Origin of the sequence: Curtobacterium sp. MCLR17_051, assembly GCF_003234395.1 — a bacterium.
Classification (GTDB): Bacteria; Actinomycetota; Actinomycetes; order Actinomycetales; family Microbacteriaceae; genus Curtobacterium; species Curtobacterium flaccumfaciens.
Genome location: NZ_QKTA01000008.1, coordinates 1 through 57,671, shown reverse-complemented (window position 1 = coordinate 57,671; position 57,671 = coordinate 1). Strand labels below are relative to the sequence as shown.

Here is a 57,671-nt window from a genome sequence, read left to right as displayed (position 1 = left end):
ACCTGCTGTTCGGCGTCGTCGGACTGCTCGCCGCCAGCCGCGCTTCCGGCTCGCGGATGTACCTGGTGCTCGGCGGGATCGTCTACTTCGTGCTGTGGATCTACGGCCTGTTCACCGCCGGCCACAGCTCGGGTGCGAACTTCGTCCCGCTGAACAACGCCGACAACTGGCTGCACCTCGTGCTCGCCATCGGCATGGTCGCCCTCGGCGTCGTGCTGCCGCGCGAGCGTCGCCGGCCCGCCAACGCCTGACCGACCCGCACCAGCCGGTCGCCGCACGGCGGCAGACCCCGAACGACACCGCCGACGTCGCACGACGTCGGCGGTGTCGTTCTGCGTCGTGCAGCGCCCGGGCCCACACGGACCCGGGCGCGGTCAGACCTCGGAGAACGGCTCCGCGTCGTCCAATCGCACCCGCAGCGTCGGAGCGGCCCGTCTTCGGTTGCCGCCCTTGAGCACCCGCCGGGTCGACGAGCGCCGGATCACCTCGGCCTTGAGCGTCGCGGCGACCTCGGCCCCGTGCGCGTACGGGAACCGCACGATCGCCCGGACCGTGCCCGGCAACGTGTCGTCCTCGACCGGGACCGGGCCGAGCACCGGACCGACGACAGCGTCGCCGAGGGCCTCGACCGCAGCGGTGACGGCCTCGTCGGTGCCGGTCATCGTCGCCACCCGCACCGCCGGCGGGAAGTGGAGTTCGCGGCGGTCGGTGAGCTCGTCGTGCGCGGGACCGTCGAGCCGCCACAAGGCCATCGCCGACGCCAGCCGCCCACCGATCCCGACCAGGTACACCTCGGCCCCGGGAGCCGACTTCGCCGCCGCGTTCGTCCAGAAGCGCAAGACGTCCTCCTGCACCCGCAGCCCTTCGCGGGCGAGCATCTTCTCGCCGTCGAGCAGCAGCACGCAGGCGTACCCGCCCGGCACCGACGGCTCGGCCCCACGGGTGGCGACGACGACCGATGGCTTGGCGGGGACCTCGTCGAGCGGGCGGGAGCCGTCCGCGACGATGATCCGGGTGCCGGGGAACGCCCGCCCGAGCTCCTCCGCGGTGCGCTGTGCCCCCTGGCCGACCGGCTTCACGGTGCCGTTGCCGCACGTCGGGCAGCGGAACCCGACGGCCAGTGCGCCGCAGAACCGGCACTGGGGCGTGGCGCCGCGGTGCGGGCTGCCGAGCGGCCCGCCGCAGACCCGGCAGTGCGCGCGTTCGCCGCACTCGGCGCAGACCAGCCCCGTACCGAAGCCCGGGCTCGCGACCTGCACCAGGACGGCACCGTGCTGGCTGGCCTCGCGCGCGGCACGCCAGGCGGAGCTCGGGATGCGGGCCTGTGCGGCGAACCCCTCGGCCCCGGTCTGCTGCACGGTGGGGATGACCTTCGGCGTCTTCACGCGGTAGGGCACGACGTCCTGCAGCCAGTGCAGCTCCACCAGCCGTTGCACGTCGGTGCTGCGCGCGTGCGAGACGAACAGCAGCGCGGCCCCGGACTGGGCGGCCCGCACCAGGGCCACGTCACGCGTGTGCACGTAGGGGGCCCGCTGCTCGATGAACGAGGCGTCGCCGTCGTCCCACATCGCGATCAGCCCGAGGTCGGTCGCCGGCGCGTACATCGCCGTACGGTTGCCGATCGCGACCACCGGGTGCGTGCGGGCCTGCAGCAGGGCCTTCGCGCGCTGCCCGTTCGTCTGCTTGGCGTCGAACCGCACCACCCGTTCCGGCGGCAGCACCGCGAGCAGGGCACGCTCGAGGTCGATGACGTCGCGGAAGTCCGGCACGGCGATCACCGCGGACTGCTCGGCCGCCACCGTGTGTGCGGCGGCCTGGGCGAGCGTCGCGGCCCATCCCGGCACCCAGACCGGTGCGTCCGCGTCACCCACCGCCACGGGCTGGGGCACGGCGGCGACCGCGGCGCGTCCGTGCTCCGTCACCACGGCCTCCAGGACGCCGTCGGCGTAGCCGGTGACGGGCGGGGCGGTCACCGGCGGCGGCGACCACGCGGTGTCACGGGCGAGCCAGGCCTTCTCGGCGCGCACCTGCCGCGGTGGCACGGCGAGGCGCAGGACGTCGGAGGCGACACCCGCGGCCCGGTCGGCGACGGCACGCGCGAGGGTCCAGATCTCCGGCGCGAGCACGGGCACCGGGGACAGCACGGCCTCGATCTGGCTGAGCTCCCCCGGGTACTCGCCCTCGGTGACGATCTCGACCACGTAGCCGTCGGACATCCGGGCCCCGGTGCGCAGCGGCACCTTGACGCGGACCCCCGCGACGCAGTCGTCCTCGATCTCGGCCGGCACCCGGTAGTCGAACAAACGGTCCAACTGCGGGAGCGGCGAGTCGAGGACGACGCGCGCGACGGTGGTCACGCGGTGCTTCAGACGGTCGCGGCGACGAGTCCTGCGGCGGCGCGGAGTTCCTCGACACGGTCGAGCTGCTCCCACGTGAACCCGGGGAGCTCGCGGCCGAAGTGGCCGTAGGTCGCGGTCTGCGCGTAGATCGGTCGGAGCAGGTCGAGGTCGCGGATGATCGCGGCCGGACGCAGGTCGAAGACCTGGCGGATGGCCGCTTCGATCGTGGCGTCGTCGACGTGTCCGGTGCCGAAGGTCTCCACGTAGAGCCCGACGGGCTTCGCACGGCCGATCGCGTACGCGACCTGCACCTCGAGCCGGTCGGCGAGCCCCGCGGCGACCGCGTTCTTGGCGACCCAGCGCAGCGCGTACGCCGCCGAACGGTCGACCTTCGACGGGTCCTTGCCGCTGAACGCGCCGCCACCGTGACGGGAGGCCCCGCCGTAGGTGTCGACGATCACCTTGCGGCCGGTGAGCCCGGCGTCACCCTGGGGGCCACCGATCTCGAAGCGACCGGTCGGGTTCACGATGACGTCGACGTGCGACGAGTCGAGGTCGACCAGGTCGAGGACCGGACGGATCACGTGCTCGGTGATCGCCGCGGTGAGCTCGTCGAGCGTGACGCTCGGCGAGTGCTGCGTGGAGAGCACGACGGTCTCGACGGTCTTCGGCACGACACCGTCGTACCCGATGGTGACCTGGGTCTTGCCGTCCGGGCGCAGGAACGACAGCTCGCCCGACTTCCGGACCGCGGCCAGGCGCTCGGCCAGTCGGTGCGCCAGCCAGATCGCGACCGGCATGTACTCGGGGGTCTCGTTCGTCGCGAAGCCGAACATGATGCCCTGGTCGCCGGCGCCCTGACGGTCGAGCGGGTCGACCGCACCGGTGCGGGAGTCGAGCGACTCGTCCACACCCTGCGCGATGTCGGGCGACTGCGCGCCGATCGAGACCTCGACACCGCAGGTGGCACCGTCGAACGAGACGTCCGACGAGTTGTAGCCGATGCCGGTGATGACGTCACGGACGAGCTTGGGGATCTCGACGTATCCGGAGGTCGTGACCTCGCCGGCGACGTGCACGAGCCCGGTGGTCACCATCGTCTCGACGGCGACGCGCGCGTTCGGGTCGACCGTCAGCAGTGCGTCGAGGATGCTGTCCGAGATCTGGTCGCAGATCTTGTCGGGGTGCCCCTCGGTCACCGACTCGGACGTGAAGAGGCGGAGAGCAGCTGCAGTCACCGGGATCAGTCGGTGGGCTGCTGCTGCTTGGTGACTGTGAGCTTGTCCTCGTTGATCTCGTGGAGCGCGACGGACAGCGGCTTGTCGTCGATCGTCGAGTCGACGAGCGGTCCGACGTTGTCGAAGAGCGAGCCCTCGTGCAGGTCGGCGTAGTAGTCGTTGATCTGGCGGGCGCGCTTCGACGCGAAGATGACGAGCGCGTACTTCGACTCGACCTTGCTGAGCAGGTCGTCGATGGGCGGGTCGATGATGCCCTGGGGGTTGGCCATGGTGTCTCCTCGAAGTCAGTGCACCCGTCAGGGCGCAGAGAACAAGTCTACGACCTCACGTGCCGCAGTGCCGACATCGGAGTTCACGATCCGCACGTCGAACTCGTCCTGCGCGGCCAGCTCGACCTTCGCGGTCTCGAGACGACGCGCCTGTTCCTCCGCGGATTCGGTCCCGCGGCCGATGAGCCGGCGCACCAGTTCCTCCCACGTCGGGGGCAGCAGGAACACGAGCACCGCCTCGGGCATGGCGTCGCGGACCTGCCGCGCGCCCTGCAGGTCGATCTCCAGCATGACCTTCTCGCCGGCGTCGAGCGCGCGGTCGATCGGCGGGCGCGGGGTGCCGTAGCGGTACGAGTTGTGGACGGTCGCCCACTCGAGTAGCTCGCGGTCGCGGATCATGCGGTCGAACTCGTCGTCGTCCACGAAGTAGTAGTGCACCCCGTCGACCTCGCCGGGGCGCGGCTTCCGGGTGGTGGCGGAGACGCTGAGGTTGACGTCCGGGTAGTGCTGTCGGATGTGCGCGCTGACCGTGCCCTTGCCGACCGCGGTGGGTCCGGCGAGCACGACGAGCTTCGAGACACCACGCTTGCGACCGCGGGCGGCGAGCCAGTCCGCCAGGGCGGTCCGCTGCCGGGTCCCCAGGCCACCGAGGCGCTTCGAGGGGGCGATCCGCAGGGTCCCCATGATCGCCTCGGCTCGTGCGGGGCCGATCCCCGGCAGGCTGACGAGCAGGTCACGGACCCGCAGCGAGCGTTCCGCCGAGGTCGTCTCGACCAGCGAGTCGTCCCACGCGGCACGGGCGACGTCGAGTGCCGAGCGCTCCCCCGAGGCGATCGCGGCCTTCACCGCGGCCCGGGCGCGTCGCGCGGCGACCGCGGCCTTCGCCGCGGCGACGCGGTCCACCTCTGGCGGGGTCCGGTGGGCGGGCAGGCCCTCGTGCTCGTCGGTCACGCTGCCGCCGCCAGTGCGGTGCGGATGCGGTCCGCGCGCTCGGTGACGAGCGCCGCGACGCCGTCCGGACCGTCGGTCAGCAGGCCGCGCGACTCGCTCACGAGCACCTGCTCGGCACGCGCGCCGTACAGCGCACGGAGGTCCTCGATGCGGGCGCCCTGGGCACCGAAGCCCGGCGCGAGGACCGGCGCGGTGCCGATCGCGTCCGCGTCGATGCCGAAGTCGTCGAGGTGAAGGGTCGCGCCGAGCACGAGCCCGACGTCGCCGAGGGCCTGATCGCCCAGGGACCGGTTGTCGTCTGCCACGTCCAAGACGATACCGGCCGCGACCGTCCGGCCGGTACGCGGTCCTTCCGCGAGCACCGCGGTCTGCAGCACACGGGCCTCGGGGTTGCTCGTCGCCGCGAGCACGAAGACCCCGGCACCGTTCCGGCGCGCGACGTCGATCGTGCCCCGGAGCGAGCCGTACCCGAGGTACGGCGACACCGTCATCGCGTCGGCCGCGAACGGCCCGTCGCGGTCGAGCCACGCCAGCGCGTAGTCGTCACCGGTGGTCCCGATGTCGCCCCGCTTCACGTCGGCGACGACCAGGAGGCCCGCGTCGCGTGCCCGGCGGATCGTCGCGTCGAGCGCACGGTAGCCCGCGACCCCCGCCGCCTCGAAGAAGGCGACCTGCGGCTTCACGATCGCCGCGCGGCCGGCGGCCGCGTCGACCAGGGTCGCGCCGAACGCCGTCAGGCCCTGCTCGTCGCGGGCGAGCCCCCACGCCGCCAGGGTGGCGGCGTGGGGGTCGATCCCGACGCAGAGCGGTGAACGCTCCCCCATGGCGGACGCGAGGCGGTCGCCGAAGGAGGCCGGGCCTCCCGACCGGGTCGTTGCCACGCTGGCAGCCGTCACCAGGTCGCGCGCTCGAGCGCGTAGTCCTGCAGGCTGCGGACGTTGAGCGGCGAACCGATCGTCTCGATCGCCGCGACGGCGGCCCCGATCTGCGCGATCGTCGTGAACAGCGGCTTGTCCGCCGCGACCGTGGCCGCACGGATCTCGTACCCGTCCGCACGACCGGCGGCACCCGACGGCGTGTTGATCACGATGTCGACCTCGCCCCGGGCGAGCAGGTCGACGACGCTCTCGCCGCCCTGGCTGTACTTGCCGACGATCCCGACCTCGATGCCGTTGCGGCGGAGGATCTCCGCCGTGCCCTCGGTCGCGATGATCGTGAAGCCGAGCTGCTGCAGGCGGTGCACCGGCAGCACGATCGCGCGCTTGTCGGTGTCGGCCACGCTCACGAAGACCGTGCCGCTGGTCGGCAGGCCGCCGTACGCGGCGTCCTGCGACTTGAGGAACGCCCGCGGGAAGTCGCGGTCGATGCCCATGACCTCGCCGGTGGAGCGCATCTCGGGGCTGAGCACCGAGTCGACGACCTGGCCCTCGCGGGTGCGGAAGCGACGGAAGGGCAGCACGGCCTCCTTCACGGCGACCGGCGACTGCGCGGGCACGAACGCCCCGTCACGCTCGGGCAGCATGCCCTCGGCGACGAGCTCGGCGACCGTGGTGCCGGTCATGATGCGCGACGCGGCCTTGGCCAGCGGGATGCCGAGCGCCTTCGAGACGAAGGGCACCGTGCGGCTGGCGCGCGGGTTCGCCTCGAGGACGTAGAGCACGCCGGCGCCGATGGCGAACTGGACGTTGAGCAGGCCCTGCACGCCGATGCCGCGCGCGATCTTCTCGGTCGCGTCGACGACGCCCTGGATCTCCGCGCGGCCGAGGCCGACCGGGGGCAGGGTGCAGGCCGAGTCGCCGGAGTGGATGCCGGCCTCTTCGAGGTGCTCCATGATGCCGCCGATGTAGAGCCGCTCGCCGTCGAAGAGCGCGTCGACGTCGATCTCCACGGCGTCGTCCAGGAACCGGTCGACCAGCAGCGGGAGCTCCGGGCCGATGATCGCCTGGTCGGCCATCCGGTCGAAGTAGTCCGCGAGCGACGGGGAGTCGTAGAGGATCTCCATGCCGCGGCCGCCGAGCACGAACGACGGGCGGACGAGGACGGGGTACCCGATCTCCTCGGCCACCGTGGTCGCGCTCGCCAGGTCGTGGGCGGTGCCGTTGCGCGGTGCGAGCAGACCGGCGGCGTCGAGGATGGCGGAGAACTGCCCGCGCTCCTCGGCCGAGTCGATCGCGGTGGGGCTGGTGCCGAGGATCGGGATGCCCGCGGCCTCGAGCGGCTTCGCCAGGCCGAGGGCGGTCTGGCCACCGAGCTGCACGACGACGCCGACGAGTTCGCCGGACGCGGCCTCGGCCTCGATGACCTCGAGGACGTCCTCGGCGGTCAGGGGCTCGAAGTACAGGCGGTCCGAGGTGTCGTAGTCGGTCGACACGGTCTCGGGGTTGCAGTTGATCATGATCGTCTCGAACCCGGCGGCGCTCAGCGCGAAGGAGGCGTGCACGCAGGAGTAGTCGAACTCGACGCCCTGTCCGATGCGGTTCGGGCCGGAGCCGAGGATGACGACCTTCTTACGGTCGCTCGGTGTGATCTCGGTCTCGGTGTCGTACGAGGAGTAGTGGTACGGCGTCAGGGCGGGGAACTCGCCGGCGCAGGTGTCGACCGTCTTGAAGACCGGTCGGATGCCCTGGGCGTGCCGCTCGTCACGGACCTGCTGCTCGGAGACCGGTGCCGCGTCCGTGCTGCGCAGGCTCGCGATCTGGGTGTCGCTGAAGCCGTGCTCCTTCGCCCAGCGCATCGTGTCCGCGTCGAGGGTCTCGGCGGCCCGGACCTCGTCCGCGACCTCGTTGATGAGCACGATCTGGTCGATGAACCAGGGGTCGATCTTGGTGGCCTCGAAGACCTCGTCCGCGGTGGCGCCCGCGACCAGGGCCTGCTGGACCGTGACGATGCGGCCGTCGGTCGGGATCGACGACTTCGCCAGCAGGCCGTCCTTGTCGAGCTCGGACGCCGGGGTGTCCCAGTGGAAGCTCGACCCGCGCTTCTCGAGCGAGCGCAGCGACTTCTGCAGCGCGGTGGCGTAGTTCCGGCCGATGGCCATCGCCTCGCCGACGCTCTTCATCGTCGTGGTGAGGGTGGCGTCGGCGGCCGGGAACTTCTCGAACGCGAACCGCGGGGTCTTCACGACCACGTAGTCGAGGGTCGGCTCGAAGCTCGCCGGGGTGACCTTCGTGATGTCGTTCTCGATCTCGTCGAGCCGGTAGCCGATGGCGAGCTTCGCGGCGATCTTGGCGATCGGGAAGCCCGTGGCCTTCGACGCGAGGGCGGACGAGCGGGACACGCGGGGGTTCATCTCGATGACGATGACGCGGCCGTTGGACGGGTCGACGGCGAACTGGATGTTGCAGCCACCGGTGTCGACGCCGACGCGACGGATGATGTCGATGCCGATGTTCCGCATGTTCTGGTACTCGCGGTCGGTCAGGGTCAGCGCGGGGGCGACCGTGATCGAGTCACCGGTGTGGACGCCGACCGGGTCGACGTTCTCGATGGAGCAGATGACGACGGTGTTGTCGTAGTTGTCGCGCATCAGCTCGAGCTCGTACTCCTTCCAGCCGAGGATGGACTCCTCGAGCAGGACCTCGGTCGTCGGGCTGGACTGCAGCCCGTCGCCGACGAAGCGGACGAGTTCGGCCTCGTTGTAGGCGAAGCCCGAGCCGAGGCCGCCCATGGTGAACGACGGGCGGACGACCAGCGGGTACCCGAGGTCCTTCGCGAACTCCTTCGCTTCCTCCAACGTGTGCGCGATGTGGCTGCGGGCGACGTCGGCACCGGACTCGAGCACGAGCTCCTTGAAGAGCTGGCGGTCCTCGCCGCGCTGGATCGCCTCGACCTTGGCGCCGATGAGCTCGACGCCGTGCTTGGCGAGGATGCCGGCCTCGTCGAGCGCGATGGCCGCGTTCAGGGCCGTCTGGCCGCCGAGGGTCGGCAGGACGGCGTCCGGCTTCTCGATGCGGATGATCTCCTCGAGCGACGCGTTCGTGATCGGCTCGATGTAGGTCGCGTCGGCGAAGTCGGGGTCGGTCATGATCGTCGCCGGGTTCGGGTTGACCAGGATGACCCGGACGCCCTCGGCCCGGAGGACGCGGCACGCCTGGGTGCCGGAGTAGTCGAACTCGGCGGCCTGACCGATGACGATCGGGCCGGAGCCGATGACGAGGACGGAGTTGATGTCTGCGCGCTTGGGCATCAGTTCGCTTCCTTGGTGATGTCTGCTGCGGGGGTCGTGGCGTCGGCGGTGGCCGCGTCGAGCGGCTCCCCGTCGCGACGCTCGCGCACCATGTCCGCGAACCGGTCGAAGAGGTACATGCTGTCGTGCGGTCCGGCGGCGGCCTCGGGGTGGTACTGCACGCTGAACGCCGGCACGTCGAGCGCGCGGAGGCCCTCGACCACGTTGTCGTTCAGCGAGTAGTGCGAGACCTCGACCCGACCGAACCCGGCCGGGGACTCGAGGACCTCGCCGAGGGGCGCGTCGACCGCGAAGCCGTGGTTCTGGCTCGTGATCTCGACCTTGCCCGTGGTCGTGTCGAGCACCGGCTGGTTGATGCCGCGGTGGCCGAAGGGCAGCTTGTAGGTGCCGAAGCCGAGCGCGCGGCCGAGCAGCTGGTTGCCGAAGCAGATGCCGAAGAAGGGGCGGCCGGTGCGCAGGCTGTCCTGCAGCAGCTCCACCTGTGCGTCCGACGCGGCGGGGTCGCCGGGGCCGTTCGAGTAGAACAGGGCGTCCGGTGCGAGGGCTTCCAGCTCCGCGGCGGAGATGTCCTGCGGCACCACGTGCACCTCGAAGCCGCGGGCGGCGAGGTACCGGGTGGTCGAGGCCTTCACGCCGAGGTCGAGCACGGCCAGGGTGCCGATCTGCTCGCCGACGGCGGGGACGACGTAGGTCTCCGGGGTGGACACGACCGCCGAGAAGCTCGCGCCGGCCATCGTCGCCTGCGACACGACCGCGTCCAGCTGCGACTCGGCCGACAGCGCCGCGTCCGCACCGCTGAAGACGCCGCCCTTCATGGCGCCGGCGTCACGGATGCGGCGGGTGAGTGCGCGGGTGTCGATGCCGGAGATGCCGACGATGCCGTCGCGCACCAGGTGGTCGTCGAGAGTGGCGTTCGCGCGGTGGTTCGACACCACGCGGCTGGGGTCGCGCACCACGTAGCCGGCGACCCAGATGCGACGGGACTCGGGGTCCTCGTCGTTCACCCCGGTGTTGCCGATGTGCGGCGCGGTCTGCACCACGATCTGTCCGGCGTAGGAGGGGTCGGTCAGCGTCTCCTGGTAGCCGGTCATGCCGGTCGCGAAGACCACCTCGCCGAGCGTGCGCCCACGGGCGCCGTAGGCCCAGCCGTCGTACCGGGTGCCGTCTTCGAGGACCAGGACGGCCCGTTCGCGTGTCATGCTTTCTTCCCTTCGCCCGCGGTTCGCGGAGCATCGGCCGCAGTCGCCTGCGGCCCGGTCTCGGTCAGTCCCTGCAGGGCGTGCAGCGCGGCTGCGTCGCCCTCCGGGAACCGGAAGTAGGTGTCCAGGTCCGTCGCACCTGCGGCGCCGGTCGCCGTCCATCGCAGACGGACCAGTCCCCCGGGTTCGACCACTCGGTCGATGGCCCACGTGGATCGGTCGGCGCCGCGGACCGCGTCGCGCGCGATCCAGCGGTCGTCGGTACCGGCGAGGCGCATCACCACGCCGGTCGCGTGGACCGTCACCCCGCCGCGGCCGCGGAACCCGAGGCCGCCTGCGGTGATGCGTTCCAACGGCTGGTCGGCGCGGGTCGTCGCGACGGTGAACCCGTCCCACGACCCGACCGCCGGTGCCAGGTCGGCCGGCACCCGGACTGGAGGCACGGCTTCCGCCTGCTTCCTGGTCCGCGTCCGCCAGGTGCGCGCCATCGCGACGAACAGGGCGGCGACCGCGAGCAGGATCACCGCGCCGAGGAGCCAGCGCTGCGCGTCGCCGCTCATGCGCGCGCCCCTGTCCGGAGCGCCGCGGCGTGCGCCGCGATCGTGTCCGCGTCGACGACCCGGCCGTCGAGCACCGTCGCGTACCCCTGGTGGAAGGTGGCGACGACCCGGCCGGGCAGCGTCATGCCGAGGTACGGCGAGTTCTGCGACTGGCCGGCGAGGTCGGTGACCGCGAACTCGCGGCTGGCCGACGGGTCGTAGAGCGTGATCTCGGCGGGTGCTCCCTCGGCGATGCGCTGCCCGTGCCCCTCGACCTGGCCGATCCGCGCCGGCGCCTCGGACAGCACCCGGGCGACGTCGGCCCAGTCGAGCCGGCCGTCGTCGACCACGGCGGACTGCACCACGCTCAGCGCCGATTCGAGGCCGACCATGCCGTTCGCGGCGGCGGGCCACTCGCAGCACTTCGCCTCGGCGGTGTGCGGCGCGTGGTCGGTCGCGACGATGTCGATGGTGCCGTCGGCCAGGGCCGCGCGGAGCGCCTCGACGTCCTCGCGGGCGCGGAGCGGCGGGTTCACCTTGTAGCGGGCGTCGTAGCCGGGCGCACCGTCGTGGCCGGCGATGAGGTCCTCGGTGAGCACGAGGTGGTGCGGGGTGACCTCGGCCGTGACGTCGATGCCGCGGGACTTCGCCCACCGGATCACCTCGACGCTGCCGGCCGTCGAGACGTGGCAGACGTGCAGGCGTGCTCCGACGTGGTCGGCGAGCAGGACGTCGCGGGCGATGATCGCCTCTTCCGCGACGGCGGGCCATCCGGCGAGGCCGAGCTCCGAGGACAGCCGGCCCTCGTTCATCTGCGCGCCGATGGTCAGCCGGGGCTCCTGGGCGTGCTGCGCGAGCACCCCGCCGAAGCCCTTGATGTACTCGAGTGCGCGGCGCATGAGCAGCGGGTCGGCCACGCACGAGCCGTCGTCCGAGAACACCCGGACCTTCGCCCGCGAGGTCGCCATCGCGCCGATCTCGGACAGGTGCGTGCCCTGCAGCCCCTGCGACACGGCGCCGATCGGGCGGACCGTCACGTAGCCCGCGTCGTCACCGAGTGCCTGGACCTGCTCGACGACCCCGGCGGTGTCGGCGACGGGGCTCGAGTTCGCCATGGCGTTCACGGCGGTGAAGCCACCGGCGGCCGCGGCACGCGAGCCGGTGAGGACGGTCTCGGACTCCTCGTGACCGGGCTCGCGCAGGTGCGTGTGGAGGTCCACGAGACCGGGCAGGGCGATGAGGCCGTCCGCGTCCACGGTGGTGGCGCCGGCCGTGTCGAGACCGGACCCGACCGCGGTGATGCGCCCGGCCTCCAGACGGATGTCGGCACGCGAGCCGTCGACCAGCTGCGCGCCACGGATCAGGTGAGCGGTCATGCGGCGGACTCCTTCGCGTCGGTGCCGGTTCCGGCACTGCCCGTCAGGGCGAGGTAGAGGACGGCCATCCGGACCGAGACGCCGTTCTCGACCTGCTCGACGACCGTCGAACGGGGGTCGTCGGCGGCGACGCCGGCGATCTCGAGCCCGCGGTTCATCGGACCGGGGTGCATGATCAACGTGCGCTCGGACAGCCGACCGAAGCGCGCCGCCGTCAGACCCCAGTGCCGCGTGTACTCGCGCGGGTTCGGGAAGAAGGCGTCGTTCATGCGCTCCTGCTGGATGCGGAGCGTCATGACGACGTCCGGGTCCTCGGCCAGGGCCGTGTCGAGGTCGTGGTGCACCGCGGCGCCGAACGGCGTCGGGGTGGCGGGCAGCAGCGTCGGCGGCGCGGCGAAGGTCACGCTCGCGCCGAGGGTGCGGAGCAGCCAGGCGTTCGACCGGGCGACCCGGCTGTGCAGCACGTCGCCGACGATCAGGACGCGCACGCCGTCGAGGCCCTGGCCGCGCGAGCCGGCACCGTGCAGGCGGCGGCGCATGGTGAAGGCGTCGAGCAGCGCCTGCGTCGGGTGTTCGTGGGTGCCGTCACCGGCGTTGACCACCGGTACGTCGATCCAGTCGGCGTCGGCGAGCACCCGCGGGGCGCCCGATGCACCGTGGCGCATGACGATGCCGTCGATGCCCATCGCGCCGAGGGTCTGCACGGTGTCCTTCAGGGATTCGCCCTTGGAGACGCTCGAGCCCTTCGCGGCGAAGTTCAGGACGTCGGCGGACAGGCGCTTCGCGGCGGCCTCGAACGAGATGCGCGTGCGCGTGGAGTCCTCGAAGAACAGGTTCACCACGGTCTTGCCGCGCAGGGCCGGGAGCTTCCGGACCTCGCGCGTGTTGACCTCGGCCATCTCCTCGGCCACGTCGAGGATGTGGACGGCCTGGTCGCGGGACAGGTCGGCAGTCGAGAGCAGGTGCCGCATCACGCCACCCCCTGCTCGATGAACACGGTGTCGTCGCCGTCGGTCTCGGCCAGGTGCAGCGTGACCCGCTCGTCGGACGCGGTCGGCAGGTTCTTGCCCACGTGGTCCGCGCGGATCGGCAGCTCGCGGTGGCCGCGGTCGACGAGCACGGCGAGCCGGACGGCACGCGGCCGCCCGATGCCCTGCAGCGCGTCGAGCGCGGCGCGGACGGTGCGACCGGAGTACAGCACGTCGTCGACGAGCACGACGACCTTGCCGTCGATGCCGCCGGCGGGGATCACCGTCCGGTGCGGCGCGCGGCCGATGCCGTGGCCGAGGTCATCGCGGTGCATGGTGACGTCGAGCGTGCCGACACGCTCCGTCCCGATGCCACCGGCGGCCGAGGACCACTCCGGCTCGATGCCGGCCAGTATCCGGCCGAGGCGCTCCGCCAGGACGGCGCCGCGGGTCGGGATGCCGAGGAGCACGAGGTCCGAGCCCCCGTGGTTGGCTTCGAGGATCTCGTGCGCGATGCGTGTCAGGGCACGCGTGATGTCGGGCTGTTGCAGGACCGTTCTGGTTCCCACGTCGACCCCCTTCCCCGCCTCACTGGACGGCATTAAAGGATGCTGACGTGGTCAACCCTACCGGGACTCCTGGTCTCCTGCGACCGTCCGACCGGACGGTGCACGCCCGCCGGCGACGGCCCCGAGCACGCCGTTGACGAAGCCGGCCGAGTCCTCGGTGGACAGCGACTGCGCGAGCTCGACCGCCTCGGCGATGGCGACGGCGTCGGGCACCTCCGGGTTGAACCGGAGCTCCCAGACGGCCATCCGCAGGATGCAGCGGTCGAGGACCGGCATCCGGGCGATCGACCAGCCCTGGGCGTGGTCGACGATGACCGAGTCGATCTCGTGACGGGCATCGTCGACACCCGTGACGATCTGGCGGGCGTAGTCCCAGCTGGAGGCACGCTCCGGCTGGTCCAGGTGCCGGACCGTCTCGGTGGCGAGCACGTCCGCGATCGGCAGCTCGCGCACCTCGGCGACGTACAGCATGTCGAGGGCGCGCTTGCGGGCCTTCGAACGAGCACTCATACGGTCAGCGCCTAGGAGTTGACGCGGCCGAGGAAGCTGCCGTCGCGCGTGTCGATCTTCACCAGGGTGCCGCTCTCCAGGTACAGCGGGACCTGGATGCGGTGGCCGGTCGCGATGATGGTCGCGTCCTTGGTGCCGCCGGAGGAACGGTCACCCTGCAGGCCCGGCTCGGTCTCGACCTCGGTGACGATCGACGTCGGGAGCTCGACGTACAGCGGGTTGCCCTCGTTCATCGCGATGGTGACCATCGCGGACTCGAGCAGGTAGTTCTTGGCGTCGCCGACCACAGTCGCGGAGACCGGGATCTGGTCGTACGTGTCGGTGTCCATGAACACGTAGGAGTCGCCGTCCTCGTAGAGGAACTGGTAGTCACGACGGTCGACGACGGCGGTGTCGATCTTCGCACCGGCGTTGAACGTGCGGTCGACGACCTTGCCGGAGACGACGTTCTTGAGCTTCGTGCGGACGAACGCGCCGCCCTTGCCTGGCTTGACGTGCTGGAACTCGACGACCGACCACAGCTGGCCGTCGATGATGAGAACGGCGCCGTTCTTGATGTCTGTGGTACTGGCCATGAGTCGTCGGTGTCCCGTTCGGTCGTGTTGTGAAGTGTCCTCGGGCCGCGGACGGCCCCGGACGAGTGTAGCGGACGCCCGCCCGGCGGCCGGAGCGGTGCGCGTGCGTGCCGGACGCGCCGGTCCCGGGCGGGCGCCGGGCGCCGGGCCCGGGCCCGGGCCCGGGCTCAGCGTCGCCGTCGGGCGAGCCAGGCGTCGATCGCCGCCCAACCGAGCAGCACCACCGCCGCTCCCCCGAGCAACCCGCCCGCGACCCCCGTGGACAGGGCCGCCGTCGGTCGCGCCGGCAACGACAGGTAGACGATCGCCAGGATCCCCGCCCCCGCACCGAGCAGCACCAGCAGGATGCGCCGGATCATCCCGGACACGAGCTGCCGGTCGCGGCTGTCCGCGAAGAGCCGGATGTTCACCGTGAACCGGCCGGTCTCGATCGCCTCGCCGATGCGGTCCACCCGGCGGGGCAGGCGACGAGCGGCCGACACGACGCCGAGCAGCTCCTTCGCCGCCAGGTCGCGGAGCTTGCCCGGCCGGAGCTGGTCGGTGATCTGCTCCCGGGCGAGTCCGCGGGACTCCTCGAGCAGGTCGAACGACGGCGCGAGCGTGCGGAGCGTCCCCTCGAAGATGGCCAGGGCGCGGGCCGCGGCGACGAAGTCCGGCGGCGGCTTCAACCGGTAGCGCCCGAAGACCTCGACCGCGTCGTCCACGGTGTCGACGCCGATGCGCGCACCCGGGCCGAGCTCGTCCGCGACGAAGCGCGCGATGTCCCGACGGAAGTCGGGCTCGTCGTGCGCATCGCGCACGGGTGCCATCCGCAGGACCGCATCGGCGATCCGCGACGTGTCGTCCTGCAGGTACGCGGCCAACAGGTCCTGGACCGTGTCCCGGAGACCCGGGTCGAGCCTCCCGACCGATCCGAAGTCGATCAACGCGGGCCGCCCGTCGGGCAGCACCAGGACGTTCCCCGGGTGCAGGTCCGCGTGGTACAGGCCGTCGAAGACCACCTGGCGCAGGAAGGCGCGGAGGATCGCGCGCATCGGCGCGTCGAGGTCGCGCTCGGAACGCTCGGCGCGGATCGCGCTGAGCGTGTCGCCCTCCAGGAACTCCATCACGAGCACACGCCGGCCGGACAGGTCCGGGTAGGGGTCCGGGAACCGGACCTCGTCCGGACGCGCGCTGCGGGCCTGGGCCGCACGCAGCGCGGTGAGGTTCCGGAGCTCGGAGACGAAGTCGACCTGCCGGATCAGGTCGTCCGCGTACTGGCCGGCGATGTCCTGCACGCCGACCTGCCGCGCCTCGGTCGACCACCGGGCCATGAACCGGACGACCCGCAGTGCGATGTCCACGTCACGGCGCACCGCTGCGTCGATCCCCGGCCGCTGCACCTTCACGGCGACCGCGGTGCCGTCGGGCAGCCGGGCGCGGTGGACCTGCGCGATGGACGCCGCTGCGACGGGCACCGGGTCGAAGGTCGCGAACACCTGATCGACCGGGGCACCGAGCTCCTGCTCGAGGAGCGCACGGACCTCGTCCGCCGGCGCCGCCGTGACGTTCCGCTGCAGGTGGGCGAGTCCCTCGGTCCACTCCTCGGGCAGCAGGTCATCGCGGGTGGAGAGCAGCTGGCCCATCTTCACGAACCCGCCACCGGCTTCCTCGAGGGCCCGGCGCAGGTGCTCGGCCTGGTCGCGACGCAGGTCCGACGTTGCCGGGTCGTGCGAGAAGTCGAGACGACGGAACGGCACCAGGTGGTGGCGGCGGGCGATCGAGAGGAGTTCGGTGAAGCGTCGACCACGGGATCGCAGGGTGCCGGTGTCGGCATCGCGCGGGCCGGAGAGGTCGCTCAGTCGGGGTGGGGTGGGCACGCCCGCCAGTCTGCTCCCCGGTGCTGGGTCCGCAGCGTGCGGGTCGCCCGGTCCGTCGCGTCGCCCCGTCCTCCTCCACAGCCTGGAGGCCCGGTGCGGCTTCCACAGGTCGGCGCGGGCCCGGCGCGGGGCTCGGTCCTGGAGCGAGACACCCGTGCCGTGGAGACAGCACTGACCGCGGCGTGCATCGCCGCCGGAGCGGCGATCGTCGCGGCCGTCGTCAGCTGGTTCGGGGCGTTCCAGAGTCGACGGACGTCCGATCGTGACCACGCCTGGCATCGGTTCACCTGGGCCGTCACGCAGCGGCCGGACATGAACACATACGACATTTCGACAACGGTGCTCCGAGACCTGGAGACCGTACCGTGGTGGTCGAAGGCCGATCGCCGACTCGCGAGCCGAGCGCTCCGCAGGCGAGTCAGCGCCGACCAGGCACATGACGACGACGAACGAAGGGCCTCCGACTGATGTCGATCCTGCGACCACTCCCCGACGCGCCCGACCTCGACGAGGACGACGACGTCCTCTTCGCCTGGGACCACGGCGCCACCGTCGACGAATGGCGGGAATCCCAGCGCACCGGCGTGGTCACCGTCTCGACGCGTGTCACCTGGTGGTGGCGCAGGATGCGACGGGTCCTGCGCTGACCGGCGTGGCTAGACGCCGACCTCCTGGTAGGCGGTGAAGAGCAGGTGGTCCTCGGGGCCCTCGAGCACGACGGGCTTGCCGACGCCGTCCAGGATGATGAACCGCAGCATGCCGGCACGGGCCTTCTTGTCACGACGCATGGTGGCGAGCAGCCCCTGCCAGCGCCCGACGCCGTACGAGGTCGGCAGGTCGAGCGACTCGAGGATCGCCCGGTGCCGGTCGACCGTGGCGTCGTCCAGGTGCCCGGTCAGTCGGGCGAGCTCGGCGGCGAACACCATGCCGACCGACACCGCTGCACCGTGGCGCCACTGGTACCGCTCGGCGTGTTCGATCGCGTGCCCGAGGGTGTGCCCGTAGTTCAGGATCTCGCGTCGCCCTTGCTCCGTGAAGTCGTCCGAGACGACCTCGGCCTTGAGCGCGATGGCGAGCTCGACGACCCGACGGAACTCCGCGGTCGTCGGGTCGGTGACCCGCTCGACGTCGGCCTCGACGATGTCCAGGATCTCGGGCACGGCGATGAACCCGGCCTTCACGATCTCGGCGAACCCGGTCAGGATCTCGTTGCGCGGCAGCGTGCGAGCGAGGTCGAGGTCCACGACGACGGCACGCGGGGCGTAGAAGGCGCCGACCAGGTTCTTGCCCTCGTTCGTGTTGATGCCCGTCTTCCCGCCGACGCTGGCGTCCACCATGCCGAGCACGCTGGTCGGGACGGCCACGTACGGCACACCGCGCAGCCAGGTCGCGGCGACGAAGCCGGCCAGGTCGGTGACCGCACCGCCACCGAGGCCGATCACCGCGTCGGTGCGGGTGAAGTCGGCCTGCCCCATGATCTGCCAGCAGAACGCGGCGACCTCGACGCGCTTGGCGCCCTCGGCGTCGGGGACCTCGGCGATCAGGGCTTCGAGCCCGGCCTCGACCAGCAGCGCACGGAGCTCGTTCGCCCGGGCACCGAGCGTCGGCGAGTGCACGATGAGGACCTTGGCGACACGCGGGCCCAGGATCGCGGGCAGGGCGCCGAGCAGGTCCGTGCCGACGGCCACCGTGTAGCCGTCGTCACCGCCGACCCGGATCTCGGTGGTCCCGGCGGGCAGGGTCGACTCGGTCACGGTGCTCCTTCGGTGCTGGTGGTGCTGCTGGTCGTGCTGCCGGGCGCGGCGGTGGTGCCGGCGTCGCTGCGCAGCCACGTGACGACCTCGTCGACCACGCGGGACATCGGCCGGCGCGACGTGTCGACCACGACGTGCGCGAGTTCGGCGTAGGTGGCCGCCCGCTCGTCCATGATCGTCTGCCAGGCGTCGATCCCGCCGTTCGCCAGCAGGGGCCGGTCGGACCCGGCGATCCGGTCGGCGACGGCCTCGGGCGACACGGTGAGCAGGACGATGCGCGCGCCGCTCAGGGCCTGCCGGGTGTCCGCGTGGGTGACGGCTCCCCCGCCCACGGCGATCACGCCGCCGGTGGCCAGCGCTGCCCGGACCGCCTGGGCCTCGAGCGCGCGGAACGCCGGCTCGCCGCGGTCGGCGAAGATCCCGGGGATCGGCCCGTGCTCGCGCACGATGACCCGGTCGGTGTCCGTGAACGGGACGCCGAGGGCCTTCGCCACCCGCTTGCCGACGCTCGACTTGCCGGCGCCCATCGGGCCGATCACGACCACGGGCGCGTCGGCGCGTCGGACGTCGGTGCTCACAGGTCGGTCGACGTCGCCGACGGCTCGGTCCGGCGCGTGCGCAGGGTCTCCGGGATCGCCGCGAGGTAGGCGTCGAGGTTGCGCTTCGTCTCGACGACGTTGTCGCCGCCGAACTTCTCGAGCACCGCGTCGGCGAGCACCAGGGCCACCATCGCTTCGGCGACGACACCGGCAGCGGGCACGGCGCAGACGTCCGAGCGCTGGTGGTGCGCCGAGGCGTCCTCACCGGAGACGACGTCCACCGTGTGCAGGGCGTGCGGGATGGTCGCGATCGGCTTCATCCCGGCGCGGACGCGCAGCACGGTGCCCGTGGACATCCCGCCCTCGGTCCCACCGGCGCGGTCGCTCGTGCGGTAGATCTCGCCGTCCTCGCGGTACAGCTCGTCGTGCGCGGCGGAGCCCCGGCGACCGGCGGTCGCGAAGCCGTCACCGACCTCGACCCCCTTGATGGCCTGGATCCCCATGATCGCCGCTGCGAGGCGGGCATCGAGCCGGCGGTCCCAGTGCACGTGCGAGCCGAGGCCCGGCGGGACGCCGTAGAACAGCACCTCGACGACGCCGCCCAGGGTGTCGCCGTCCTTCTTCGCGGCCTCGACCTCGGTGACCATGCGTGCCGAGGTCTCGGCGTCGAAGCACCGCAGCTGGTCCTCGTCGAGGCGGTCCACGTCATCGGGCAGCGGCAGGTCCGTGCCGTCGGGGACCCGGACGGTCCCGACCTGCAGGGTGTGTGCCACCGAGCGGATGCCGAGTTCGGCCAGGAACGACTTGGCGACGGCACCGAGCGCCACGCGTGCGGCGGTCTCGCGGGCGCTCGCCCGCTCCAGGATCGGGCGCGCTTCGTCGAAGCCGTACTTCTGCATGCCGACCAGGTCAGCGTGGCCCGGTCGCGGTCGGGTGAGCGGCGCGCTCCGCCCGCGGGACATCTCGGTGGACTCGATCGGCTCGGGGTTCATGACCTCGACCCACTTCGGCCACTCGGTGTTGCCGATGCGGATCGCGATGGGGCTGCCGAGCGAGTAGCCGTGCCGGACGCCGCCGGACACGTGCAGCTCGTCCTGCTCGAACTTCATCCGCGAGCCACGGCCGTAGCCGAGCTTGCGGCGCGCGAGATCGGCACGGATGGACTCGAACGACACCGGGACACCCGCGGGCAGGCCCTCGAGCATGGCGATCAGTTCGGGTCCGTGGGACTCTCCAGCAGTCAACCAACGAAGCATGCCGCAATCCTCCCACAGCGATCGTCCGTGCGACGTCGTCGCCTACTGGTAGTCGGGGTGCGCCCGCAGCCACGCCTGGAACTGCTCGACCGCCACCAGGTGCTGGTCGTAGGTGTCCGAGAAGACGGTCTTGCCCGACTCCAGGTCGACCGTCACGAAGTACAGCCACTTGCCCGGGGCCTCGTTCGTCACGGCCTTGATCGCGATGTCACCCGGGTTGGAGATCGGTGCGGGCGGGAGCCCCTCGTGCACGTAGGTGTTGTACTCGTTCGAGGCGTCCGCACGCTCGGCGTCCGTGGTCGTGACGGTGTGCGTGTTGCCCGTGCCGTACGCGACCGTGGCGTCGGACTGCAGCTTCATCCCCTGGTCGAGACGGTTCTGGAACACCCGGGCGACCTTGGGGTAGTCGGCCGCGAGGCCGGCTTCCTTCTGCACCAGCGACGCGAAGACGATGGTGCGCTCCTGGTCGGCCTCCTTGACGCCGGCGGCGGACAGGTGCTCCTTCATGGTGTCGACCATCGACTTGAAGTACTGCTCGGCGGTCCAGCCCGGGTTGATCGGGTAGGTCGCGGGGAAGAGCCAGCCCTCGAGCGTCGTGACGCCGGACGGCAGGTCGTAGGCCGACAGGTCCTTCGCGGCCGCGTCGACCTGCTTCTCGGTCAGGCCGGCCTTCGAGACCATCCCGGCCTTGATGTCGGCGAGTGCCGTGCCCTCCGGGATGATGATCGACGCCTGGACGCGGTTGTCCTTGTCCTGCAGGGCGGCAAGCGCGGACTTCGAGCTCATCTGCTTCTTCAGCGCGTACGAACCGGGCTGGAACTGCACGTCCGGCGAGGCCAGCAGGAGCTTGTAGAACACCTTCGAGTCCTTGACGACGCCGCTGCGCTGTAGCGTCGCGGCGACGTTCTCGCCGATGTCGCCCTGCTTGATCGTGATGGTCACCTTCGAGGTGCCGTTGCCCGTGTAGTCGTCGGGCTCCTGCGCGCCGCTGATCGCCGCGATGAGCTGCTGGATCTTGGGTGCGGCGAACGTGTACGCCCCGACGCCGGCAGCGAGCACGACCGCGACGATGACGAGCCCCGCGACGAGCGGTCCGCGCCGGCGCTTCGGCCGTGGCTCGCGCGGCGGCCTGGAGGCGCGTCCTCCGCCGCCTCGTCCCCCGCGTCCGCCGCCTCCCGCGGCATCACCGCCGCCGGTCGCGTCACCGTCGTCCGTCCCGTCGGCGCCGGAGCCGCCGGCCGCGGCGGTCACCGCGGGCTCGGTCGGCAGCTCGCCGGTCAGCAGTGCGGCGACCTCGGGGTGCAGGTCTTCGGGGCGGGAGGCGATCGGTGCGTCGGCGGGGGACGCCGGGCGTTCGTCGCGTGCGGCTGGCGGGGCCTCGGTGGTCCGTTCGGCGGCCGGCGGCTCGTCGGTCGCTGCCACGCGGGCCCGCTCGGCCTCGAGGGCGCGGGCTTCGCGTCGGGACATCGGAGGCGCCGGCGGTGGGGTCACCTGACCAGCGTCGTCGCGGTCATCGGTGCCTGTCGTGCGGTCGGAAGTCGCCTTCCGCCGCTCGGCGTCGTTGCCGGGCGCGATGATCGCGTTCCAGTCCAGATCGTCTGCCAACGTCCTCGGTCTCTCGGTCGGGAACTCCACCTGGGCACCGTCGTCCTCACAGCTGACGACGAGAGCACCCATGTGCGGTACCGGGCAGCCCTGTCAGGGAAGCGTGGTGCCCGGAGGGGCACCGGCACTGCGCTCGTGGTCGAGCGCGTGTTGCAGAATGATAACAGCGGCTGCTTGGTCGATCACGGCCCGGGACTTCTTTGTGTTCTTGCCGGCCTGGTGCAGCCCTCGCTGGGCGGTCACGGTCGACAGTCGTTCGTCGACCAGGCGCACCGGCCGACGCGCCGCGATCCGGGCCGCGAACACGCGGGCGTCCTCGGTCGAGGCCGTGTCCCCACCCGACATCGACAGCGGCAGTCCGACGACGACCTCGAGCACGTCGTACTCGTCCGCGAGCTCGAGGATCCGCCGGAGGTCCTTCGAGTCGTCACGACGGACGGTCTCGACCGGCGTCGCCAGCAGGCCGTCGCGGTCGCACACGGCGACCCCGATCCGGGCGCGTCCGACGTCCACGCCGAGCCGCCGCCCGGACCGGATGCCCACGGTCAGCCCGCGAGCCGTGCGGTCACGGCACGCAGCGCCGCGGGGAGCGCTGCAGCGTCGGTCCCGCCGCCCTGCGCCAGGTCCGGCTTGCCGCCGCCACCGCCACCGAGCACGCCGGCGGCCTCCTTCGCGAGGGGGCCCGCCTGCACGCCCGAAGCACGGGCGGCGTCGTTGGTCGCGACGATCACGATCGGCTTGCCGCCCACGACGGCACCGAGCACGACGACGGCCGCGCCGTCACCGAGCTGGCCCCGCACGCCGGTGGCGAGCGAGCGCAGGTCGTCGCCGGACTGCAGGCCGTCGACCGTCTCGGCGACCACGGTGGTGGCACCGACGGTGGTGGCGTTCCGGGCGATGGCGGGCACGCGCTGCTGCAGGTTCGCCGACTCGTACTCGGCGAGCTTCTTCTGGGCGGACCGGAGGTCCTCCATCAGGTTCTGCACGCGGGCCGGCAGGTCGGCACGGGGAGCCTTGAGCGCGCTGGAGAGCTGCGACACGATCGTGCGCTCGACGGCGAGGTCGCGGAACCCCTCGAGCCCGACCAGTGCCTCGACGCGGCGGTTCGTCGAACCGACGCTCGACTCCCCCACCAGGTTGACGAGCCCGATCTGCGCGCTCGAGGCGACGTGCGTGCCACCGCAGAGCTCGCGGGACCACGGGCCGCCGATGTCGACCATGCGGACCTCGGCGCCGTACTTCTCACCGAACAGGGCCTGCGCCCCGAGGGCCTTCGCCTCGTCGATGGGCAGGATGCGCGTGGAGACCTCGAGGTCGGTGCGGATCGCGGTGTTCACGACCTCCTCGATCTCGGAGCGCGTCTCGAGCGAGACCGGCTGCGACCACGAGAAGTCGAGGCGCATGTAGCCGGACTTGTTGTACGAACCGGCCTGCAGCGCCTCCGGCCCCAGGATGTCGCGGAGCGCCGCGTTCACCAGGTGCGTCGCGGAGTGTGCCTGGGTCGCGCCGCGGCGGTACTCCGCGTCGACGACGGTGCTCGCGGCGTCACCGACGCCGACCTCGCCGGAGCGGACCTGCACGGTGTGGCTCCACAGTCCGGAGACCGGTCGCTGGACGTCGAGGACCTCGAGGTCGAACCCGTTGCCGACGATCGAGCCCTGGTCAGCGTCCTGGCCGCCCGACTCGGCGTACAGCGAGGTCTCGCCGAGGATGACCTCGGCGATGTCACCGGCGACCGCACGGTCGACGCTCACACCGCCGACGATGATGCCGAGCACGCGCGTCTCGGCCTCGAGCGCGTCGTAGCCGAGGAAGGTCGTCTCGCCCTTGGCCCGGAACGCGCTGTACACGCTCAGGTCGGCGATCGCGGTCTTCTTGCTCTTCGCGTCGGCCTTCGCCCGGGCACGCTGCTCGGACATCAGGGTCTCGAACGCCGTGCGGTCGACGTGGACCCCGGCTTCCTCGGCCATCTCCATCGTCAGGTCGATGGGGAACCCGAAGGTGTCGTGCAGCAGGAACGCCGTGTCGCCGCCGATCGACGGGGCGCCGTCCTGCTTCGCACGCTCGACGGCCACGTCGAGGATGGTCGTGCCCTGCGCCAGGGTGCGGAGGAAGGTCTCTTCTTCCGCGTAGGCGATGCGGGAGATCCGGTCGTAGTCGGACGCCACCTCGGGGTAGGCGTCGCGCATGGCGTCGCGGGACGCCGGGAAGAGCTCGGGGAACGTGGGCGCCTCGACACCGAGCAGGCGCATCGCGCGGACGGTGCGACGGAGCAGACGACGGAGGATGTACCCACGGCCCTCGTTCGACGGGCTCACGCCGTCGGCGATGAGCATCAGCGAGGAACGGACGTGGTCGGCGATGACGCGCATCCGCACGTCGTCCTCGTGCACGGTGCCGTAGCGTCGGCCGGAGATCTCGGCTGCGCGGTCGAGCACCGGGCGCACCTGGTCGATCTCGTACATGTTGTCGACGCCCTGCTTGATGAAGGCGACGCGCTCGAGCCCCATACCGGTGTCGATGTTCTTGTTCGGCAGCTCGCCGGTGATCTCGAAGTCGTACTTCGACCGCACGTCGGCGATCTGGTACTGCATGAAGACGAGGTTCCAGATCTCGACGTACCGGTCATCGTCCGTCGCCGGGCCGCCGTCGATGCCGTACTCGGGGCCACGGTCGAAGAAGATCTCCGAGCAGGGACCCGCCGGTCCGGGCTGTCCGGTCGACCAGTAGTTGGTGTCCTTGCCGAGGCGCTGGATCCGCTCGTCGGGCAGCGAGGAGTGCTGCTTCCAGAAGCCGATCGCCTCGTCGTCCTCTTCGTAGACGGTGACCCAGAGGTCGTCGGGCGAGAAGCCGAGTCCGCCGTCGGTCTCCGGGTTGGTCAGGAACTCCCAGGCGAACTGGATCGCCTGCTCCTTGAAGTAGTCGCCGAACGAGAAGTTGCCGTTCATCTGGAAGAACGTGCCGTGGCGCGGGGTCTTGCCGACCTCTTCGATGTCGTTCGTGCGGATGCACTTCTGCACGCTCGTCGCCCGCGGGAACGGCGCCGGGATGAGACCGGTCAGGTACGGGATGAACGGCACCATGCCGGCGACCGTGAAGAGGAGCGACGGGTCGTCGGAGACGAGGGACGCGGACGGGACGACGGTGTGGCCGCGGTCACCAAAGTACTGGAGCCAACGGCGGCGGATCTCTGCGGTCTGCATGGTGCTTCCTGGGTTCAGGTCGTGGGTGGAGGAGGGTCGAGGCTGCTCGGTCGGAGCGCTCAGACGTCGGTACGGAGCTCGGCCTCGCGCGACCGGTAGCCCTCCGCGACGGCACCCGTGAAGGCCTTCGTCTTGGCGTTCACCTCGGCGAAGAGCCGGGCGCCACCGGAGGTCTGGGCGACCCGGTGTGCGACGGCGAACCCGATGACGATGCCGACGGCGACGAAGAACAGCTGCTTCACGGTGCCTCTCCCTCTGTGCACCCGGGCGGTGCATGCCCGGACAAGCTTAGTCGCCGGGCACTTCCGCGCGTCCCCGTCCGCAAGACGCCGTCGTGTCGGCAGGACGCCGCCGAAATCAGAGGCGTCTCGCGCACCCGGCGGCGCGTCGCCGAGACGACGGCGTGTTGCGAAGCGGAGGCGGTGCCGGAACGCCGAACGGCGGGTCGCCCTCGAGAGGACGACCCGCCGTTCGGGTGTGATCAGTGGATCAGCGAGCTGCGTAGTACTCGACGACGAGCTGCACTTCACAGGTCACGGGGACCTCGGCGCGCTTCGGGCGACGCACGAGGCGGGCCTGGAGCTTCTCGATCTCGACCTCGAGGTAGCCCGGGACCTTCGGGAGGACTTCCTGGTGGCCACCGGCAGCGGCGACCTGGAAGGGCTCCATCGACTCGGACTTCGCCTTGACGTGGATCAGCTGGCCCTCCTTGACGCGGAAGGAGGGGCGGTCGACGAGCTTGCCGTCGACCAGGATGTGGCGGTGCACGATCAGCTGACGGGCCTGCGCGGTGGTGCGGGCGAAGCCGGCACGGACCACGAGGGCGTCGAGGCGCTGCTCGAGGAGCTCGACCAGGTTCTCACCGGTCAGGCCCTTCGTCTTGCGGGCCTCTTCGAAGACGATGCGGAGCTGCTTCTCGCGGATGCCGTACTGGGCGCGCAGACGCTGCTTCTCACGGAGGCGGACGGCGTAGTCGCTGTCCGCACGACGGCGCGTACGGCCGTGCTCACCGGGCCCGTAGGGGCGCTTCTCGAGGTAACGGGCGGCCTTCGGCGTCAGCGGGATGCCGAGTGCGCGCGACAGGCGGGTCTTGCTGCGGGTACGTGACTTGGTAGACACAGGGTCCTTTTCTCTGTTCGAACTGAATACTCACCGGAGGCCGGGCACGCGAGTGCAGGTGGCCCCGACGACGGGATCCAGAGGGATGAGCCTGTGGGATCGGACGGCTACAGTCCGAACCTCTGCCCCCGTACCACCGGAGTGGCACTCTGTCCTCGACGCAGCCGTGCTCGAGGACCAGGACGTAGGCCCGGCAATGCTAGCAGCATCGGGGCGAGCGCAGAAGCACCGACGCTAGTGGCCGCGTGTGATCTTCCGGAGTCGTTCGAGCCGCGGCCCGACCTCGCGCTCGTAACCGTTGGCCGTCGGCGTGTAGTACTCGGTGCCCTCGAGTGCGTCCGGCAGGTACTGCTGCTCGGCGACCCCGTGCTCGGCGTCGTGGGAGTAGACGTACCCCTTGCCGTGCCCGAGGCGCTTCGCCCCGGCGTAGTGCGCGTCGCGCAGGTGCATCGGGACCGTGCCCATGCGCCCCGCCTTGACGTCGGCCATCGCCTGGTTGATGCCGTTGTAGGCGGCGTTCGACTTCGGCGCCGTCGCCAGGTAGACGACGGCCTCGGCCAGCGGGATCCGCCCCTCGGGCATCCCGATGAGCTGCACGGCCTGGGCCGCGGCGACCGCGATGGGCAGCGCCTGCGGGTCGGCCATGCCGATGTCCTCGGACGCGGAGATGATGATCCGCCGCGCGATGAACCGGGAGTCCTCGCCGGCCTCGATCATCCGGGCGAGGTAGTGCAGGGCGGCGTCGACGTCGCTCCCCCGCACCGACTTGATGAAGGCGCTGATGACGTCGTAGTGCTCGTCACCCTGTCGGTCGTAGCGCAGCAGGGCCCGGTCGACCGCGGCCGCGACGGTGTCGGCGTCGACGACGGGCACGGTGTCGTCGTCCTCGTCCTGTGCGGCGGTGGCCGACGCCGCCGCAGCCTCGAGCGCGGTCAGGGCACGTCGGGCGTCGCCGGACGCGAGGCGGATGATCGCGCTGCGGGCTTCGTCACCGAGGACGACGGCACCGCCGAGCCCGCGGGGGTCCTCCACCGCACGGTCGACGAGCATGCCGAGGTCGGGATCGGTGAGCGGTTTGAGCGTCAGGAGCAGCGAGCGGGACAGCAGGGGCGAGATGACCGAGAACGACGGGTTCTCGGTGGTGGCGGCGATCAGGATGACCCACCCGTTCTCGACCCCGGGCAGCAGGGCGTCCTGCTGGGCCTTGCTGAACCGGTGGATCTCGTCGAGGAACAGCACCGTGGTCGACCCGTACAGGTCGCGGTGGGTCAGGGCCTTCTCCATGACCTCGCGCACGTCCTTCACGCCGGCGGTCACGGCGGAGAGCTCCACGAACTCGCGACCGGACTGCCGAGCGATGGCCTGCGCCAGCGTGGTCTTGCCGGTACCGGGCGGTCCCCACAGGATCACGGAGACCCCGCCGGGGTTCTCACGCGTGCCGGTGGCCAGCTGCACCAGGGGCGAACCCCGGCCGAGCAGGTGCTGCTGACCGGCGACCTCGTCGAGGCTGGTGGGGCGCATCCGGACGGCGAGCGGGACGGAACCCTGCGCGAGACCGGCGCGACCACCCGTGGTGGGCGCGTGCATTCCCGAACGATCCGCTGCCATCCTGCAATCGTAGGCCGGTCCACCGACGCAGGCCGCGCCTCCCGCCAGGTGGTGGTGGTGACCGTTCGGCTACGCTCGTTGCACACTGCGACGAGAGGGCAGACCAGCACCGTGGCACCGAAGAACCCAGCGCGTGACAACCGAGAGGCGCGCGAGCGCCTCCGCCTCTACCAGGCCCGCCAGGGCCTCCACGAGCGGCAGCGACGCCGCCGCGTGCGGGACAACCTGATCGGTGCCGGTGCCCTCGTCCTCGTCGCGGCCCTCGCCACCGGGTCGCAGCTCGCCTTCGCCGGGTCGCGGGGGTCGGACGCCCCGGCCCCGAGCGCCTCCGCGTCGTCAACGGCCACGCCGTCGGCCAGCGCCACGGCCGGCAACACCGGCGACGTGCCGAGCAAGTCGATCGCGAAGGGCGCGACCTGGACCGGCACGCTCACGCTCAACAAGAGCATCGACCTCGGCATCGAGCTGGACGGTGCGAAGGCCCCGCAGGCCGCGAGTGCCGAGATCTCGTTGATCCGTGAACAGTTCTACAACGGCACCACCTGCCACCGGCTCGCCGACAGCGACGGCCTGAAGTTCCTGCAGTGCGGCTCCGCGAACGGCGACGGCACCGGCGACGCCGGCTTCGAGTACGGCCCGCTCGAGAACGTGCCGGATGACGGCGTCTACGAGAAGGGCACGATCGCGATCGCACGGTCGGACTCCCCGTACTCGCAGTCGACGCAGTTCTTCATCGTCTACGGGGACACCACGCTCGACAGCTCGACGGGCGGCTACACGGTCGTCGGCAAGGTCACGAGCGGGCTGTCCGAGCTCGAGTCGGAGATCGCCTCGAAGGGCATCGCGTCCCCCGGCCGCGACGGCACCGGCGAGCCGAAGGTGGCGACGAAGATCACCGACGCGACCATCGCGGAGCAGAAGTAGTCCACAACCCGTCGCACCGGTCGGGCGGCGGAGCCCGTCCGTGCAATAGGCTGACGACCTGACCGTGCCGACGGTGACGTCGGCGATGCACGACCACGATCGAGGCGAGACCTGTGGGATCTGACGAAGCAACGACCTGGGGGCGGGTCGACGAGAACGGGACCGTGTACGTCCGGTACGAAGAGACCGAACGTGCTGTCGGTGAGTACCCGGACGCCACCCCCGAAGAAGCCCTCGCCTACTTCGCGCGGAAGTACGCCGACCTCGAGGGGCAGGTGAAGATCGCCGAGCAGCGCGTCCAGCGCGGTGCGTCGGCGAACGACGTCGCCCGGACGGTCGAGCACCTGACCGCCTTGGTCGCCGACGCCCGCGTGGTGGGTGACATCAAGTCGCTTGAGACCCGCGTGGGCGCGCTCACCGAGCAGCTCGGCTCGCTCACCAAGGAGCAGGCGGAACAGGCGCAGCAGGCGCTGCAGGACGCCCTGGCGCACCGCACCGCCCTGGTCGAGGAAGCCGAGGCACTCGCCGCGGTGGACCCCGCACGCGCGCAGTGGAAGCAGATCACGGCGCAGCTCGACGACGTGTTCGCGCGCTGGCAGCAGCACCAGCACGACGGGCCGCGGATCCCCAAGAACGAGGCCAACGACCTCTGGAAGCGGTTCCGCGCAGCGCGGTCCACCGTCGACCAGCACCGTCGTGCGTTCTACTCCGAGCTGGACGCACAGCACCGTGACGCCCGGACTCGCAAGCAGGAGCTCGTGGCGCAGGCCGAGGCCCTCGCACCCCGCGGCTCCGATGCGATCCCGGACTACCGCCAGCTCCTCGACGACTGGAAGAACGCCGGGCGTGCCGGCAAGCGGCACGACGACGCACTCTGGGCGCGCTTCAAGGCCGCCGGAGACGTCCTGTTCGAGCAGCGCCACGCCGAGAGCGCAGCCGAGAACGAAGAGTTCTCCGTCAACCTCGAGGCGAAGCAGGCCCTGCTGACCGAGGCCGAGCCGCTCCTGCAGGCGACCGACCGGGTCGCCGCGCGCAAGACCCTCACCGGCATCCAGCGCCGCTGGGACGAGATCGGCAAGGTCCCCCGCGGTGACGTCCGTCGGGTCGAGGACCGCCTGCGTGCCATCGAGGACCACGTCCGTGGGCTCGAGGACGCGCACTGGAAGGAATCGAACCCGGAGCGCAAGGCCCGTCAGAACGGCCTCGCGAGCCAGCTGGAAGACGCGATCGGCAAGCTCCAGTCCGAGCTCGCCGCGGCGCAGGCCACCGGTGATGCCCGGAAGATCAAGGACGCGCAGGAAGCCCTCGACGCCCGCAAGATCTGGCTCGACGCCCTGGGCGGCTGAGCCTCCGCAGCACGAACGACGCCCCCGTGACCGATGGTCACGGGGGCGTCGTTCGCGGTGGCCGCTTCAGCGTGCTCGGCAGGTCAGACCGGCGCGGGCAGTCCGAGCAGCAGCCGGATGTCCAGGTCGTCCTGCCGCATCTGCGCGGCGAGCTCGTCCATCGACGAGAACTTGACCATGCCGCGCACGTACGACACGAAGAGCACGGAGATCCGATCGCCGTACAGGTCGATGTCGACGTCGAGCAGGTGCGCCTCGATCTGCTTCGCGGGCACACCCTCGAACGTCGGGTTGTTGCCGACCGACACCGCTGCCGGGTAGACGGTCCCGTCGTGCAGCACCCGGGCGGCGTAGACGCCGTCGGCGGGAACGAAGCCCTCGCACGCTGGGTCGAGGTTCGCGGTGGGGTACCCCATCGCCCGGCCGCGTTGGTTGCCGTGCACCACGACGCTCCGCACGGCGTGCTCCCGCCCGAGGAGTCGTGCGGCCTCGGCCACGCGGCCCTGGCCCAGGAGCTCACGGATCCAGGTGGAGGACACCCGGCGCTCACCGTCGGGTCGGACGTCGTCGATGAGGTCCACGTCGTCGATGAGCTCGACGGTGAAGCCGTGCTGCTCCCCCAGGGTCCGGAGCAGCGCGACGTCACCGGCGCCCTTCGCACCGAAGCGGAAGTCGCTGCCGACGAAGACGAGCCGGGCGTGCAGGGTGTCGACGAGGATCTCGGACACGAACGCCTCGGGCGACTTCGACTGCAGTTCCTGGTCGAAGCGGAGCAGCAGGGTGGCGTCGACCCCGGCCTCCTCGAGCAGTTCGCGGCGCTGCGCGGTGCTGGTCAGTGCCGGCGGGACGTGCGGCGGGTCGATGACGTTGAGCGGGTGGCGGTCGAACGTGACCACGGTGGCCACGAGGTCGTGCTCGCGGGCGGCGCGCTCGAGGTGTGCGATGACGGCTCGGTGCCCGACGTGCACGCCGTCGAACTTGCCGATGGTGACGGCGCTCGGGCCGAACCCGTCCGCCACGTCGGCGGTGTCCTCGTAGAACTGCACGGTGGCTCCTACTCGCTCGCCGGGGCGGTGGACGAAGACGCAGCCGGTGCCGACGGCTCGGTGACCGCGGTGCGGTGGTGCTTGCGGAGCCACCAGAGCCCGGCGATCGGCAGCACGAGCGGCGCGAAGGCGTAGCCCAAGCCGTAGTACGACCAGATGGTGTCGTCGGGGAACAGTTGGCGGTCGAACAGCGACAGGGTGCCGATGACGAGCACGCCGGTCATCTCGAACACGATCGTGACGCAGGCGACCCGGTACCAGAACCGGCCGGGCACGATGAGCGCGATCATCGCGACGATGTAGACGACGGCAGCGATGGCACTGAGTGTGTACGCGAACGGTGCGAACGAGAACTTCTCGATGATCTGCACGACGCTGCGTCCGGTCGCCGCCAGCGCGAGGATGCCGTACACGGCGATGAGGACGCGGCCGATGCCGGTCGCGAGTGAGGATCTGGTCGCCATTGCACCGATTCTACCGACGCGCGGCTGCGCGCATGACCTCCGGCGTCAGTTCAGCGCGAACCAGATCTGGTACATCCGGTAGACCATCACCGCGACGGTGAAGGCCCCCGCGCCGAGCACCACGGTGCTCCACTTCGTGCGGTCGATCAGCGCCCACACGACCGCGGCCGGTGGGACGAGCAGCACCGAAACGGCGTACACCCCGAACTCGAGCGCGTTGCCGTCGGGCGGGCTGCCCGTCGCCGGCAGCACGATCGAGATGACGCCCTGCGCAAGGAGCAGCAACTCGATGAGCACGAGGGCGCCGACGGTGTAGTCGTTCGGCTTCCAGCCGATGAACCCCACGACGACCGCGAAGAGCCCCACCACGACGGCGAGCACCAGCTGCACCCACATGTACCACTCGATCACGCGCGGGCTCCGGTCTGCGAGGAGGACGACGCACCGGGCGTCGGGAAGTTCGTTATGACCCGGAGCAGTCCGCGGCGGACGGAGACGAGGCCGACCAGCCGGTCGTCGGACGCGGTGACCGCTGCCACCGGTCCGTCCGAGTCGGGGTGCTCGGCCGCGACACGCTTGCCGTCGGTGAGGTCCTTCGCCGAGGCTGCGTCGAGCGTCACCGACGAGAAGAGTCGCCGGGCGATGTCCGCCGGACGTGCGAGCGCGGCGCGGACGTCGACGGCGTCGTCCTCGAGGTCGATGGCGTCCTGCACGTCGAACGGTCCGACGCGGGTCCGACGGAGGGCGACGAGGTGCGCCCCGGTGCCGAGGGCAGCGCCGACGTCACGGGCGAGCGCACGGACGTAGGTGCCCGACGAGCAGGTCACGACGACGTCGAGGTCCACCACGGCGACGTCGGTGCCGTCGACCGCGACGGTCCGCTCGTTCCGCGTCGTCACGTCGAACTGCGAGACGGTCACCGTGCGGGACTTGAGCTCCACCGCCTCGCCCTTGCGCACCAGGTCGTAGGCACGGCGCCCGTCGACCTTGATCGCGCTGACCGTGGACGGGACCTGGTCGATCACGCCCCGCTGTGCTGCCACGGCGGTCTCGACGGCGTCGTCCGATACGTCGGCAGCGGCCACACCGACAGCAGCGGTCGGCGTGCCGTCGGCGTCGTCGGAGTCCGTGGAGACACCGAGCCGGATGGTCGCCGTGTAGGTCTTGTCGAGGCCCACCAGGTGCGTGAGCAACCGGGTGGACGGCCCGATGCCGAGCAGCAGCAGCCCCGTCGCCATGGGGTCGAGGGTGCCGGCGTGGCCGACCTTCTTCAGGCCGAGGCGGCGACGGGCGATGGAGACCACCCGGTGGCTGGAGATCCCCTGCGGTTTGTCGACGAGGAGGATGCCGTCCGGCGCGGTTTCGAGCACCAGGCGAGATTACCAGCGCCGGTCAGCAGGCGTCGTTCCACTCGCGGCGGGGGTGCTCGGGATCGGTGACGTCGAGCACCGCGGAGGCCGCGATCTTCACGTCGGCACGACGCTCGAGTCGGCCGGACTCCTGCTCGACCCACAGCGACCAGCGCCACAGGGTACGGACCCCGTGAGCCAGGATGCCTCGTCCGTGCACGATCAGGACACCGTCACCGGCTCCGGTCGTGCGGAAGGGCGTCACCAGGTCGGACCGGAGCGTGTCCTGGTCGGCGGACGGCGCGGCGGCGGCCATCGCGGAGATCCCGTGCTGCTCGAAACCGGTGACGAGCGCGGCCGCGACCCGCTCGAGGTCGGTGCCGTCCTGCCCGTCGACGCCGATGACGGTGCGGTTCGTGCCGACCTGCGCGATCGCCTCTGCAGCGATCGCAGCCATCGTGTCGGTCTCTTCGGGTGCCCAGCGTGCCATGCGTCCACCGTAGGCTGTCGAGGTGAACGCGAGTCGGGCCTCCAGACCGGATGTGGACAAACCGACCGCGCGACGCGGTGTGCAGGAGCCGGCCACGCCGGAACGGCCCGACATCGCGACCCCGCTGATCGCGTGGTTCCGGCAGCAGGCGCGGGACCTGCCGTGGCGCCGCCCAGGCTTCCCCGCGTGGGGGACGCTCGTCAGCGAGATCATGCTGCAGCAGACGCAGGTCGCGCGCGTGGTGCCCCGACTGGAGGCGTGGCTCACCCGGTGGCCGACGCCTCGCGACCTCGCGGACTCGCCCCCGTCCGAGGCGGTGCGTGCCTGGGACCGGCTCGGCTACCCGCGACGCGCGCTCGCGCTGCACGCGGCGGCGACCGCCATCGCGAACGAACACCGCAACGTCGTGCCCCGCGACGTCGACGCCCTGCTCGCCCTGCCGGGCATCGGCGACTACACCGCCTGCGCCGTCGCGGTCTTCGCGTACGGCGACCGGCACCCGGTCGTGGACGTCAACGTGCGCCGCGTGCTCGCACGTGCGGTCCTCGGCCAGGGCGAACCCGGGCCGGCGAAGGCGAAGCAGGACCTCCCGCTCATGGAGTCCGTGCTGCCGGCGGACCGCGACGACGCAGCTGCCACGAACGCCGCGGTGATGGAGCTCGGCGCGCTGGTGTGCGTGTCCCGCTCCCCCGCGTGCGATGCGTGCCCCATCGCAGACCGCTGCGCGTGGCGTGCGGCCGGGTACCCGGAGCACGACGGGCCGCGGGCTCCTCGGCAGGCGAAGTTCGCCGGCAGTGACCGCCAGGTGCGCGGCCTGATCATGGCCGAGCTGCGCGCCAGCGACGTGCCGGTCACCCGGTCCGAGATCGAACCGGTGTGGCCGGACGCCGACCAGCGGCACCGGGCGCTCGCGTCGCTCCTGCGTGACGGACTGGCCGTCGGGGACGACGCGAGCGGCTACCAGCTGCCCGGGGTCTAGGAACGCGGCTCGGCGGAGCCGTCGGTCTCGGCAGCGTCGTCGTCCTCGTCCTCGTCGCGCTTGTACGGGTCGGCGTCGCCGGCGTACGTCGCACCGACCGAGGCTGCGCGGACCTGCTCGTCGCGCACCTGGGCCTGCACGAGCAGGTCCTCCATGTGCGCCGAGGTCTCGGGCAGGGCGTCGGCGATGAACTCGAGCGACGGCGTGAGCCGGGCGGTGATGTTCTTGCCGACCTCGGACCGGAGCATGCCGGTCGCGGCCTTGAGCGCCGCGGCGGAGTCCGCACGCTCCTCGTCGGTGCCGTAGACGGTGTAGAAGATCGACGCGTGCTGCAGGTCACCGGTCACACGGACGTCGGTGATCGTGACGAACCCGAGTCGCGGGTCCCGCAGACCCTTGTCGAGTCGACGTGCGACGACTTCCTTGATGCGGTCCGCCATCTTGCGTGCGCGCTGCGGATCGGCCATTGGGTGCCTCCTGAGGCAGTGGCGGGACGCTTCCCGCCGGTGGTCCTGCGTGGGAAAGGGGTCGGGCCCCGGCCTCCCGCGCGGGGAGGCCGGGGCCCAGAGGAGTCACGCGATCAGTCGCGCGGCTTCTCAACGAGTTCGGTCGTCTCGACCTCGTCGCCGATCTGGATGTCGTTGAACTTGCCCAGACCGATACCGGCTTCGAAGTCCGTGCGGACCTCGGTCACGTCGTCCTTGAAGCGACGCAGTGACTCGATGGCCAGGCCATCGGCGACCACAACACCCTCGCGGATGACGCGCGCCTTGGCGTTGCGCGTGATCGTGCCGGAGCGGACGATGACACCCGCGATGTTGCCGAACTTCGAGGAACGGAACACCTCGCGGATCTCGGCGACGCCCGACTGGACCTCTTCGTACTCGGGCTTGAGCATGCCCTTGAGGGACTGCTCGATGTCGTCGAGTGCGTTGTAGATGACCGAGTAGAAGCGCACGTCGATGCCTTCGCGCGCCGCACGCTCACGGGCCTTGACGTCCGGACGGACGTTGAAGCCGATGACGATGGCGTTGTCGATCGTGGCGAGGTCGATGTCCGACTCCGTGATCGCACCGACACCGCGGTGCAGGATGCGGAGCTGGACGCTGTCGTCGACCTCGATGTCCAGGAGCGACTGCTCGAGTGCCTCGACGGCACCGGAGACGTCACCCTTGATGATGAGGTTGAGCGACTCGACCTTGCCCTCTTCGAGCGCACGGGTGAAGTCCTCGAGCGAGATGCGCTTGCGCGACTTCGCCAGCAGGGCGTTGCGCTCGGCGGCTTCACGCTTCTCAGCGATCTGACGCGCCGTGCGGTCCTCTTCCGTGACGAGGAAGGTGTCACCGGCGCGGGGCACCGAGGACAGACCCTGCACCTGGACCGGGCGGCTCGGCGTCGCGGCCTTGACCGCGACCCCGTTCTCGTCCGTCATCGCACGGACTCGACCGTAGGCCGTGCCCGCCACGATGGCGTCACCGACGTGGAGCGTGCCGGACTGGATGAGGACCGTGGCGACTGCACCGCGACCCTTGTCGAGCCGGGCCTCGATCGCGACACCACGGGCGTCCTTGTCGGGGTTCGCACGCAGGTCGAGACCGGCGTCCGCGGTGAGCAGCACGGCGTCCAGGAGCTCCTGGATGCCGATGTTCTGCCGCGCCGACACGTCGACGAACATGACGTCGCCGCCGTACTCCTCGGCCACCAGGTTGTACTCGGTGAGCTGCTGGCGGACCTTGGCGGGGTTCGCGCCTTCCTTGTCGATCTTGTTGACCGCCACGACGATCGGCACACCGGCCGACTGCGCGTGGTTCAACGCCTCGATGGTCTGGGGCATGATGCCGTCGTCCGCCGCGACCACGAGGATCGCGATGTCCGTCACCTGGGCACCACGGGCACGCATGGCCGTGAAGGCCTCGTGACCCGGGGTGTCGATGAAGGTGATCGGGCGGTCGATGCCCTCGTGCTGCGCGACGATCTGGTACGCACCGATGTGCTGGGTGATGCCACCGGCCTCGCCCTCGACGACCTTCGAGTTGCGGATCGCGTCGAGGAGGCGGGTCTTGCCGTGGTCGACGTGACCCATGACGGTGACCACCGGCGGCCGCTGCTGCAGCACGTCGTCGTCTTCGTCCTCGAGTTCTGCGTCGAGGTCGATGTCGAAGCCCTCGAGGAGCTCCTTGTCCTCGTCCTCGGGCGAGACGATCTGGATCTTGTAGCCCAGCTCGTCACCGAGGACCTCGAACGTGGCCTCGTCCAGCGACTCGGTCGCGGTCGCCATCTCACCGAGGTGGAACAGCACCGTCACGAGGTTGCCGGGCATGGCGTCGATCTTGTCCGCGAAGTCCGAGATGCTCGCACCACGACGGAGTCGGACGACCGTGTTGCCGTCGCCACGAGGGACCTGCACACCGCCGAGCGACGGGGCCTGACGCATCTCGTACTCGGCGCGCTTCGTCCGCTTCGACTTGCGGGCACGGCTCTTGCCGCCACCGCGACCGAACGCACCGGCGGTACCACCACCGGGGCCACGACCACGGCCACCGCCACCGGCGGGACGCGGGCCGCTGAAGGCCGGACGCGGGAAGCCACCACCGGCACCGCCGCCGGCACCCGGACGGGCACCGGGGCCGCCACGGCCACCACCCTGGCCCGGGCGCTGCCCGAAGCCGTTGGGACGGTTGCCCTGACCGGGACCACCCGGACGCGGAGCACCCGGACGGGGCGTGCCCGGACGCGGGGGCTGCGGACGCGGGATGCCACCGCCACCGGCTGCGCCGGCGGCCGGGCGCTGGCCCATGCCCTGGTTGGACGAGTACGGGTTGTTGCCGGGGCGCGGCGGGCGCGAGCCCATGCCCTGGTTCGACGAGTACGGGTTGTTGCCCGGACGTGCACCGGGCTTGGGGCCACCCGGCTTCGGACCGGCTGCCGCGGGAGCCTTCGGGCTGGTGCCCGGCTTCACGGCGTCGGACTTCGGAGCAGCGTCGGTCGACCCACCTGCCTGCTCGGCGGCCTGCTTCTCAGCGGCCTGCTTCTCGGCGCGGGCCTTCTGCGCTGCCTCGGCCTCGGCCTGTCGCTGGGCGACGGACTTCGGTGCGGCCGGCGCGGGCACGTCGGCAGCGGGTGCTGCCGGGGCCTCGGGCTCGGGAGCCGGTGCCGGACGAGCCGGACCCGGACGGGGACCGCCGGGCTTGGGTGCACTCGACTTCGGCGCGCTGGCCTTGGCGGGTGCGCTCGGCGCGGAGGCCGAGGCGGCGGGCTTCGCCGCGGGGGCGCCGTCTGCCTGGAGGGCGGCACGGAGCTTCCGTGCCACGGGGGGCTCGATGCTCGAGCTGGCACCCCGGACGAACTCGCCGAGCTCCTTGAGCTTCTCGAGTGCGGTCTTGCTGTCGACGCCGAGTTCGCTTGCGATCTCGTGTACGCGTGGTTTAGCCACTGTTCTCCTTCACGGGTCCCACCCCGTGAAGGGGCAGGACTCAATGGATGACGGGTCTCATTTCGAGCCGCTCATCAGTTGTCCATAAGCCGTTCAGCCTGTTCTGTCATGTCCGGGCGCTCGGCCGGTTCCTGTGGGAGACCGACGATGTGGTCGAGCACCGCGGACGTGTCGGGATCGCGATCCAACCGGAGCGCACGGCGGAAAGCCCTGCGCTTGACGGCCAGATCGTAGGCATCGACGGTCGGTGTGAGCCACGCTCCCCGGCCCGGCATGACTGCCTTCGGATCCGCCACGACACGGCCATCGCTCAGGGCGACGACTCGGAGGAGGGAGGATCGGGAAGCGCGACGACGACTGCCGATGCACGTTCTGACGGGAACCACTCTACTCCTTGCCTCGGACGTGCGCGATCCGGCGCGCCCTCGCAGGGCGCGCCGGGAGCGAAATCGTCCTAGTCCTCGCCGTCCAGGATGGAGTCCGGCTGGATGTCGATGCGGGCACCGGTGAGCTTCGCGGCGAGGCGGGCGTTCTGCCCCTCCTTGCCGATCGCGAGCGACAGCTGGTAGTCCGGCACGAGCGCGCGGACGGCCTTCGTCGAGGCATCGAGCACGAACGCGCTCGTCACCTTGGCCGGCGACAGGGCGCTCGCGACGAACGATGCGAGGTCGGACGAGTAGTCGACGATGTCGATCTTCTCGGCACCGAGCTCGTTCGTGACGGCCCGGACACGTGCGCCGAGCTCGCCGATGCAGGCGCCCTTCGCGTTCACGCCGGGCTCGTTCGCCTTGACGGCGATCTTCGTGCGGTGGCCGGCTTCGCGGGCGAGCGAGGTGATCTCGACGACACCGGACGCGATCTCCGGGACCTCGAGTGCGAAGAGCTTCCGGACGAGGCCCGGGTGGGTGCGCGACACGATGATCTGCGGGCCCTTGTTGCCGCGGGCGACGCTCGTCACGTAGACGCGGATGCGGGAGCCGTGCTTGTACGACTCCCCCGGCACCTGCTCTTCGGGCGGCAGGATCGCCTCGATCGTGCCGAGGTCGACGTGCACCATCTTCGGATTCGGGCCCTGCTGGACCACGCCCGCGACGATGTCGCCTTCCTTGCCGCGGAACTCGCCGAGGATCTTGTCGTCGCCGATGTCGCGCAGGCGCTGGTTGATGACCTGCTTCGCCGCGAAGGCCGCGATGCGTCCGAAGTCGCTCGGCTGGTCGACGGCTTCACCGATGACGGTGCCCTCGTCGTCGAGCTCGGGGACGTAGACGCTGACCTCGCCGGACTTGCGGTCGAGCTCCACACGCGACTGCGCGTGGGCCGGCTCGCCGTTCTCGTCGGCGTGCTTCTGGTAGGCGGTCAGGATGGCAGATTCGATGATCTGGACGAGCTCGTCGAACGGGATCTCCCGCTCGCGCTCCATGAGTCGCAGGACTGCGAGATCGATCTTCACCGAGGTGCCTCCGTATTCAGATGAGTCGCTCCTGCGGGGTGGAACTGCGCAGAAGTCGGCCACAAGCGTACCCCAGAACCAGGAGACGGACAGGAGGCCCGTGGCGGCGTCGCCACGGGCCTGCTGTCCGTCAGGGGTCGCGTCTAGATCGCGCGGACCGCGTCGAGCAGGTCGGCCACCGGCACGTCGCGGCGGTCGCCGGTCGCGCGGTCCCACAGCTCGACGACGCCCTCGGCGGCGCCGCGGCCGGCGACGACGACGATCGGCATGCCGAGCAGCTCGGCGTCACGGAGCTTCACACCGGGCGAGACCTTGGGGCGGTCGTCGTACAGCACGTCGAACCGCTCGCCCTCGAGCTCGGCGACGACGGACGCCGCCAGCTCGTAGGCGACCTGGTCACGGCCGGTGGCGACGATGTGCACGTCGAACGGCGCGACGTTCTTCGGCCAGACCAGGCCCTTCTCGTCGTTGTGGGACTCGGCCAGGATCGCGAGGATGCGGGTCACGCCGATGCCGTACGAGCCCATCGTGACCGTGGCGAGCTTGCCGTTCTCGTCCTGCACCTTGAGACCGAGCGCCTCGGCGTACTTCCGACCGAGCTGGAACACGTGCCCGATCTCCATGCCGCGCGCGGTCTCGAGGGGGCCGGAGCCGTCCGGGGACGGGTCACCCGCGCGGACGTCGGAGACCTCGACGACACCGTCGGCCACGAAGTCACGGCCGGCGACGAGGCCGGACACGTGCACGCCGCGCTCGTTGGCGCCGGTGATCCAGCTCGTGCCGTCGACCACACGCGGGTCGACGAAGTAGCGGAGGCCGGTGGCGCTGTCGGCGCCGAGGACCTGCGGGCCGATGTAGCCCTTCACCAGGCCCCGGTGCTTCTTGAAGTCGTCGTCGCCGGCAGCCTCGACCTCGGCCGGGGCGAACGACACCTCGGCGCGCTTCAGGTCCACGTCACGGTCACCGGGCAGGCCGACGACCACGACCTCGCGCGTGCCGTCGAGGTGGGTGAGCGCGAGGACGACGTTCTTCAGCGTGTCCGCCGCGGTCCACGGTGCACCCTCGCGCGGCGCGACCTGGTTCGCGTGGGCGACGAGCGTGTCGATCGTCGGGGTGTCCGACGCCGGCAGCAGCACGGGCTCCGGCTGGCCCTCGATCGGCAGCGACTCGGGGACGGGGGTGACGTACGCCTCGACGTTGGCCGCGTAGCCGCCGGCGCTGCGGACGAAGGTGTCCTCGCCGACGCCGATCGGGTGCAGGAACTCCTCGGACTTGGAGCCGCCCATCGCGCCGGCGTCGGCCTTGACGATGACGTAGTCGAGGCCGAGGCGGGCGAAGATCTTCTCGTACGCGTCGCGCATGACCTGGTAGCTGCGCTCGAGGCCCTCGTCGGTGAGGTCGAACGAGTACGCGTCCTTCATGGTGAACTCGCGGCCGCGCAGGAGTCCGGCGCGGGGCCGGGCCTCGTCGCGGTACTTGTCCTGGATCTGGAACAGCGTGACCGGCAGGTCCTTGTAGGACGAGTACAGGTCCTTCACCAGGAGCGCGAACATCTCCTCGTGCGTGGGTGCGAGCAGGTAGTCGGAACCCTTGCGGTCCTGCAGGCGGAACATGCCGTCGCCGTACTCGGTCCAGCGGTTCGTCGCCTCGTACGGCTCACGGGGCAGGAGCGCGGGCAGCAGGACCTCCTGCGCACCGGCTGCGACCATCTCGTCGCGGATGATCGCCTCGATCTTGGCGCGCACCCGGAGGCCGAGCGGCAGCCAGGCGAAGATCCCCGGGGACTGGCGACGGACGTACCCGGCGCGGACGAGCAGCTTGTGGCTCGTCACCTCGGCGTCGGAGGGGTCGTCGCGGAGCGTACGGAGGAACAGATGCGAAAGCCGTGTGACCACGGGGCAAGCCTAGTGGCGACGGGCCGACGGCGCGGGTTCGCTGCGGTGTCCCCGCCGCTGGGCGCGAGCGGCGCGGTTCGGCACGGTGCGCGGTTCGCCGGCTCGTGCGGCGCCAGCCGCTCCGTGCGCGCCTGCAGCCTCGCACGGGGCGATCAACGCGGCGGCCGCTCCCGAAGTCCGCACCGTGCGGAGGGGACGCGCGTCGAGCAGCCACAGCCGGCCTCCGGGCCGGTCCGCGGTGCGTCGCCCGCGCCGCGGGCGCCGCCTGCGACGCGGAGCAGAGCCGCACCGTGCGAGGTTCATCGCCCGGTGCGGCACCAGCCGCTCCGTGCGCGCCTGCAGCCTCGCACCGGGCGATCAACCCGGCGGCCGCTCGCGAAGCGCGCACCGTGCCGACCGGCGCTGGCGCCAGCGTCGGCGCCGCACGACGACGGACCGGAGGCCCGGTGCCAGCTGGCACCGGGCCTCCGGTCGGAGAGTGGTCGCGCCTACGGCGCCATGATCACCTGGGGCGTGCCGGTGGCGGCGGCCGGACCCATCTCGTCCGCGATGCGGTTCGCCTCGTTGATGAGGGTCTGGACGATCTCGGCCTCGGGCACGGTCTTGACGACCTGGCCCTTGACGAAGATCTGCCCCTTGCCGTTGCCCGAGGCGACGCCGAGGTCGGCCTCGCGCGCCTCGCCCGGGCCGTTCACGACGCAGCCCATGACGGCGACGCGGAGCGGGACGGTCATGCCCTCGAGCCCCTTGGTGACGTCGTTCGCGAGCTGGTAGACGTCGACCTGCGCGCGACCGCAGCTCGGGCAGGAGACGATCTCGAGCTTGCGCTCGCGCAGGTTGAGCGACTGCAGGATCTGCAGGCCGACCTTGACCTCTTGCGCGGGCGGGGCGGAGAGCGACACACGGATGGTGTCGCCGATGCCCTCGGCCAGCAGGATGCCGAACGCGGTGGCGCTCTTGATCGTGCCCTGGAACTCCGGGCCGGCCTCGGTCACGCCGAGGTGCAGCGGCCAGTCACCGGCGGCGGCGAGCTGCCGGTAGGCCTTGACCATCACGATCGGGTCGTTGTGCTTGACCGAGATCTTGAAGTCGTGGAAGTCGTGCTCCTCGAACAGGGAGGCTTCCCACACGGCGGACTCGACGAGCGCCTCGGGGGTGGCCTTGCCGTACTTCTGCAGCAGGCTCGGCTCGAGCGACCCCGCGTTCACGCCGATGCGGAGCGAGACGCCGGCGTCCTTGGCGGCCTTGGCGATCGCGCCGACCTGGTCGTCGAACTTGCGGATGTTGCCCGGGTTGACGCGGACGGCGGCACAGCCGGCGTCGATCGCCTGGAAGACGTACTTCGGCTGGAAGTGGATGTCGGCGATCACGGGGATCTGCGACTTCTTCGCGATGATCGCCAGCGCGTCGGCGTCGTCCTGCGTGGGGACGGCGACCCGGACGATGTCGCAGCCCGAGGCCGTGAGTTCGGCGATCTGCTGCAGCGTCGCGTTGATGTTGGTGGTCTGCGTCGTGGTCATCGACTGCACGGACACCGGGGCGTCGCCGCCCACGAGCACCTTGCCGACCCGGATCTGCCGCGACTTGCGACGCGGAGCGAGGGTTTCGGGGGACTTGGGCATACCGAGGTTGACTGCGGGCACGTGAGCACTCTACGCGCTCGGTCTGACCGTGCCGGGTCCGGGCCCCGTGCGTCTGTTCAGAGCTCCGGGACCGAGTCGACGACCGTGATGAGCGGGGCGTAGAGCCGCATCACCGCGAGCGCGCGGTCGTGGTCCTCGTCGGTCCCGCCGGCGCAGGCGTCCGCCACGACGGTCACCGTCGCACCCGCGTCGGCCGCCGCCAGCGCGGTCGACAGCACGCAGCAGTCAGTCGACACCCCCGTGAGCACCAGGTGCGGGTGGTCGCCGACGACGGCCTGGAGGCTCGTCCCCCACTTGCCGAAGGTCGGTTCCGTCACGACGGGGTCGTTCCGGTCCGCTGCCGCCGATGCGAACGGCTCGGTGAGCGCGTACAGCGGGTCGGCGTCCGGGACCAGTGCGAAGGGCCAGTCGCGGTAGTACGGCACCCACGCACCCTCGGGCTCCGCCGGAGCCACGAAGCGGGTGAAGACCGTGCGGCCCGTGAACCGCGGGAGGAGCCGCTCGATGCCGGCGCCGGCGTGATCGTACCGCGGGGCGGCCCACGGGTTCTCGCCGGTGAAGACCTGCTGCATGTCGATGACGACGAGCCAGGCGTCGTCGGGGATCGCCGCGCTCATCGCAGGTCGTCCGGGGTGCTCGGCGCTTCCGGCGTGGCGAGTGCTTCCTGGCGGCGGATCGAGCCGCGAGCGAACAGCAGCGTGCCGAGGAACCCGACGACCAGGGCGACGAGGACGCCGAGGTTCGCGTAGGCCCACGGCCCCTCGCGGCCACCGAGGCCGAACGGGCCGAGCAGGTAGCCCTGCCACGACAGCCACGCCGGTGACGCCAGCGTGACGAGCCCCCACCCGAGCGCCGTGCCGACGGCGACCAGGGCGATCGCGCCCCACCGGACGTCACCGTAGCGGCCGCGGCGGTCGTCGAGCTCGGCCTCTGCGTAGGCGCGTCGGCGCAGGAGGACGTCGGCGACGAAGATGCCGGCCCACACCGCGATCGGGACGCCGAGGGTGATCAGGAACGCCTGGAACGGGATGACGAACGACTCGGCGAAGAACGCGATGTAGATCGCCCCAGCCACCATGAACACGCCGTCGACCCCGGCTGCGACCGGCCGCGGGATCTTCACGCCGACGCTCAGCAGCGCGAGGCCCGACGAGTAGATGTCGAGGACCGCTCCCCCGACGAGCCCGAGGATCGCCACGATCGCGAACGGGATGAGGAACCAGATCGGCAGGATGGTGGTGAGCGCGCCGATCGGGTCGTCCTGGATGGCGGCGTTCAGGTCCGGCGACGACCCGGCGAGCAGGACGCCGAAGACCACGAGGATCGCCGGGGCCAGTGCGCCGCCGAAGGTCGTCCACCCGACGACCCCACCGGTGGACGCGGCCCGCGGCAGGTACCGGGAGTAGTCGGCAGCAGCGTTCACCCAGCCGAGGCCGAAGCCGGTCATCACCAGGACCAGGGCCCCGATGACCTGCTGACCGCTGCCGGACGGCATCGCGGCGATCGCGGCGAAGTCGATGGAGGGCACCGCGAGCACGATGTAGACGACGGTGAGCACCCCCGTGATGACCGTGGTCCAGGTCTGCAGGCGCATGATCACGTCGAAGCCCGCGACGCCGGCCCCGACCACGAGCGCGGCGACGACGACCAGCGCGACGACCTTCGTCAGCACCCCGCCGTCCCAGCCGAGCTCGGTGAAGACCGTCGAGGTCGCCAGGACCGCCAGTGCGGCGAGCGAGGTCTCCCACCCGACGGTGAGGACCCAGCTGAGGAACGAGGGCACCCGGTTGCCCCGCACGCCGAACGCCGCACGGCTCAGCACCATCGTCGGCGCCGACCCCCGCTTGCCGGCGATCGCGACCACGCCGCACAGCAGGAACGAGAACACCACCCCGACGACCGAGACGGCGGTGGCCTGCCAGAAGGAGATGCCGAACCCGATGACGAACGCCCCGTAGGCGATGCCGAGCACGGAGATGTTGGCGGCGAACCACGGCCAGAACAGCCCCCTCGGGGTGCCCTTCCGATCGGACTCGGCGATGACGTCGAGGCCCTGGCGCTCGACGGTGCGAACCTCGGGAGGGTTCGGGGCGGCTGTGGTCATCCGCTGAGCGTAGCGCCGGAGCGACTACCCGAACAGGTTCACCGGCCGCACGATGTCGGCGTAGATCAGCAGCGCACTCATCCCCGCCAGCAGCACCACGACGACCATCGTCAGGGGCATCGTCTTCGCCAGGTCGATGGGCCCCGGATCCGCCTTGCCGACGAGCTTGAACGACCGTCGCTTGATCGCTTCCCAGAGCGCACCCGCGATGTGTCCGCCGTCGAGCGGCAGCAGCGGCACCATGTTCAGCACGAACAGGCCGATGTTGAGCGAGGCCAGCAGCCCGAGGATCGTGTACGCCTTGTCGACCACGGGGACGCCGCTCATCGACGAGACCTCGCCGATCGCACGGCCCACACCCACCACCGACACGGGGCTGTCCTGCGACCGCTCCTGGGCACCGAACGCGGCGTTCCACACGGCGACCAGGCGCTGCGGCAGGTCGATGATCAGGTGCGCCGACGCCGCGATCTGGGCCCCGGTCGCGGGCAGCACCTCGGCCGGGGACTGCCGCACCAGGGACTGCCCGATGCTGACGCCGACCACGCCGACGCGCTGGGTCTTCGTGGTGCCGTCGTCGTTCTTGACGACCTTGCCCTCGGAGTCGTAGACGTCGCGGGTGGCGGTCGTCGGGGTGATCTCGAGGGTCTTGCGGGCACCGTCGCGCTCGACGACCACGGTGACCTGCTCACCAGCGGACTCCTGGAAGACCTCGGAGACGCGGGTGATGGTGGGGTCCTGCTCACCGTTCACCGAGAGCACGACGTCGCCGGACTCGATGCCCGCCTGCTTCGCCGGGGACACCGCGTCGCCGGGCGAGCACTCGGTCGTCTGGCTGTTCGGCAGCACGCACCCGACGCTCGACGTGAAGGTCGTCGTCGGCGCCCCGAACCCGCACAGCAGCACACCGAACAGCACGATGCCGATCACCAGGTTCATCGCCGGGCCCGCGACCATCACGATGATCCGCTTCCACGGCGTCAGGCGGTAGAAGGCGCGGGAGTCGTCCCCGCCGGAGTCCGCGATCTGCTCGGCGCTGGCCTGGCGGGCGTCCTGCACGAACGCGCCGTACATGCCGGTGTTCGTGATGGCGTTCGCCCGGCCCGAGGCGCGCGGCTTGAGCATGCCGACCATCGAGATGTACCCACCGAGCAGGATCGGGCGGATCCCGTACTCGGTCTCACCCCGCTTGAACGACCACATCGCCTTGCCGAAGCCCAGCGAGTACTGCGTCACCTTGACGTTGAAGAGCTTCGCGAAGGACAGGTGGCCCAGCTCGTGGAGTCCGATCGAGACCAGCAGGCCGATGATGAAGACGACCACGCCGAGGACGAAGAGCAGGACGGATTCGACGGTCACCGGGAAAGAGTACGGGACTGATTCCATGACGGAGCCGAGCGCCGTCTGAGAGGCGAGCTGGGCCTCCAGGCCTGTGCGTCACGTCCGCGGTCTGCCGCCTCCGCGTCGGACGGGAGGCGCGACTCGCGTCAGCGGGTCAGCGCGCGGTCCGCAGCGGTGCGGGCCCACTGCTCCGCCGCGAGTACGCCGTCGAGTGACGGCTCCCCCGCGGTGTGCTCCTCGACGACGCGCTCGACCGTGTCGACGATGTCCAGGAAACCGATCGCGCCAGCGTGGAACGCGGCGACGGCCTGCTCGTTCGCGGCGTTGAACACGGCCGGGAACGTCCCGCCCAGCTCGCCCACCCGCTTGGCGAGGGCGACGGCGCCGAAGGCGTCCTGGTCGAGCGGCTCGAACGTCCACGTGCTCGCGGTCGTCCAGTCGAGCGGCACGCCGACGCCGGGCACCCGGTCCGGCCAGGCCAGGCCGAGCGCGATCGGCAGACGCATGTCCGGCGGCGACGCCTGGGCGATGGTGGAGCCGTCGACGAACTCGACCATGGAGTGCACGATCGACTGCGCGTGCACGGTGACGTCGATGCGGTCGTACGGCACGTCGAAGAGCAGGTGGGCCTCGATGACCTCGAGCCCCTTGTTGACCAGGGTCGCGGAGTTCGTCGTGACGACGAGCCCCATGTCCCAGGTCGGGTGCGCCAGTGCCTGGGCGGGGGTGACGTCACGGAGCTGCTCGCGGGTGCGCCCACGGAACGGACCGCCGCTCGCCGTCAGGACGAGCCGCTGCACCTCGGCGTCGGCGCCGGAGCGCAGCGCCTGCGCGATGGCGGAGTGCTCGCTGTCGACGGGCACGATCTGCCCGGGCGCCGCGGCCTGCTGCACGAGGGAGCCGCCGACGATCAGGCTCTCCTTGTTCGCGAGGGCGAGCACGGCACCGCTCTCGAGCGCCGCGAGCGTCGGGCCGAGGCCGACCGAGCCGGTGATGCCGTTCAGGACGACGTCGGCCTCGACGCTCCGGACGAGCTGCTCCGAGTCGGCCGCGCCGAACGCCGTGTCGCGGACGCCGAACCGGGCGGCCTGCTCGGCGACGAGGTCGCGGTTGCTGCCGGCGGTGAGCCCGACGACCTCGAACCGGTCGGGGTTGCGGGCGACCACGTCGAGCGCCTGGGTGCCGATCGAGCCGGTGCTGCCGAGGACGACGATCCGCCGACGGTCCGGACCGGTGGTGCCGAGGCGGCCGTCCGTCACGGTCAGCCCTTGGCGAGGATGTCGACCACGAAGACGAGCGTGGCGTTCTTCGGGATGCCCGAGCCCTCCTGCGGGTTCGCGCCGTAGGCGTCCTCCGGCGTGGCGACGATCAGGACCTGCGAGCCGACCTTCTGCCCGACGAGCCCGGTGACGAAGCCCTTGATGAGCGCGCTCTCCGACACGGTGAAGGTGGTGGGGACACCCTTCGACCACGAGGAGTCGAACTCCTTGCCGGTGTCGTAGACGACGCCCTTGTACTGCACGAGGGCGGTGTCGCCGTCGGCGATCTCGGTGCCGTCGCCCTGCTTGAGCACCTCGACCGTGGTCTTCGTGGGCGCCTTCACGCCGTCGGGGACCGTGATCTCCGGCTCGCCCGAGGCCTTGTCCTTGACCGTGGGCAGGCCCGGGTCCTGGTCCTGCGGGGTGCCGGTCGCCTTGGTCGGGGTCTGCGCGACGACGTCGGCGACCACGACGATCTCACCGCCGGTGTTGAAGCCGAGTGCCGAGGACTGTCCGACCGCGGCGACCCGGTCGCCCACCTTCGAGCAGGCGAGGAGCGCACCGAAGCCCGATCCGCCGACGGAGAGCACCTGCGGGTTGCCCTCGTCGAATCCGACGGTGCCGAGCTTCTTGGCGTCCGATGCCTCGTACACGCTGTAGGAGACCTGCGCGTAGTCGCCTTCGTCGAGCGCCGCGCCCTTGCCCTTCACGAGGCGGGTGGCCTGCGGAGTCTTCGCGGACAGGCCGGACGAGAACTTCACGGTCGGGGCCTTCGGTCCGCCGAACGACCCGGTCGCCTTGATGGCATCGGACGACTTGCCCGGGTCGGGGCAGGAGGTGATCGCCGAGGCCGTGGCACTGGCCGACGGGGTCGGCGAGGCCGAGGACCCGTTCGAACCGGAGCCGGAGCAGGCGGCGAGTCCCAGCACGACGGCGGGGACGATGGCGATCGGGAGCAGGCGGAGACGCTTCACGAGGACCTAGTCTGCCCCACCTGTCGAAGAGTCCCCTGCCAATGACGCAGGTCGGACGACCAGCTGCGGCTCGTGGTGCACCGGGAACGCCACGGACCGCGCGATGAAGCAGAGCTCGTTCGCGGTGACGTGTGCTGCTTCGGCGTCCGCGACCCGGTCGGCCTCGAGGATCGTGACGACCGGGTGCAGGGTCGCCTCGGTCAGTTCACCCGAACCGTCGCGGTTCAGGCGGAGCGACGCGGTCGCGGTGTCCTGGTAGTCGACGACGGTGAAGCCCTTCGTCACCGCGACGTGCAGGTAGCTGAGCATGTGGCACTGGGCCAGCGCCGCGACCACCATCTCCTCGGGGTTCCAGCGGTCACGGTCCCCGCGGAACGTCGGGTCGGCGGAGCCGGGGACGTCCGGCTTGCCGGTCGCGGAGACCACGTGTTCGCGGCCGTAGTCGCGGTACCCGGAGGTGCCGGTCCCGCGGTCGCCCGTCCAGCTGACGGAGACCTCGTAGGAGTGGTCGTGCACGGGTGCGCCCCTTCGCCTTGGCTAGCATGGCGGCATGACGGTGAGCCCCGAAGTCCGCAGTGATCGCCATCCTCTCACCGCCGACGGTTCCGTCGAGCTGGCGGTGCTCGAACGCTCAGGGTTCGACGAGAGCCGGCACGTCGGCGCCGGCGTCGTCGTCGACGCGAGCGGCACCGTGATCGACTCCGTCGGCGACGTGACCGCGAGCATCTACCCGCGTTCCACCATGAAGCCGTTCCAGGCCCTGGCCGTCCGACGTGCCGGTGCGCTGTTCTCCGACGAGGAACTCGTCCTCACCACCGCGAGCCACGCCGGCACCGCGGCGCACCAGGCGCTCGCCCTGCACATGCTCGAGTCCTTCGACCACGTCGAATCCGACCTCGGCTGTCCGCCCGACATGCCCTTCGACCGCGGGACCGCCCGCACGATGGACGGCCCCCGCCGCCTGGCGATGAACTGCTCCGGCAAGCACGCCGGCATGCTCGCGGCCTGCCGGGTGAACGGGTGGGACGAAGCCACGTACCTCGACATCGAGCACCCGTTGCAGCAGCGGGTGCGTTCCGTGGTCGAGGAGTACACGCACGAGACCGTCGACCTGGTCGGTACGGACGGCTGCGGCGCCCCCGTGTTCCCGCTGACACTGACGGGGTTGGCACGCGGGTTCGCCGGTGTGGTGGCACGGGCCGACGACGACTCCGCTGCGCTGACCGACGCGGTCCTGGCGCACCCGTGGGCGATCGACGGCGTCGGACGCGCGAACACGGTCACCATCGAGCGACTGCAGGTGCTGGCGAAGCTCGGTGCCGAGGGCGTCATGGTCATGGGGTTGCCCGGAGGCGCCGCCGTGGCCGTGAAGGTGCTCGACGGCTCACAGCGGGCCGGCACCCTGGCGGCCCTCGCGCTGCTCGAGCGGAACGGTCTCGTGGCGTCGGACGGGGTGGCCGAGGTGCTCGAGGCGACCGGTGAGCGGGTGCTCGGCGGCGGCGTGCCCGTCGGCGCGGTGCGGGTCGGCGCCGGGTTGCGCTGATCGTTGCTCGGCGCTGGTCAAGCGTGGGCGCTGATCACGCGTCGGCGCTGGTCATCGATCGGAGCTGGTCATCGATCGGCGCTCACCGGGTCGGGGACGAGGACCGGCAGCGCCGGGGACACCCGGACGACCGCGTGGTCGTCGGGCCGACGGACGGAGCAGCCGTACCGTGAGACCTCGACGGTGACGTCCCGCTGACGAGGCGCCGATCCGAGTCCGGCCACGAGCACCACGGAGCCGTGCGGTCGGCCGTCGGCACCCATCCGCACCGCGACCGAGGTCCCCGACGGCAGAGCGTGCACTGACCGGGTGCTCGCTGCCCGGGTGCTCGCGGAGCGGGCGCTCGGGGCTGGATCGGCGCTGCTGGCCCCCACGGCGTCGAGGACCTCGGGAGCAGCGGCCCAGCGCAGGTCCTCTTCGGTGTGGACGGCAGCGGCTCGGAGTTGCTCGGCGAGCCCGCGGAACACCGCGACGGCGAGTGCTCCGGCACCGACGACCACGACGTGGGACGCGGCGTCGACCCGGACCAAGCGGCCGCCCGGACCGTGCCCGAGGACGAGTGCCGGCGTGCCGTCGCCGTCCTCGGGAACGGTGCCCGTCAGCGTTTCCGGCGCACCGAGCGGTCCGGGCTCGGCGGGCTGGTCAGGTCCGCGCGGAGCGACGACCGCGACCGGGTCTGGCGAGGCCGAACGGTGCAGCACCACGTCGACCAGCGCGCAGCACGCACCCGCGCCGAGCAGGACGCCCTGCCCCGCGCCGCTGATCGGCGCGAGGACCCCGGCCACGACGAGCGCGACCGCGGCCCCCACGATCACGCAACGTGCGGTGAACCGGGACATGACCCCATCGCACCAGGAACGAGCAGCTCAGCGCTGGCCCGGGACCCGATCTGTGGAGAAGTCGCCTACTGCACCAGGAAGAACTGCTCACCGATGTCGACGCGGGCACCACGCTCGACGCGGTACCGGCGACCGGGCTCGCAGCGGCGGATCGATCCGTCGATGTGCCGGACGACCGTGCCGTTGCCGGAGAACCGGTCGGAGACCCACAGGTCGTCGCCGTCGCGGCCGAGCTCGAGGTGCGTCTTCGACACGGACTTGCCCGGGTCGTGCACGGTCAGCAGGTCGTCGTAGCGCTCCCCCGGCTGCGGTCGCGGCAGCCGGCCGAGCAGGCCCGTGCCGTGGACGCCGAGCCGTTCACCCGTGCTGAAGTGCAGCACGAACGGTGCCCGCGTCGGGGTCTTCGCGACGATGCGGGTCTCGTCGACGTCCTCGTCGAGGTCGTCGAGCGCGCCGGCCGCTGCGGGCGACTCCGACCGGTCGACGGGCGGGAGCGGCAGCGCGGGTCCGGTCGCTCCCGGGATCGGGGGCAGCGGTGCGGCGGAGGGCACGCCCGCGGTGGTGGCGGACGGTGCCGAGGAGGGGACGGTGGCGGAACCGGGCACCGGCGGGATCGGCGCATGCGGCACGGCGGACGCCTCGGTCGGCGGATCCGGCTCGGTCACCGGTGCAGCGTGCGCCCCGCGGGGACGTCGGCCAGCATCGGACTGCTCGACCTCGGCGCGGAGGGACTCGTCGTCCACCGGGATCTCGTCGTCCGGCTCGTCGCCTGCAGCGCGCTCGTCGGACTCGTTCGGACCCGCGGGCACGGCCGGATCCGCGTCGGGCTCGTCCGGCTCGTCCGCAGCGTTGCCCACGTCGGCGACCTGCGTGCCGTCGGACTCCTCGGCGGCCCAGTCGGGTCGGGTCATCGGCAGCGGCATGACCGGGCCGGTGAAGGCCGCGGTGACCGCCGGACGGACGGCTCCGCACTCGCCGCAGAAGATGTCGTCGGGTTCGAGCCGGTTGCCGCAGACGTGGCAGATGGTCGTCTCGTGCATGCCCGGGGTGACGAGCGGGGCCGGACGCGGCGGTCGACGGTCGATCAACGGCTCGACCACGGCGGTGTCCCCGGGCTGCGGGGCCGACACGACGGGCGGCTGGTCGTCGGTGGCGCTGGTCTCCGACGCCGCCACGATCGTTTCGTCGGGCTCCGGCTCGGAGGCGTCCCGGGCACCCTGTGCGTCCCGGGGTTCCTGTGCGTCCTGTGCGCCGTGTTCGTCGGGCGTAGGAGCCGCAGCGTCCTGTTCGGAAGCAGGTTCGGCGGGTGCTCCCGGCATCGGCGGGACGACCGGATCGGCGGGCACCTCGGCAGCCGGGGTACCGCGACCGACCCACCAGGACGGACCGGCGGGTGCCGCCGGGGGTGCGGTGGCAGCGGGCGGCGCCCACACCGGAACGGAGGGCTCGGCAGCGGGCGGCGGCTCGACGGGCTGGGGCTCGACGGGCTGGGACTCGACGGGCTGTCGCGCCGCCTGGTCCGAGACCGACGACGGAGCATCGCGGATCGGGTCCTCGGGCGTCTCGGGGCGACCGGGAGCCGGGGCGATCCGGGTGCGCTCGGGGTCGTCGGCATCGAGGGGTTCGGACGGGTACGCGTCGGGATCGAGGGCAGGTTCGGACTCGCCAGGCGCACCCGACCAGTCCTCGAGCCCGGACCCGGCACCGTGCACATGGGAGGGGGCCTGGCGCGGCGCGAAGTCATCGGGACGCTGCACCGGCACGGGTGCCGGCGGTTCGGTGCCGCGACGGTCGGCACCGGTGAGCCACGCACGCGTGGCGGGATCGAGCGTGGCTTCGGGCAACCAGGCGTCGGAAGCCGGGTCGGACCGTCGGCCGTGGGCGTCGGGCTGCTGCAACGGTGGCGGCGGTGCCTGTTCGACGGGGGTCGGCGCGACCGGGCGACGGCTCGCGGCGGCGGTGACCGCGCGACCGCACTCACCGCAGAAGATCGCTCCGTCCGGGAGCATCGATCCGCAGTGTTCGCATCTGATCACGGGGTGCCTCTGTCCTCACTCGGCCGTCCACGACGCTCGTCCGGCCTCTGGACATCGTAGTCGCCGCGCCCCGACGCAGCCTGGCCGCCGGTCCGCCGACGGGACCGTGCCGTCGGACGGCGTCCCGTCCCCCGCAGGGACCGGAGCGAGACGGCGGTGCGGAACCGCTCCCGCCTGGTCCGCCCCGTCCGGAGCGAACCGATCGCATCGTCGGTCGCCGCCCACATGCGGTCGGCGGTGGTCTGGTCGGCGTCACTCGGACCGAACACCGCACGGTCGGCCAGCGCGGCGAGTCCGGTGCCACCGTCGCCCGGTGCACCGACCACGGCTTCGCGTCGAGTTGCTGCCTGCCGCACGTCGTGCCCGCGGTCGAGCAGTGCGTCGCGGTACTCGTCCCAGGCGCCGACGATGCGGCCGCGGGGCGTGGTGGCGCTCCGCCGTCGGCGGCGCCGCAGTCGCTTCAGCAGCACGATCACGGCGAACGGCAGCAGGACGAGCGCGACCACGCCGAGGGTCCCGAGGGCCCAGGGCAGCACCGCGAGCAGGATCTGGAGCCAGAGTGGCTGCACCGGCGGTGTGTTCCGGTCGCTCTCGGGGGGCGTCTGCTGGTCCTGGTCCTGTCGGTCGACCGGGGGCGGCGGCACCACCGTCTCGGGTCGGGTGACCGGCTGCGGGGTCTGCTGCTGCTCGTTCGGGATCTCGCGCACCTCGGGGTTGGGGTTGAGCATCACCCATCCCCACTGCGCGGTGTCCACCTCGATGCGGGCCGTGACGTCGGACCCACGGAAGGTCGTCGTCCCGCCACGCGCTGCGGTGCCGTCGCGGCCCGAGTCTCCCCCGGCCGTGAAGCCCATCACGACCCGTGCCGGGAACCCGATCTCGTCCGCCATCAGTGCGGCCACCGCGGCGTACTGCTCCTGGTCCCCGATCATCAGGGGTGCGGTGAGGAGCTCCTGGACACGGTCGGCACCGTGACCGGACCGACTCATCCGGTCGTCGCCGACACCGTGGCTGACGTACCCGTTCCGTTGCAGGGACTGCACCGCGGCGAGGAGCTTCGCACCGGGTGCCGACACGTCCTTCGTCGTGGACTCCACGGTGTCGCGCACGGCGTCGGGGACGTCCCGCGCGGTGGGCACGGCGGCGCTTCCCGGCCGTGCGGTGGCCAGCTGGCGTTCCGTCGGCTGGTCGGGCAGCACCGCCGTCAGGTCGTAGGACGTGCCGTCCCCGACTCCGCCGACCACGGCGCCGGTACCGGTCGATCCGTTGTAGAAGAAGGCGCCGCGCTCGTCGTCGGCGTCCTGCCCGGTGAACTCCACGCGCTCCAGGTCACCGACCGTCGGCAGCCACACCCCGCGGTACCCGTCGACCGTCACACCGACGTCGACCGTGGTGCCCCGGACGCCACGGACGTCGACCGCGGTCGGCACACGTTCGAAGGTGCCCGAGCCGGCCGAGCCGTCGGCCCCGCCGACGCGGTAGACGACGCCGTCGTAGGTGTCGAGCGTCGCGATGCGCACGAACCCGCCCTCGGGCAGGCCGGTCACCCGGAGCTGGGTCACGTCCGAAGCGGTGGACTCTTCGTAGGCGCGGAACCCGCTGAGCGGACTGACGTAGTCGCGTGGGTCGAACGGCTTCACGACGTCGGTGCGTGCGACCGTGCGCTCACCGGACGGAGGTGCCACCAGGCCGAGTCCGGTCGCGACCACCGCCGCGGCCACGATGGTGCCGGTTCCCACGAGGGCGGGGCGGACGATCGACCGCGCGACCGGCACGCGTGCACCGATGGTGGTCGCCACCGCGACGGCGCGCCGTGCGTGCCGCACGGTCAGCGCCCAGACGAGGGCGAGGCCCACCAGGACGACCGCCGTCACGATCGACGTGTCGAGCCGGCTCGGCCCGACGACCACCCCCACCGCGAAGAGCACCAGTGCCGGGATGCTCGCGAGTTCCTGCCTGGAGGCGCGGGTCGCCACGCTCACGGCGGTCACCGTGGCCACGAGCAGCGTTACGAAGTACGGCACGAGGAGCGCCTCGTAGGAGCCCACCGGCAGGCTGATGGTCACCAGCTGCTTCCAGCCGAGGGCGACGCCGGCGAAGAGGTCGAGGAGGCCGCGTCCGGTGGGCAGCAGGCCGTTGGCCTGACTCGGCACGGCGGCGGGGACGCCCGTGAGCGTGAAGGCGGCGACGGTCGCGACCGCCACGACGGCCGTCGGGAGCCGGAACAGGGTGCCGAGGAGCGCGACGACCGTCCCGATGACGATCGCCGTGACGGCCGCGGTGATCATCGCGCCGTCCCGGTACACCGGCCACCAGGACGTGCTCGCGACGGCCAGCAACAGCCAGACCGCCAGCGTGCCGCCGGCGAGCCGGAACGGCACGAGCCGCCGTGCGTCGCGACGGTCGGAACGCCGGGTCGAGCGCCTCGCCCGGTCCTGTGCCGGGGCCGGGGTGGTCACGGGTGCGGCGCTCATGCTGCCGACGCCGATCGGTGCAGGGCGTGCCGGAGGTCGTCCAGGTAGCCGATGGTCATCACCGTCAGACCCGCGACGCGCAGGAACCGCGGCTGGGCCTCGGGCTCGCAGATCACCGCGACGACCTCCACCCCGACGGGGAACCGCGTGGCGGCGAGTCGGAGCGCGGGCAGACCGACGGTCGACCCCACCACGAGGAACGCGACGGAGATGCCCTCGGTGTCGCTGCCGACGATCCGGGAGACCTCGGCGATCGGCAGGCACGCGTCAGCGAGGCCGACCGAGGCGAAGTCGTCGAGCAGGCGCGTCGGCGTGACGGTGGGGAGCGTCCGCACGGCGTACACGGCACGCTTCGCGAACTCGGGCGTGCGCTGCGACACCACGACCGAGACCTCACGGCCGTCGCGGATCGCCCGCGCGCCGAGGGACGCGGCCGCGCTGACGGCGAGCTCGAACTCCTCGTCGTCGGCGAACTCACCGCGGGCGATGCCGAGCGCGACGACGAGGTGCGAGCGACGGGTGTCCTCGAACTGCCGGACCATGAGCGCGCCGGACTTGGCGGTCGACTTCCAGTGGATGGTGCGCGGGTCGTCGCCGGGCATGTACTCGCGGATGGCGTGGAAGGCGATGTCCGCGGGTGACAGGTCCGTCGTCGCCTGCCCCTCGAGGTCGCGCACCAAGCCGGTGCTCGTCGACGGGATCGCAATGGTGCGCGGGTGCACGATGACCTGCTCACGGGCGGTCCAGACGAGCTCGCGGCGGACGAGTCCCACCGGGTCGGCGCGGACGCCCGTCACGGGACCGACGTCGAGCACCCCGCGGCGGAGCGTCGGGACGGGGACCTCCCGCTCGAAGGTGCCGTGCGGCCCGATGGCCGGGATGGCGACGTCGACGAGGCCGGATCCGACCGGGACCTCGACGGTGGTCGGCACCGACGGCAGACGCGTGGGGTTCTCGGCCGTGATGATCACGCCGGCGTCGTCGCCAACCGCCACACGGTGCTGCGGCAGCCGCATCCGGATCGCCAGCCGCGACCGGCCGATCAACGCCACCGCGGCGACCACCGCGAGCACGGCGCCGGCGAACCCGACGACGACGATCTCCCGCAGGCCGAACCGGTAGCCGGTCACGAACGCGACGAGCGTCAGGGCGGCGACCGTCCACCCGAGCCCGGTGACGACGGACGAGACCTCGCCCCAGAGACGCAGGACGAGCCTCCAGGCCGTTGCCCAGAGCCGGACGATCCCGATGACCGCATCCGCTGCGACGCCCTCGCGGTCACCGACGATGCGCGTCCGGACGTTGGTCATGCCGGTGACCGTCCCCGTGCGCTCGTACGCCGTCGTGCCACGACGCGACCGCGTCGAGGACGGACGGCGCGAGCGCGTGGAGACGGGCCGGCGGTCCGTCACGTCGTGACTCGGTCGGCGGGCGGCGGGGTCTCCACCAGGAGCTGCGCGATGACGCTCGGCGCGCTGACGCCGTCGAACTCGGCCTCGGCGTCGAGCACCAGGCGGTGCGCGAGGACCGGGACGGCCAGTGCCTTCACGTCGTCCGGCGTGACGTAGTGGCGACCGCTCAGCGCCGCGAGGACACGGGACGCACGGATCAGGCCCATCGCCCCACGGACGCTGACGCCGAGCCGGACCTCGCTCGCCGAGCGGGTCGCGTCCACCAGACGGGCGACGTAGTCGGCGATCACCGCGTCGACGTGCACGGTGCGGGCCAGGGCGGCCATCTCGGTGATGGTCGCGGCGGGCACGACGCTCGCCAGCGGGACCGACGCGGAGGGAGCCGACGAGGTCTCGAGGATCTTCACCGTCGCGGCGTGGTCGGGGTAGCCGATGGACGTCTTCATGAGGAAGCGGTCGAGCTGCGCCTCGGGCAGACGGTACGTGCCAGCCTGCTCGATCGGGTTCTGGGTCGCGATGACCATGAACGGCGCGGCGAGACGGTGGTTGACGCCGTCGACCGTGATCGCGGACTCCTCCATCGCCTCGAGCAGCGCGGACTGCGTCTTCGGGCTCGCACGGTTGATCTCGTCGGCGAGCACGATGTTCGCGAAGACCGGCCCGCGGTGGAAGTCGAACTCCTGCGTCCGCTGGTCGTAGACGCTGATGCCGGTGATGTCGCCCGGCAGCAGGTCGGGGGTGAACTGGATGCGGTTCGTGGTGCCCTGCACGCTCTGCGCCATCGCCCGGGCGAGGCTCGTCTTGCCCGTTCCGGGGACGTCCTCGAGGAGCAGGTGCCCCTCGCTGAGCATCGCCGTGACCGCGAGGCGGATCACGAACGTCTTCCCGAGGAGCACTTGCTCGACGTTGGTCACGATGCGGCCTGCGACGTCGGCGAACCAGGTGGCCTGCTCCGGGGTCATGCTCATGCGGGGTGGTCCTTCGGTCGTGGCGGGAGGTGTGCGGCGG

General features: G+C 71.5%; 51 protein-coding genes (1 of these 51 running past the window's edge). 6 read left to right on the top strand and 45 right to left on the bottom strand.

Going from position 1 to position 57,671, the window contains the following annotated elements:
* Positions 1 to 251, top strand: the 3' portion of a protein-coding gene (locus tag DEJ06_RS08955) for a DUF4383 domain-containing protein (protein ID WP_111039081.1). It extends 205 nt beyond the left edge of the window; only the last 251 of its 456 coding nucleotides appear in the window; the start codon falls outside the window, past its left edge; it ends in the stop codon at positions 249 to 251.
* Between the two features lie 123 nt (positions 252 to 374).
* Here DEJ06_RS08955 and DEJ06_RS08950 read toward each other — a convergent pair whose 3' ends face one another.
* From DEJ06_RS08950 to DEJ06_RS08885, 14 genes are all read right to left on the bottom strand, one after another.
* Positions 375 to 2,357: a primosomal protein N' gene (locus DEJ06_RS08950; RefSeq protein WP_111039080.1), complete on the bottom strand. Its 1,983-nt coding sequence runs from the start codon at positions 2,355 to 2,357 to the stop codon at positions 375 to 377.
* Between the two features lie 8 nt (positions 2,358 to 2,365).
* Entirely contained in the window at positions 2,366 to 3,577 is a 1,212-nt protein-coding gene (metK, locus tag DEJ06_RS08945; RefSeq protein ID WP_110858970.1) for a methionine adenosyltransferase, read from the bottom strand.
* 5 nt (positions 3,578 to 3,582) lie between these two features.
* Positions 3,583 to 3,846 (bottom strand): DNA-directed RNA polymerase subunit omega, encoded by a 264-nt coding sequence (gene rpoZ / locus DEJ06_RS08940; RefSeq protein ID WP_017887186.1) that lies wholly within the window; start codon positions 3,844 to 3,846, stop codon positions 3,583 to 3,585.
* A 27-nt stretch (positions 3,847 to 3,873) separates the two neighbouring features.
* Positions 3,874 to 4,797 (bottom strand): guanylate kinase, encoded by a 924-nt coding sequence (gene gmk / locus DEJ06_RS08935; RefSeq protein WP_258372412.1) that lies wholly within the window; start codon positions 4,795 to 4,797, stop codon positions 3,874 to 3,876.
* Positions 4,794 to 5,678: an orotidine-5'-phosphate decarboxylase gene (gene pyrF, locus DEJ06_RS08930; RefSeq protein ID WP_258372411.1), complete on the bottom strand. Its 885-nt coding sequence runs from the start codon at positions 5,676 to 5,678 to the stop codon at positions 4,794 to 4,796. Before pyrF ends, gmk begins: the two co-directional genes overlap by 4 nt.
* A gap of 11 nt (positions 5,679 to 5,689) precedes the next feature.
* A complete protein-coding gene (gene carB / locus DEJ06_RS08925) occupies positions 5,690 to 8,983 on the bottom strand; it encodes a carbamoyl-phosphate synthase large subunit (RefSeq protein WP_111039078.1) in 3,294 nt (1,097 codons plus the stop codon).
* Positions 8,983 to 10,182, bottom strand: a complete 1,200-nt coding sequence (carA, locus tag DEJ06_RS08920) for a glutamine-hydrolyzing carbamoyl-phosphate synthase small subunit (protein WP_071403717.1) — start codon at positions 10,180 to 10,182, stop codon at positions 8,983 to 8,985. Before carA ends, carB begins: the two co-directional genes overlap by 1 nt.
* Entirely contained in the window at positions 10,179 to 10,742 is a 564-nt protein-coding gene (locus DEJ06_RS08915) for a hypothetical protein (protein ID WP_051596738.1), read from the bottom strand. The genes carA and DEJ06_RS08915 overlap by 4 nt, the downstream gene beginning before the upstream one ends.
* Positions 10,739 to 12,097 carry a dihydroorotase gene (locus DEJ06_RS08910; protein WP_110864573.1) on the bottom strand — a complete coding sequence of 453 codons (1,359 nt, stop codon included), beginning with the start codon at positions 12,095 to 12,097 and terminating at the stop codon, positions 10,739 to 10,741. The genes DEJ06_RS08915 and DEJ06_RS08910 overlap by 4 nt, the downstream gene beginning before the upstream one ends.
* Complete coding sequence (locus DEJ06_RS08905) at positions 12,094 to 13,068, bottom strand: aspartate carbamoyltransferase catalytic subunit (RefSeq protein WP_111039077.1); 975 nt, start codon at positions 13,066 to 13,068, stop codon at positions 12,094 to 12,096. The genes DEJ06_RS08910 and DEJ06_RS08905 overlap by 4 nt, the downstream gene beginning before the upstream one ends.
* Entirely contained in the window at positions 13,068 to 13,667 is a 600-nt protein-coding gene (pyrR, locus tag DEJ06_RS08900) for a bifunctional pyr operon transcriptional regulator/uracil phosphoribosyltransferase PyrR (RefSeq protein WP_017887177.1), read from the bottom strand. Before pyrR ends, DEJ06_RS08905 begins: the two co-directional genes overlap by 1 nt.
* A gap of 24 nt (positions 13,668 to 13,691) precedes the next feature.
* Complete coding sequence (gene nusB, locus DEJ06_RS08895) at positions 13,692 to 14,144, bottom strand: transcription antitermination factor NusB (RefSeq protein WP_027465744.1); 453 nt, start codon at positions 14,142 to 14,144, stop codon at positions 13,692 to 13,694.
* An 11-nt stretch (positions 14,145 to 14,155) separates the two neighbouring features.
* Positions 14,156 to 14,719, bottom strand: coding sequence for an elongation factor P (gene efp, locus DEJ06_RS08890; RefSeq protein ID WP_017887175.1), 564 nt, complete (start codon positions 14,717 to 14,719; stop codon positions 14,156 to 14,158).
* 167 nt (positions 14,720 to 14,886) lie between these two features.
* A complete protein-coding gene (locus DEJ06_RS08885; RefSeq protein WP_071403714.1) occupies positions 14,887 to 16,578 on the bottom strand; it encodes an AarF/ABC1/UbiB kinase family protein in 1,692 nt (563 codons plus the stop codon).
* Positions 16,579 to 17,045: 467 nt separating this feature from the next.
* On the opposite strand from DEJ06_RS08885, the gene DEJ06_RS08880 reads away from it, so the two are divergent.
* Positions 17,046 to 17,225, top strand: a complete 180-nt coding sequence (locus DEJ06_RS08880) for a hypothetical protein (RefSeq protein WP_110864577.1) — start codon at positions 17,046 to 17,048, stop codon at positions 17,223 to 17,225.
* Between the two features lie 9 nt (positions 17,226 to 17,234).
* Here the strand turns inward: DEJ06_RS08880 and aroB are convergent, their stop codons facing one another.
* The 9 genes from aroB to DEJ06_RS08835 all read right to left on the bottom strand — a co-directional run bounded on the left by aroB (position 17,235) and on the right by DEJ06_RS08835 (position 27,641).
* Positions 17,235 to 18,332 (bottom strand): 3-dehydroquinate synthase, encoded by a 1,098-nt coding sequence (aroB, locus tag DEJ06_RS08875; protein ID WP_111039075.1) that lies wholly within the window; start codon positions 18,330 to 18,332, stop codon positions 17,235 to 17,237.
* Positions 18,329 to 18,910 carry a shikimate kinase gene (locus tag DEJ06_RS08870; RefSeq protein WP_111039074.1) on the bottom strand — a complete coding sequence of 194 codons (582 nt, stop codon included), beginning with the start codon at positions 18,908 to 18,910 and terminating at the stop codon, positions 18,329 to 18,331. The genes aroB and DEJ06_RS08870 overlap by 4 nt, the downstream gene beginning before the upstream one ends.
* Positions 18,907 to 20,127, bottom strand: a complete 1,221-nt coding sequence (gene aroC, locus DEJ06_RS08865) for a chorismate synthase (RefSeq protein ID WP_110858979.1) — start codon at positions 20,125 to 20,127, stop codon at positions 18,907 to 18,909. Before aroC ends, DEJ06_RS08870 begins: the two co-directional genes overlap by 4 nt.
* A 42-nt stretch (positions 20,128 to 20,169) precedes the next feature.
* Positions 20,170 to 21,732 (bottom strand): endolytic transglycosylase MltG, encoded by a 1,563-nt coding sequence (gene mltG, locus DEJ06_RS08860; RefSeq protein ID WP_181436739.1) that lies wholly within the window; start codon positions 21,730 to 21,732, stop codon positions 20,170 to 20,172.
* Between the two features lie 93 nt (positions 21,733 to 21,825).
* Positions 21,826 to 22,269, bottom strand: coding sequence for a Holliday junction resolvase RuvX (gene ruvX, locus DEJ06_RS08855; protein ID WP_171907752.1), 444 nt, complete (start codon positions 22,267 to 22,269; stop codon positions 21,826 to 21,828).
* Positions 22,270 to 22,277: 8 nt separating this feature from the next.
* Positions 22,278 to 24,935 (bottom strand): alanine--tRNA ligase, encoded by a 2,658-nt coding sequence (gene alaS, locus DEJ06_RS08850; RefSeq protein WP_111039072.1) that lies wholly within the window; start codon positions 24,933 to 24,935, stop codon positions 22,278 to 22,280.
* Positions 24,936 to 24,994: 59 nt separating this feature from the next.
* Entirely contained in the window at positions 24,995 to 25,177 is a 183-nt protein-coding gene (locus DEJ06_RS08845) for a hypothetical protein (RefSeq protein WP_111039071.1), read from the bottom strand.
* Between the two features lie 247 nt (positions 25,178 to 25,424).
* A complete protein-coding gene (rpsD, locus tag DEJ06_RS08840; protein WP_017887166.1) occupies positions 25,425 to 26,054 on the bottom strand; it encodes a 30S ribosomal protein S4 in 630 nt (209 codons plus the stop codon).
* 234 nt (positions 26,055 to 26,288) lie between these two features.
* On the bottom strand, positions 26,289 to 27,641 hold the full coding sequence (locus DEJ06_RS08835) for a replication-associated recombination protein A (RefSeq protein ID WP_084740335.1): 1,353 nt from the start codon (positions 27,639 to 27,641) through the stop codon (positions 26,289 to 26,291).
* Between the two features lie 132 nt (positions 27,642 to 27,773).
* On the opposite strand from DEJ06_RS08835, the gene DEJ06_RS08830 reads away from it, so the two are divergent.
* Together DEJ06_RS08830 and DEJ06_RS08825 are read left to right on the top strand one after the other, a co-directional pair.
* Complete coding sequence (locus DEJ06_RS08830; protein ID WP_146245821.1) at positions 27,774 to 28,586, top strand: peptidylprolyl isomerase; 813 nt, start codon at positions 27,774 to 27,776, stop codon at positions 28,584 to 28,586.
* Between the two features lie 113 nt (positions 28,587 to 28,699).
* Positions 28,700 to 29,932, top strand: coding sequence for a DUF349 domain-containing protein (locus tag DEJ06_RS08825; RefSeq protein ID WP_181436738.1), 1,233 nt, complete (start codon positions 28,700 to 28,702; stop codon positions 29,930 to 29,932).
* 83 nt (positions 29,933 to 30,015) lie between these two features.
* On the opposite strand, the gene DEJ06_RS08820 is transcribed toward DEJ06_RS08825, so the two are convergent.
* The 5 genes from DEJ06_RS08820 to DEJ06_RS08800 are packed head-to-tail and all read right to left on the bottom strand — an operon-like array spanning position 30,016 to position 33,281.
* Positions 30,016 to 30,978, bottom strand: coding sequence for a bifunctional riboflavin kinase/FAD synthetase (locus DEJ06_RS08820; protein WP_071414720.1), 963 nt, complete (start codon positions 30,976 to 30,978; stop codon positions 30,016 to 30,018).
* 8 nt (positions 30,979 to 30,986) lie between these two features.
* Complete coding sequence (locus tag DEJ06_RS08815) at positions 30,987 to 31,442, bottom strand: hypothetical protein (RefSeq protein WP_071403708.1); 456 nt, start codon at positions 31,440 to 31,442, stop codon at positions 30,987 to 30,989.
* Positions 31,443 to 31,487: 45 nt separating this feature from the next.
* Positions 31,488 to 31,853, bottom strand: coding sequence for a hypothetical protein (locus DEJ06_RS08810; RefSeq protein WP_071403707.1), 366 nt, complete (start codon positions 31,851 to 31,853; stop codon positions 31,488 to 31,490).
* The gene (gene truB / locus DEJ06_RS08805; protein WP_111039070.1) at positions 31,850 to 32,812 is read right to left on the bottom strand and encodes a tRNA pseudouridine(55) synthase TruB; all 963 of its coding nucleotides are present in this window, start codon (positions 32,810 to 32,812) and stop codon (positions 31,850 to 31,852) included. Before truB ends, DEJ06_RS08810 begins: the two co-directional genes overlap by 4 nt.
* A 22-nt stretch (positions 32,813 to 32,834) precedes the next feature.
* Entirely contained in the window at positions 32,835 to 33,281 is a 447-nt protein-coding gene (locus DEJ06_RS08800) for a hypothetical protein (protein WP_111039069.1), read from the bottom strand.
* A 52-nt stretch (positions 33,282 to 33,333) separates the two neighbouring features.
* On the opposite strand from DEJ06_RS08800, the gene DEJ06_RS08795 reads away from it, so the two are divergent.
* The gene (locus DEJ06_RS08795) at positions 33,334 to 34,260 is read left to right on the top strand and encodes an A/G-specific adenine glycosylase (RefSeq protein WP_375537721.1); all 927 of its coding nucleotides are present in this window, start codon (positions 33,334 to 33,336) and stop codon (positions 34,258 to 34,260) included.
* Here the strand turns inward: DEJ06_RS08795 and rbfA are convergent.
* The 12 genes from rbfA to DEJ06_RS08735 form a co-directional block, all read right to left on the bottom strand.
* Positions 34,257 to 34,727: a 30S ribosome-binding factor RbfA gene (gene rbfA / locus DEJ06_RS08790; RefSeq protein ID WP_111039068.1), complete on the bottom strand. Its 471-nt coding sequence runs from the start codon at positions 34,725 to 34,727 to the stop codon at positions 34,257 to 34,259. The two genes, DEJ06_RS08795 and rbfA, sit on opposite strands and share 4 nt — an antisense overlap.
* 113 nt (positions 34,728 to 34,840) lie before the next feature.
* Positions 34,841 to 37,693 carry a translation initiation factor IF-2 gene (infB, locus tag DEJ06_RS08785; RefSeq protein ID WP_110864590.1) on the bottom strand — a complete coding sequence of 951 codons (2,853 nt, stop codon included), beginning with the start codon at positions 37,691 to 37,693 and terminating at the stop codon, positions 34,841 to 34,843.
* A 74-nt stretch (positions 37,694 to 37,767) separates the two neighbouring features.
* Positions 37,768 to 38,079, bottom strand: coding sequence for a YlxR family protein (locus DEJ06_RS08780; RefSeq protein ID WP_031259737.1), 312 nt, complete (start codon positions 38,077 to 38,079; stop codon positions 37,768 to 37,770).
* A gap of 68 nt (positions 38,080 to 38,147) precedes the next feature.
* Entirely contained in the window at positions 38,148 to 39,143 is a 996-nt protein-coding gene (gene nusA / locus DEJ06_RS08775; protein WP_071414715.1) for a transcription termination factor NusA, read from the bottom strand.
* 143 nt (positions 39,144 to 39,286) lie between these two features.
* Positions 39,287 to 41,038 carry a proline--tRNA ligase gene (locus tag DEJ06_RS08770; protein WP_027465763.1) on the bottom strand — a complete coding sequence of 584 codons (1,752 nt, stop codon included), beginning with the start codon at positions 41,036 to 41,038 and terminating at the stop codon, positions 39,287 to 39,289.
* Between the two features lie 488 nt (positions 41,039 to 41,526).
* Positions 41,527 to 42,681 carry a flavodoxin-dependent (E)-4-hydroxy-3-methylbut-2-enyl-diphosphate synthase gene (gene ispG / locus DEJ06_RS08765; RefSeq protein ID WP_171907786.1) on the bottom strand — a complete coding sequence of 385 codons (1,155 nt, stop codon included), beginning with the start codon at positions 42,679 to 42,681 and terminating at the stop codon, positions 41,527 to 41,529.
* Between the two features lie 56 nt (positions 42,682 to 42,737).
* The gene (locus tag DEJ06_RS08760; RefSeq protein WP_111039067.1) at positions 42,738 to 43,298 is read right to left on the bottom strand and encodes a cysteine hydrolase family protein; all 561 of its coding nucleotides are present in this window, start codon (positions 43,296 to 43,298) and stop codon (positions 42,738 to 42,740) included.
* Entirely contained in the window at positions 43,295 to 44,785 is a 1,491-nt protein-coding gene (locus DEJ06_RS08755; RefSeq protein WP_111039066.1) for a cytosine permease, read from the bottom strand. The genes DEJ06_RS08760 and DEJ06_RS08755 overlap by 4 nt, the downstream gene beginning before the upstream one ends.
* A gap of 24 nt (positions 44,786 to 44,809) precedes the next feature.
* Entirely contained in the window at positions 44,810 to 46,144 is a 1,335-nt protein-coding gene (locus DEJ06_RS08750) for an RIP metalloprotease (RefSeq protein ID WP_181433063.1), read from the bottom strand.
* A gap of 128 nt (positions 46,145 to 46,272) precedes the next feature.
* The gene (gene dxr, locus DEJ06_RS08745; protein ID WP_111039065.1) at positions 46,273 to 47,385 is read right to left on the bottom strand and encodes a 1-deoxy-D-xylulose-5-phosphate reductoisomerase; all 1,113 of its coding nucleotides are present in this window, start codon (positions 47,383 to 47,385) and stop codon (positions 46,273 to 46,275) included.
* 2 nt (positions 47,386 to 47,387) lie between these two features.
* Positions 47,388 to 48,359 carry an FKBP-type peptidyl-prolyl cis-trans isomerase gene (locus tag DEJ06_RS08740; RefSeq protein ID WP_071404621.1) on the bottom strand — a complete coding sequence of 324 codons (972 nt, stop codon included), beginning with the start codon at positions 48,357 to 48,359 and terminating at the stop codon, positions 47,388 to 47,390.
* A gap of 6 nt (positions 48,360 to 48,365) precedes the next feature.
* Positions 48,366 to 48,875, bottom strand: a complete 510-nt coding sequence (locus DEJ06_RS08735) for an OsmC family protein (RefSeq protein WP_071404620.1) — start codon at positions 48,873 to 48,875, stop codon at positions 48,366 to 48,368.
* A gap of 34 nt (positions 48,876 to 48,909) precedes the next feature.
* Between DEJ06_RS08735 and DEJ06_RS08730 the strand changes: the two genes are divergently transcribed.
* The gene (locus DEJ06_RS08730; protein WP_110864596.1) at positions 48,910 to 49,902 is read left to right on the top strand and encodes an asparaginase; all 993 of its coding nucleotides are present in this window, start codon (positions 48,910 to 48,912) and stop codon (positions 49,900 to 49,902) included.
* 68 nt (positions 49,903 to 49,970) lie between these two features.
* Here the strand turns inward: DEJ06_RS08730 and DEJ06_RS08725 are convergent, their stop codons facing one another.
* From DEJ06_RS08725 to DEJ06_RS08705, 5 genes are all read right to left on the bottom strand, one after another.
* Entirely contained in the window at positions 49,971 to 50,741 is a 771-nt protein-coding gene (locus tag DEJ06_RS08725; protein WP_111039064.1) for a hypothetical protein, read from the bottom strand.
* Between the two features lie 65 nt (positions 50,742 to 50,806).
* Positions 50,807 to 52,777 carry a zinc-ribbon domain-containing protein gene (locus DEJ06_RS08720; RefSeq protein ID WP_111039063.1) on the bottom strand — a complete coding sequence of 657 codons (1,971 nt, stop codon included), beginning with the start codon at positions 52,775 to 52,777 and terminating at the stop codon, positions 50,807 to 50,809.
* Positions 52,774 to 55,251, bottom strand: coding sequence for a transglutaminase domain-containing protein (locus DEJ06_RS08715; RefSeq protein WP_111039062.1), 2,478 nt, complete (start codon positions 55,249 to 55,251; stop codon positions 52,774 to 52,776). The genes DEJ06_RS08720 and DEJ06_RS08715 overlap by 4 nt, the downstream gene beginning before the upstream one ends.
* Positions 55,248 to 56,561: a DUF58 domain-containing protein gene (locus DEJ06_RS08710; protein ID WP_071404615.1), complete on the bottom strand. Its 1,314-nt coding sequence runs from the start codon at positions 56,559 to 56,561 to the stop codon at positions 55,248 to 55,250. The genes DEJ06_RS08715 and DEJ06_RS08710 overlap by 4 nt, the downstream gene beginning before the upstream one ends.
* Positions 56,562 to 56,659: 98 nt before the next feature.
* Positions 56,660 to 57,631 (bottom strand): MoxR family ATPase, encoded by a 972-nt coding sequence (locus tag DEJ06_RS08705; RefSeq protein WP_027465773.1) that lies wholly within the window; start codon positions 57,629 to 57,631, stop codon positions 56,660 to 56,662.
* Positions 57,632 to 57,671 lie beyond the last annotated feature (40 nt).

Coding starts and splice junctions, on each gene's coding strand:
- alaS (WP_111039072.1), bottom strand. CDS start 24,935: ATGCAGACCGCAGAGATCCGCCGCCGTTGGCTCCAGTACTTTGGTGAC.
- DEJ06_RS08910 (WP_110864573.1), bottom strand. CDS start 12,097: ATGACCGCTCACCTGATCCGTGGCGCGCAGCTGGTCGACGGCTCGCGT.
- DEJ06_RS08880 (WP_110864577.1), top strand. CDS start 17,046: ATGTCGATCCTGCGACCACTCCCCGACGCGCCCGACCTCGACGAGGAC.
- pyrR (WP_017887177.1), bottom strand. CDS start 13,667: ATGCCGTCCAGTGAGGCGGGGAAGGGGGTCGACGTGGGAACCAGAACG.
- rbfA (WP_111039068.1), bottom strand. CDS start 34,727: ATGGCCGATCCGCAGCGCGCACGCAAGATGGCGGACCGCATCAAGGAA.
- DEJ06_RS08710 (WP_071404615.1), bottom strand. CDS start 56,561: ATGACCAACGTCCGGACGCGCATCGTCGGTGACCGCGAGGGCGTCGCA.
- DEJ06_RS08905 (WP_111039077.1), bottom strand. CDS start 13,068: ATGCGGCACCTGCTCTCGACTGCCGACCTGTCCCGCGACCAGGCCGTC.
- DEJ06_RS08815 (WP_071403708.1), bottom strand. CDS start 31,442: ATGGCGACCAGATCCTCACTCGCGACCGGCATCGGCCGCGTCCTCATC.
- DEJ06_RS08725 (WP_111039064.1), bottom strand. CDS start 50,741: ATGTCCCGGTTCACCGCACGTTGCGTGATCGTGGGGGCCGCGGTCGCG.
- carB (WP_111039078.1), bottom strand. CDS start 8,983: ATGCCCAAGCGCGCAGACATCAACTCCGTCCTCGTCATCGGCTCCGGC.
- nusB (WP_027465744.1), bottom strand. CDS start 14,144: ATGAGTGCTCGTTCGAAGGCCCGCAAGCGCGCCCTCGACATGCTGTAC.
- carA (WP_071403717.1), bottom strand. CDS start 10,182: ATGACACGCGAACGGGCCGTCCTGGTCCTCGAAGACGGCACCCGGTAC.
- DEJ06_RS08705 (WP_027465773.1), bottom strand. CDS start 57,631: ATGAGCATGACCCCGGAGCAGGCCACCTGGTTCGCCGACGTCGCAGGC.
- DEJ06_RS08755 (WP_111039066.1), bottom strand. CDS start 44,785: ATGACCACAGCCGCCCCGAACCCTCCCGAGGTTCGCACCGTCGAGCGC.
- aroC (WP_110858979.1), bottom strand. CDS start 20,127: ATGCTTCGTTGGTTGACTGCTGGAGAGTCCCACGGACCCGAACTGATC.
- DEJ06_RS08835 (WP_084740335.1), bottom strand. CDS start 27,641: ATGCACGCGCCCACCACGGGTGGTCGCGCCGGTCTCGCGCAGGGTTCC.
- DEJ06_RS08915 (WP_051596738.1), bottom strand. CDS start 10,742: ATGAGCGGCGACGCGCAGCGCTGGCTCCTCGGCGCGGTGATCCTGCTC.
- DEJ06_RS08730 (WP_110864596.1), top strand. CDS start 48,910: ATGACGGTGAGCCCCGAAGTCCGCAGTGATCGCCATCCTCTCACCGCC.
- DEJ06_RS08800 (WP_111039069.1), bottom strand. CDS start 33,281: ATGGCACGCTGGGCACCCGAAGAGACCGACACGATGGCTGCGATCGCT.
- DEJ06_RS08715 (WP_111039062.1), bottom strand. CDS start 55,251: ATGAGCGCCGCACCCGTGACCACCCCGGCCCCGGCACAGGACCGGGCG.
- DEJ06_RS08760 (WP_111039067.1), bottom strand. CDS start 43,298: ATGAGCGCGGCGATCCCCGACGACGCCTGGCTCGTCGTCATCGACATG.
- efp (WP_017887175.1), bottom strand. CDS start 14,719: ATGGCCAGTACCACAGACATCAAGAACGGCGCCGTTCTCATCATCGAC.
- rpoZ (WP_017887186.1), bottom strand. CDS start 3,846: ATGGCCAACCCCCAGGGCATCATCGACCCGCCCATCGACGACCTGCTC.